The 56422-nt window shown below is 66.2% G+C and carries 55 protein-coding genes (1 of these 55 cut by a window edge); 28 read left to right on the top strand and 27 right to left on the bottom strand.

The features are described 5' to 3' along the window. Positions 1-214: the beginning of a phosphoribosylformylglycinamidine cyclo-ligase gene (gene purM, locus AC1DN0_RS18815; RefSeq protein WP_477145898.1), read on the bottom strand. 839 nt of this gene lie to the left of the window's left edge; the window shows 214 of its 1053 coding nt (coding positions 1-214); the start codon lies at positions 212-214; its stop codon lies off the left edge, out of view. Positions 215-492: 278 nt separating this feature from the next. Between purM and hda the strand changes: the two genes are divergently transcribed. From hda to AC1DN0_RS18775, 8 genes are all read left to right on the top strand, one after another. Further along, positions 493-1200 carry a DnaA regulatory inactivator Hda gene (hda, locus tag AC1DN0_RS18810; protein WP_035867422.1) on the top strand — a complete coding sequence of 236 codons (708 nt, stop codon included), beginning with the start codon at positions 493-495 and terminating at the stop codon, positions 1198-1200. 115 nt (positions 1201-1315) lie between these two features. Then, positions 1316-1990: a histidinol-phosphatase gene (locus tag AC1DN0_RS18805; RefSeq protein ID WP_441626329.1), complete on the top strand. Its 675-nt coding sequence runs from the start codon at positions 1316-1318 to the stop codon at positions 1988-1990. A 1-nt stretch (position 1991) separates the two neighbouring features. Further along, positions 1992-3587, top strand: a complete 1596-nt coding sequence (gene pcnB, locus AC1DN0_RS18800) for a polynucleotide adenylyltransferase PcnB (RefSeq protein ID WP_441626327.1) — start codon at positions 1992-1994, stop codon at positions 3585-3587. Next, a complete protein-coding gene (folK, locus tag AC1DN0_RS18795) occupies positions 3587-4105 on the top strand; it encodes a 2-amino-4-hydroxy-6-hydroxymethyldihydropteridine diphosphokinase (protein WP_035867429.1) in 519 nt (172 codons plus the stop codon). Before pcnB ends, folK begins: the two co-directional genes overlap by 1 nt. A 76-nt stretch (positions 4106-4181) precedes the next feature. Beyond that, the gene (locus AC1DN0_RS18790) at positions 4182-4823 is read left to right on the top strand and encodes a deoxynucleoside kinase (RefSeq protein ID WP_035867433.1); all 642 of its coding nucleotides are present in this window, start codon (positions 4182-4184) and stop codon (positions 4821-4823) included. A gap of 211 nt (positions 4824-5034) precedes the next feature. After that, the gene (panB, locus tag AC1DN0_RS18785) at positions 5035-5856 is read left to right on the top strand and encodes a 3-methyl-2-oxobutanoate hydroxymethyltransferase (RefSeq protein ID WP_441626325.1); all 822 of its coding nucleotides are present in this window, start codon (positions 5035-5037) and stop codon (positions 5854-5856) included. Positions 5857-5872: 16 nt separating this feature from the next. Further along, positions 5873-6571: an ABC transporter permease gene (locus AC1DN0_RS18780; protein WP_441626323.1), complete on the top strand. Its 699-nt coding sequence runs from the start codon at positions 5873-5875 to the stop codon at positions 6569-6571. Continuing rightward, the gene (locus AC1DN0_RS18775; protein WP_441626321.1) at positions 6568-7299 is read left to right on the top strand and encodes an ATP-binding cassette domain-containing protein; all 732 of its coding nucleotides are present in this window, start codon (positions 6568-6570) and stop codon (positions 7297-7299) included. Before AC1DN0_RS18780 ends, AC1DN0_RS18775 begins: the two co-directional genes overlap by 4 nt. 9 nt (positions 7300-7308) lie before the next feature. Here the strand turns inward: AC1DN0_RS18775 and AC1DN0_RS18770 are convergent, their stop codons facing one another. From AC1DN0_RS18770 to AC1DN0_RS18755, 4 genes are all read right to left on the bottom strand, one after another. Further along, a complete protein-coding gene (locus AC1DN0_RS18770; RefSeq protein ID WP_441626319.1) occupies positions 7309-9243 on the bottom strand; it encodes a chorismate-binding protein in 1935 nt (644 codons plus the stop codon). A 131-nt stretch (positions 9244-9374) separates the two neighbouring features. Beyond that, positions 9375-10517 carry a molecular chaperone DnaJ gene (dnaJ, locus tag AC1DN0_RS18765; RefSeq protein WP_441626317.1) on the bottom strand — a complete coding sequence of 381 codons (1143 nt, stop codon included), beginning with the start codon at positions 10515-10517 and terminating at the stop codon, positions 9375-9377. 175 nt (positions 10518-10692) lie between these two features. Beyond that, positions 10693-12651, bottom strand: coding sequence for a molecular chaperone DnaK (dnaK, locus tag AC1DN0_RS18760; RefSeq protein WP_477145897.1), 1959 nt, complete (start codon positions 12649-12651; stop codon positions 10693-10695). A gap of 237 nt (positions 12652-12888) precedes the next feature. Next, on the bottom strand, positions 12889-13434 hold the full coding sequence (locus tag AC1DN0_RS18755) for a cob(I)yrinic acid a,c-diamide adenosyltransferase (RefSeq protein ID WP_441626314.1): 546 nt from the start codon (positions 13432-13434) through the stop codon (positions 12889-12891). A 242-nt stretch (positions 13435-13676) separates the two neighbouring features. Here AC1DN0_RS18755 and AC1DN0_RS18750 point away from each other — a divergent pair, with 242 nt between their 5' ends. From AC1DN0_RS18750 to AC1DN0_RS18695, 12 genes are all read left to right on the top strand, one after another. Further along, positions 13677-15095: an FAD-binding oxidoreductase gene (locus AC1DN0_RS18750; RefSeq protein WP_441626312.1), complete on the top strand. Its 1419-nt coding sequence runs from the start codon at positions 13677-13679 to the stop codon at positions 15093-15095. A gap of 13 nt (positions 15096-15108) precedes the next feature. Beyond that, entirely contained in the window at positions 15109-15999 is an 891-nt protein-coding gene (locus AC1DN0_RS18745; RefSeq protein WP_045237607.1) for a LysR substrate-binding domain-containing protein, read from the top strand. 61 nt (positions 16000-16060) lie between these two features. Then, positions 16061-16861, top strand: coding sequence for a hypothetical protein (locus AC1DN0_RS18740; protein WP_441626310.1), 801 nt, complete (start codon positions 16061-16063; stop codon positions 16859-16861). Continuing rightward, positions 16858-17388 (top strand): GNAT family N-acetyltransferase, encoded by a 531-nt coding sequence (locus AC1DN0_RS18735; protein WP_441626308.1) that lies wholly within the window; start codon positions 16858-16860, stop codon positions 17386-17388. Before AC1DN0_RS18740 ends, AC1DN0_RS18735 begins: the two co-directional genes overlap by 4 nt. A gap of 260 nt (positions 17389-17648) precedes the next feature. Then, entirely contained in the window at positions 17649-19142 is a 1494-nt protein-coding gene (locus AC1DN0_RS18730; RefSeq protein WP_035867456.1) for an FAD-linked oxidase C-terminal domain-containing protein, read from the top strand. A gap of 2 nt (positions 19143-19144) precedes the next feature. Next, positions 19145-20092 (top strand): ion transporter, encoded by a 948-nt coding sequence (locus AC1DN0_RS18725; RefSeq protein WP_441626306.1) that lies wholly within the window; start codon positions 19145-19147, stop codon positions 20090-20092. A gap of 30 nt (positions 20093-20122) precedes the next feature. Continuing rightward, positions 20123-21238 (top strand): glycolate oxidase subunit GlcE, encoded by a 1116-nt coding sequence (glcE, locus tag AC1DN0_RS18720; RefSeq protein WP_441626304.1) that lies wholly within the window; start codon positions 20123-20125, stop codon positions 21236-21238. A gap of 55 nt (positions 21239-21293) precedes the next feature. Beyond that, positions 21294-22550: a glycolate oxidase subunit GlcF gene (gene glcF / locus AC1DN0_RS18715; protein ID WP_441626302.1), complete on the top strand. Its 1257-nt coding sequence runs from the start codon at positions 21294-21296 to the stop codon at positions 22548-22550. Between the two features lie 174 nt (positions 22551-22724). After that, positions 22725-23108 carry a CidA/LrgA family protein gene (locus AC1DN0_RS18710; RefSeq protein ID WP_035867463.1) on the top strand — a complete coding sequence of 128 codons (384 nt, stop codon included), beginning with the start codon at positions 22725-22727 and terminating at the stop codon, positions 23106-23108. Then, on the top strand, positions 23105-23830 hold the full coding sequence (locus AC1DN0_RS18705) for an LrgB family protein (protein ID WP_081862229.1): 726 nt from the start codon (positions 23105-23107) through the stop codon (positions 23828-23830). Before AC1DN0_RS18710 ends, AC1DN0_RS18705 begins: the two co-directional genes overlap by 4 nt. A 74-nt stretch (positions 23831-23904) precedes the next feature. Next, positions 23905-24270, top strand: coding sequence for a VOC family protein (locus AC1DN0_RS18700; RefSeq protein WP_441626299.1), 366 nt, complete (start codon positions 23905-23907; stop codon positions 24268-24270). Positions 24271-24324: 54 nt separating this feature from the next. Then, positions 24325-25014 carry a helix-turn-helix transcriptional regulator gene (locus AC1DN0_RS18695; RefSeq protein WP_477145896.1) on the top strand — a complete coding sequence of 230 codons (690 nt, stop codon included), beginning with the start codon at positions 24325-24327 and terminating at the stop codon, positions 25012-25014. Positions 25015-25024: 10 nt separating this feature from the next. On the opposite strand, the gene AC1DN0_RS18690 is transcribed toward AC1DN0_RS18695, so the two are convergent. The 3 genes from AC1DN0_RS18690 to AC1DN0_RS18680 form a co-directional block, all read right to left on the bottom strand. Beyond that, positions 25025-25516, bottom strand: a complete 492-nt coding sequence (locus tag AC1DN0_RS18690) for a glutathione peroxidase (protein WP_477102527.1) — start codon at positions 25514-25516, stop codon at positions 25025-25027. Between the two features lie 81 nt (positions 25517-25597). After that, the gene (locus AC1DN0_RS18685; RefSeq protein WP_441626295.1) at positions 25598-26737 is read right to left on the bottom strand and encodes a PilT/PilU family type 4a pilus ATPase; all 1140 of its coding nucleotides are present in this window, start codon (positions 26735-26737) and stop codon (positions 25598-25600) included. A 34-nt stretch (positions 26738-26771) separates the two neighbouring features. Continuing rightward, positions 26772-27815: a type IV pilus twitching motility protein PilT gene (locus AC1DN0_RS18680; protein WP_035867472.1), complete on the bottom strand. Its 1044-nt coding sequence runs from the start codon at positions 27813-27815 to the stop codon at positions 26772-26774. A 63-nt stretch (positions 27816-27878) separates the two neighbouring features. On the opposite strand from AC1DN0_RS18680, the gene AC1DN0_RS18675 reads away from it, so the two are divergent. Both AC1DN0_RS18675 and proC read left to right on the top strand, forming a co-directional pair. Beyond that, complete coding sequence (locus AC1DN0_RS18675) at positions 27879-28646, top strand: YggS family pyridoxal phosphate-dependent enzyme (RefSeq protein ID WP_477102526.1); 768 nt, start codon at positions 27879-27881, stop codon at positions 28644-28646. 47 nt (positions 28647-28693) lie between these two features. After that, a complete protein-coding gene (gene proC, locus AC1DN0_RS18670; protein ID WP_441626291.1) occupies positions 28694-29518 on the top strand; it encodes a pyrroline-5-carboxylate reductase in 825 nt (274 codons plus the stop codon). A gap of 45 nt (positions 29519-29563) precedes the next feature. Here proC and ubiA read toward each other — a convergent pair whose 3' ends face one another. From ubiA to recG, 6 genes are all read right to left on the bottom strand, one after another. Beyond that, positions 29564-30421 carry a 4-hydroxybenzoate octaprenyltransferase gene (gene ubiA / locus AC1DN0_RS18665; RefSeq protein WP_045237594.1) on the bottom strand — a complete coding sequence of 286 codons (858 nt, stop codon included), beginning with the start codon at positions 30419-30421 and terminating at the stop codon, positions 29564-29566. A 130-nt stretch (positions 30422-30551) separates the two neighbouring features. After that, positions 30552-31037, bottom strand: a complete 486-nt coding sequence (locus AC1DN0_RS18660) for a Dps family protein (RefSeq protein ID WP_035867478.1) — start codon at positions 31035-31037, stop codon at positions 30552-30554. A gap of 78 nt (positions 31038-31115) precedes the next feature. Then, positions 31116-31328 (bottom strand): hypothetical protein, encoded by a 213-nt coding sequence (locus AC1DN0_RS18655; protein WP_441626288.1) that lies wholly within the window; start codon positions 31326-31328, stop codon positions 31116-31118. Between the two features lie 68 nt (positions 31329-31396). After that, positions 31397-32842 carry a catalase gene (locus AC1DN0_RS18650; protein WP_441626286.1) on the bottom strand — a complete coding sequence of 482 codons (1446 nt, stop codon included), beginning with the start codon at positions 32840-32842 and terminating at the stop codon, positions 31397-31399. 461 nt (positions 32843-33303) lie between these two features. After that, the gene (locus tag AC1DN0_RS18645) at positions 33304-34257 is read right to left on the bottom strand and encodes a LysR substrate-binding domain-containing protein (RefSeq protein WP_035867485.1); all 954 of its coding nucleotides are present in this window, start codon (positions 34255-34257) and stop codon (positions 33304-33306) included. Between the two features lie 126 nt (positions 34258-34383). Continuing rightward, positions 34384-36591: an ATP-dependent DNA helicase RecG gene (recG, locus tag AC1DN0_RS18640; protein WP_477145895.1), complete on the bottom strand. Its 2208-nt coding sequence runs from the start codon at positions 36589-36591 to the stop codon at positions 34384-34386. A gap of 184 nt (positions 36592-36775) precedes the next feature. Between recG and queA the strand changes: the two genes are divergently transcribed. From queA to secF, 5 genes are all read left to right on the top strand, one after another. Beyond that, complete coding sequence (gene queA, locus AC1DN0_RS18635; RefSeq protein WP_477102535.1) at positions 36776-37822, top strand: tRNA preQ1(34) S-adenosylmethionine ribosyltransferase-isomerase QueA; 1047 nt, start codon at positions 36776-36778, stop codon at positions 37820-37822. Positions 37823-37869: 47 nt separating this feature from the next. Beyond that, on the top strand, positions 37870-39000 hold the full coding sequence (tgt, locus tag AC1DN0_RS18630; protein ID WP_441626281.1) for a tRNA guanosine(34) transglycosylase Tgt: 1131 nt from the start codon (positions 37870-37872) through the stop codon (positions 38998-39000). 197 nt (positions 39001-39197) lie between these two features. Next, the gene (yajC, locus tag AC1DN0_RS18625) at positions 39198-39527 is read left to right on the top strand and encodes a preprotein translocase subunit YajC (protein WP_035867491.1); all 330 of its coding nucleotides are present in this window, start codon (positions 39198-39200) and stop codon (positions 39525-39527) included. 235 nt (positions 39528-39762) lie between these two features. Then, entirely contained in the window at positions 39763-41634 is a 1872-nt protein-coding gene (gene secD / locus AC1DN0_RS18620) for a protein translocase subunit SecD (RefSeq protein WP_441626279.1), read from the top strand. Positions 41635-41729: 95 nt separating this feature from the next. Further along, entirely contained in the window at positions 41730-42701 is a 972-nt protein-coding gene (secF, locus tag AC1DN0_RS18615; RefSeq protein WP_441626277.1) for a protein translocase subunit SecF, read from the top strand. 108 nt (positions 42702-42809) lie between these two features. Here secF and AC1DN0_RS18610 read toward each other — a convergent pair whose 3' ends face one another. From AC1DN0_RS18610 to purB, 8 genes are all read right to left on the bottom strand, one after another. Beyond that, positions 42810-43817, bottom strand: coding sequence for a response regulator (locus AC1DN0_RS18610; protein ID WP_477145894.1), 1008 nt, complete (start codon positions 43815-43817; stop codon positions 42810-42812). Next, on the bottom strand, positions 43814-44947 hold the full coding sequence (locus AC1DN0_RS18605; protein WP_441626273.1) for a hybrid sensor histidine kinase/response regulator: 1134 nt from the start codon (positions 44945-44947) through the stop codon (positions 43814-43816). Before AC1DN0_RS18605 ends, AC1DN0_RS18610 begins: the two co-directional genes overlap by 4 nt. Before the next feature lie 8 nt (positions 44948-44955). Continuing rightward, positions 44956-46287 carry a sensor histidine kinase gene (locus AC1DN0_RS18600; RefSeq protein ID WP_035867504.1) on the bottom strand — a complete coding sequence of 444 codons (1332 nt, stop codon included), beginning with the start codon at positions 46285-46287 and terminating at the stop codon, positions 44956-44958. A 22-nt stretch (positions 46288-46309) separates the two neighbouring features. After that, positions 46310-47701 (bottom strand): class I SAM-dependent methyltransferase, encoded by a 1392-nt coding sequence (locus tag AC1DN0_RS18595; RefSeq protein ID WP_441626269.1) that lies wholly within the window; start codon positions 47699-47701, stop codon positions 46310-46312. A 438-nt stretch (positions 47702-48139) separates the two neighbouring features. Then, on the bottom strand, positions 48140-48730 hold the full coding sequence (locus AC1DN0_RS18590) for a YceI family protein (RefSeq protein WP_477145893.1): 591 nt from the start codon (positions 48728-48730) through the stop codon (positions 48140-48142). A gap of 75 nt (positions 48731-48805) precedes the next feature. Further along, positions 48806-49378, bottom strand: a complete 573-nt coding sequence (locus AC1DN0_RS18585) for a YceI family protein (RefSeq protein ID WP_441626267.1) — start codon at positions 49376-49378, stop codon at positions 48806-48808. Positions 49379-49466: 88 nt separating this feature from the next. Beyond that, positions 49467-50057 (bottom strand): cytochrome b, encoded by a 591-nt coding sequence (locus tag AC1DN0_RS18580; RefSeq protein ID WP_441626265.1) that lies wholly within the window; start codon positions 50055-50057, stop codon positions 49467-49469. Between the two features lie 294 nt (positions 50058-50351). Next, entirely contained in the window at positions 50352-51728 is a 1377-nt protein-coding gene (purB, locus tag AC1DN0_RS18575) for an adenylosuccinate lyase (protein WP_035867515.1), read from the bottom strand. Between the two features lie 462 nt (positions 51729-52190). On the opposite strand from purB, the gene AC1DN0_RS18570 reads away from it, so the two are divergent. Beyond that, on the top strand, positions 52191-52805 hold the full coding sequence (locus tag AC1DN0_RS18570; protein ID WP_035867518.1) for a glutathione S-transferase family protein: 615 nt from the start codon (positions 52191-52193) through the stop codon (positions 52803-52805). Between the two features lie 70 nt (positions 52806-52875). On the opposite strand, the gene mnmA is transcribed toward AC1DN0_RS18570, so the two are convergent. From mnmA to AC1DN0_RS18545, 5 genes are all read right to left on the bottom strand, one after another. Beyond that, the gene (gene mnmA, locus AC1DN0_RS18565) at positions 52876-53970 is read right to left on the bottom strand and encodes a tRNA 2-thiouridine(34) synthase MnmA (RefSeq protein ID WP_441626262.1); all 1095 of its coding nucleotides are present in this window, start codon (positions 53968-53970) and stop codon (positions 52876-52878) included. Next, on the bottom strand, positions 53967-54470 hold the full coding sequence (locus AC1DN0_RS18560) for an NUDIX hydrolase (protein ID WP_441626260.1): 504 nt from the start codon (positions 54468-54470) through the stop codon (positions 53967-53969). Before AC1DN0_RS18560 ends, mnmA begins: the two co-directional genes overlap by 4 nt. An 88-nt stretch (positions 54471-54558) precedes the next feature. Beyond that, a complete protein-coding gene (dapA, locus tag AC1DN0_RS18555; protein WP_441626259.1) occupies positions 54559-55533 on the bottom strand; it encodes a 4-hydroxy-tetrahydrodipicolinate synthase in 975 nt (324 codons plus the stop codon). Then, positions 55520-55930 carry a hypothetical protein gene (locus tag AC1DN0_RS18550; RefSeq protein ID WP_035867524.1) on the bottom strand — a complete coding sequence of 137 codons (411 nt, stop codon included), beginning with the start codon at positions 55928-55930 and terminating at the stop codon, positions 55520-55522. The genes dapA and AC1DN0_RS18550 overlap by 14 nt, the downstream gene beginning before the upstream one ends. Before the next feature lie 135 nt (positions 55931-56065). Beyond that, the coding region (locus tag AC1DN0_RS18545) for a TorF family putative porin (protein WP_441626258.1) at positions 56066-56422 on the bottom strand (357 nt) is incomplete at its 5' end.

The following is a 56422-nucleotide window of genomic DNA, read 5'->3' as shown; positions in this document are numbered from 1 at the left end:
CGCCGTCGGTGCCGGACACCAGCACCGGCTCCTTGTACTTCTTGGACAGTTCGAAGAGCGCGCCGAAGCCCCCGATGCCGGCCATCACGCCCTCGCGCATGGTGCGCTTGGCGAACGGCTTGATGCGGTCGACGAGCGCGTCGCCCGCGTCGATATCGACGCCGGCATCGCGGTAGGAAAGGCCTGCCTGGCCGGAAGTGGGGGATGCGCTCATGGGAACCTGCTTTTCCTGGAGTATGAAGTGAGTAATGCGGCGCTCACGACGGCGATTTGCGGCCGCGAGTCCAGTAGAATCGCAATTTTAACGGATACAGGCTTCCGGCTTCCAGTTTCCGGTGTCCCGCGTCATGAAGTGTTGCCCCCAGCCCTTACCGATGAAGACAATTTTGGCAGCCTCCCGCCGTCCCGCCAGCGCCATCCAGATGGTCAGCGCCGGACTGCCGCGACGCGTTTACCCGATAGCTGACCTTTACCCCAAGTAACCGATRAGCCATGTTTCCCCGCCCCAAGCAGCTTTCGCTTGAACTTGGCAGTCCGCCGCCGTCGACCTTCGAGAATTTTTTCGTGGCCGCCAACCGCGAGCCCGTGCAACGCCTGCACGATCTCGCCGCCGCGGTGGCCCAGGAGCGCGCCGCCGACCGCCTGATCTACCTGTGGGGCGAGGTGGGCTCGGGCCGCACCCATTTGCTGCACGCGGTCTGCGACAGCGGCTACCAGGCCGGCATCAGCTGCCGCTACCTGAGCCCGCATCATGCCTTGTCGGATTTCATCTTCGACCCGAGCTGCCAGCTCTACACCGTGGACGATGTGGAGCTGCTCGACGAAGCGCGCCAGATCGCCGTATTCTCGCTCTACAACGAGGTCCGGGCCCACGTGCGCACCGCCATCGTGGTGGCCGGCAGCCAGGCACCGCTGGCCATGCCGGTGCGCGAGGACCTGCGCACCCGGCTGGGCTGGGGCCTGGTCTACCAGCTCGCGCCGCTGTCGGACGAAGACAAGATGACGGCGCTGGTGCAGGCTGCGCGCGAACGCGGCCTGCAGCTTTCGCCGGAAATCCCGCACTGGCTGGTCACGCGCAAATACCGCGACATGCCCAGCCTGATGGCGCTGCTGGACGCGCTGGACACCTATTCGCTGGAGCGCAAGCGCGCCGTCACCCTGCCCTTGCTGCGGGAAATGTTTGCCGAGTTGCGGGAGTGAGCGCGGGCTGCCGGCACGGCGCGCACGGCACTTGGCATGTCCCGTGCTTGTATTCGTTGCCAGCCGGTCACGTTAAAGAAACGGCCACAGTCACGTTAATGTAAAATCGCCGCCCATGAATCTGGCATTGTTCGACCTCGACCACACCTTGCTCCCGACCGACAGCGACCACGAATGGGGCCGCTTCCTCGTGCGCCTGGGCGCTGTCGACGAGGAATCCTACCGCCGCAGGAACGATGAGTTCTACGGCCACTACAAGGCTGGCACCCTGGATATCCAGGCTTTCCTGCGTTTCGCGCTGGCGCCGCTGGCGGCCAACCCGCGCGACCGGCTCGAAGCGTGGCGGGGTCAGTTCATGCGGGAAGTGATCGATCCGGTGATGACGCCGCAGGCGCGGGCGCTGGTCTACAAGCATCTCGACGCCGGCGACCTGTGCGCGGTAGTCACCGCCACCAACAGCTTCGTCACCGCCCCGATCGCGGCGGCCTTTGGCATCAAGCACCTGGTCGCCACCGAGCCGGCCACCGCCAACGGCAAGCCCGACGGCGCCTTCACCGGCGAAGTCGCAGGCATTCCATGCTTCCGCGAGGGCAAGATCGCCCGCGTCGAAACCTGGCTCAAGAGCATGGGCACCCAATGGGATGCCTTCGAAAACACCACCTTCTACAGCGATTCGGCCAACGACCTGCCGCTACTGGAAAAGGTCAGCGAACCGATCGCCGCYAACCCGGACGATCGCCTGCGTCACCACGCCGCCGCGGCCGGCTGGCGCATCATGGATCTGTTCTGACGTGATCAAGAAGCTAATCAACCGGCTGCTCGGCAAGCCGGGCACCCAGCAGCGCCCCACCAAACGCCGCGGCGGACGCGCCCATACGCCGAATATCGTTGCGCATGCCGAGCACCAGATCGACCAGTCGCTGATCTCGCGCAACGCCATCAAAGTCACCTCCACGCTGCAGCAGGCGGGCTACCAGGCCTTTATCGTCGGCGGCGCGGTGCGCGACCTGTTGCTGGGCATCAAGCCCAAGGACTTCGACGTCGCCACCAACGCCACGCCCGACCAGGTGCAGGCGCTGTTCCGCCGCTCGCGCATCATTGGCCGGCGCTTCCAGATCGTGCACGTGACCTTCTACGGCGGGCGCGATCAGGAGATCATCGAGGTCTCCACCTTCCGCGCGCTGGTCGACGCGGTTGCCAGCGAGACCCTGCCCGAAGGGCGCCGTCTCAAGCGCGCGGAGCTCGACAGCAAGACCCACGCGATCGACGCCTCCGGACGCGTGCTGCGCGACAACGTATGGGGCTCGCAGGCGGAAGACGCGGAACGCCGCGACTTCACCATCAATGCGATGTACTACGATCCGGCCGAGCAGACGGTGTATGACTACCACCACGGCATGGAAGACATCCGCGCGCGCACGCTGCGCATGATCGGCGACCCGGTCACGCGCTACCGCGAAGATCCCATCCGCATGCTGCGCGTAGTGCGTTTCGCCGCCAAGACCGGTTTCACCATCGACGAGGAAACCCGCCAGCCGATCGCCGACCTCGCCTCGCTGATCCATAACGTGCCCAGCGCGCGCCTGTTCGACGAGATGCTCAAGCTGCTGATGTCCGGCCACGCATGGGCCTCGCTGCAGGAGTTGCGCAAGGCCGGCCTGCACCGCGGCCTGCTGCCGCTGCTGGACGTCGCGCTGGAGCAGCCGATGGGCCAGCGCTTCGTGCAGCTGGCGCTGGACAACACCGACCAGCGCGTGCAGGTCGGCAAGCCGGTGTCGCCGGGCTTCCTGTTCGCCGCGCTGCTGTGGCACCACGTGCTGCAGCGCTGGACCACGCTGCGCGAGGAAGGCGAGCACGCCATCGCCGCGCTCAATATCGCGATGGACGATGTGCTGGAGCGCCAGACCGGCCAGCTCGCCATCCAGCGCCGCTTTGTCACCGACATGCGGGACATCTGGGGCATGCAGCCGCGCTTCGAGAAGCGCGTGGGCCGCATGCCGTTCCGCCTGATCGAATCGCCGCGCTTCCGCGCCGGGTTCGACTTCCTCTACCTGCGCTGCCAGTCCGGCGAGCAGCCGGCCGAGCTGGCGCAGTGGTGGCAGGATTTCCAGGACGCCGATAGCCATGGCCGCGAGGACCTGATCGATGCCGTGCGCCCGGTGCGCGGTGGCGGCAGGCAAGGCGGCGGCGGCAGCGGCGGCGCCGAGGGCGGCGAGCCGGCCGACGATGGCGAAGGCGGCGCTCCGGCGCGCAAGAAGCGCCGCAGGCGCAGTCCGCGGAAATCGGATACAGTTTCTTCGCGGAGTGATTTGGACGCGAGCCCGGATTCCGGCTCCACTGCAGACCGGAAAGCCGGCAAGGTACGCGTCCAGCCGGAGGAATCGTAATGACACTTGCCTTTATCGGCATCGGAGCCAACCTGGGCGACGCCCGGCAAGCCCTGAAAGATGCCATCGTATGCCTGGCCCAGCAGGTCGGCATCACGGTGATGGCGAGATCATCGCTCTATCGCACGGCTCCGGTCGATGCGACGGGCGGCGACTATTACAACGCGGTGGTCAAGGTGGAAACCTCGTTCACCGCTGCGCAGCTGCTGCGTATCTGCCACCACATCGAGGACCAGTTCGGGCGCGAACGGCCATTCCGCAACGCGCCGCGCACCCTCGACCTGGACCTGCTGGTGTTCGGCGACGAGATCCACCAGGATGAAAAGCTCGTGGTGCCGCATCCGCGCGTGGCCGAGCGCGCCTTCACGCTGGTGCCCCTGCTCGAACTGGATGCCGGCCTGGTCATCCCGGGACTTGGCCCCGCGGCGGATTACCTGGCTGCGGTCAGCGGGCAGCGTGTCGAGAAAGTCTCGTTCTGCCAATGCACGCGGCAGCGGGATGCGCGCGACGCTTCCTGATGCCATGACCGGCCCAGGCCAGCCGGCCCCGCTTCATCCGCCCTCTTAGCCTGGCATCAGCCGACCGGACCCGCCCATGCTCGAACACCTGCGCCGCATTGTGGTGGAAGGCCCCATCGGGGCCGGCAAGACCGCGCTCGCGCAACGCCTGGCGCAAACCCTGCGTACCGGCGAGCTGCTCGACGCGGCACGCGAAAACCCCTTCCTCGAACGCTATTACCGCGAGCCAGCGCGTTACGCGCTGCCGCTGCAGCTTTCGCTGATGAACCAGCGCGCGCAGCAGCTCCAAACCTGGCAGGCGGCATTGCTGGCGGGACAGCGCATGGTGGCGGATTTCCTGTACACCAGGAGCCGTCTCTACGCCGGGCTGACCTTGCCCGAGGACGAACTGGCGCTGTACGACGCCCTTGCCGCGCGCCTGCCAGCCCAGGGCCAGCGCGTGGACCTGGTCATCGTGCTGCAGGCCTCGCCTGCCCTGCTGCGCGAGCGGATCGCGCGCCGCAACGCGCCCGGCGAGTCCAGCATCGACGAAGCCTATCTGGAGCGCCTGTCCGACGCCTACGGCGAGCTGTTCCATCGCTACGACGAGGCGCCGGTAATGATCGTCGACACGGCCCACTTCAGCCCGGTAGACAACGACGCCGATTTCCGTACACTACTGTCGCGCATCGAAAACATGCGCGGCCGCAAGGCCTTTCTCAATCTCGCTGCGCCCTGACAGGTTCCCGCCTGCCAGCCTTAACCATAACGACAACAGTCGCTGCCGCGAAGCCAGCGCCCGTCCAGATCGGGCCGCGTACCTCGCTGCGAAGCAAACTGAAGGGGGCAAAAGCCTTGCCGCAAGGATGCAGATGCGCTGATGCACTGAGCTTGGATGCACTGCGGCATTGCGGCCGGCCCGACTCCCGTCTCTCTACCGGCCCAACGTCATGAGTTACCTCCTCGACCCCTCCCGCAAGACCGTCACCATCCCCAGGCTGCAGGCCATGCGCGCCGCCGGCGAAAAAATCGCCATGCTGACCGCGTACGACTCCAGCTTCGCCGCGCTGCTCGACTACTGCGGGGTCGAGGTGCTGCTGGTCGGCGACTCCCTCGGCAATGTCATGCAAGGCCAGCAGACCACGCTGCCCGTGACGCTGGAGCACGTGGTCTATCACACCGAATGCGTGGCGCGCGGCAACCAGAGCGCCCTGCTGGTGGCGGACCTGCCGTTCGGCACCTACCCCACCCCGGAAGCCACCTACGCCAGCGCCGTGGCGCTGATGCGGGCCGGCGCGCACATGGTCAAGCTGGAGGGCGGCGACTGGCTCGCGCCCACTGTCAAATTCCTGGTCGAGCGCAGCATCCCGGTGTGCGCCCACATCGGCCTGACGCCACAATCGGTGCACGCGCTGGGCGGCTTCAAGGTACAAGGCAAGACCGACGAGAGCGCCGCGCAACTCAAGCGCGATGCGCTCGCGCTACAGGCAGCGGGCGCCCAGCTGATCGTGATGGAAGCGGTGCCGGCAGCGGTGGCTGGCGTAGTCACCGGCTTGCTGACCATCCCGACCATCGGCATCGGCGCCGGCGCGGATTGCTCGGGCCAGGTGCTGGTACTGCAGGACATGATCAAYGTCTACCCAGGCCGCAAAGCCAAGTTCGTACGCAACTTCATGGATGGCGCCAGCTCGATCGAGGCTGCGGTACGCGCCTATGTGGCGGCCGTGAAGGACGGCAGCTTCCCCGCCGTCGAGCACACCTTCTCGGCCTGACCGGCCGGCTCCGGACATGGAGATCGGTGCCGCCACAGCTACGGCCTTCCATCTGCTGGCCAGCGGCGACGGCGCCTTGTGGTTCATCGTCTGGACCTCGCTGGTGGTGGCCGTGCTGGGGCTGGCGCTCGCCACCGTGCCCGCCATCGGCGCGGCCTACCTGATCGCCACCCACGATTTTCCCGGCCGCCGGGTAGTCGTGGTGGTGGCGCAGGCCTTCCTTTCCTTCCCGACCGTGCTGGTCGGGCTGATCCTGTATCTGCTGTTCACCCGCCAGGGACCGCTGGGCGATTTTTCATTGTTGTTCACCCGTAGCGGCATGGTCTTCGGGCAGGCGGTGATCGGCTTCCCGGTGGTCCTGGCCTTTGCCCTGTCCACCCTGCAGGGGGCGGACGTTCGCCTGCGTGAAACGGCGTGGGTGCTGGGCGCTGGCCGCTGGCGGACCTTCTTTACGGTGCTGCGCGAGCTGCGCTTTGGCCTGATGGCAGCGCTGGTGGCCGGATTTGGGCGGGTCATTGCCGAAGTCGGCTCCGCGCTGATGATCGGCGGCAATATCGAAGGCGCTACCCGAACCATCACCACCGCCATCGCGCTGGAAACCAGCAAGGGCGAATTTGCCCAGGGCATCGCGCTGGGCATCGTACTGGTGGCGCTGGCACTGCTGGTGAATGTGATGCTGGCGTGGCTGCAAGGCGCGGGAGGATTTCGCCGATGAGCACACTGCCCGCACGCCAGACTCCCGACGGACACGCGCTGCCGCCTGCGCAATTGCCCCCGCTGCTGACCGTGCGCGGCCTGCGGCGGCAGGTCGGCGCACGGTGTCTGTTCGACATCGGTGAACTGGCCTTTCCCCGCGCCGCCGCCGTGGTGCTGACCGGTGTCAACGGCGCCGGCAAGACCACGCTGCTGCGCATGGTGGCGGGGCTGGAGCGCGCGCCCGGTGCCAGGGTGTCCTGGACCGGTGCGGACGGCCAGCCGCACGAGGCGGCGCTCGATCCGCTGCCGGCGGCGCTGCGGCAGCGCATCGCCTATCTCCACCAGCATCCCTACCTGTTTCGCACCTCGGTACGGGAGAATATTGCCTACGGCCTGAAAACCCGCGGCCTGGCCGCCGACGAGATCCGGCGGCGCGTGGGAGCCGCGCTGGGCTGGGCCGGCATCACGCATGTGCAGAACACCGCGCCCGAACGCCTGTCCGGCGGCGAGATACAGCGCGTGGCGCTGGCACGCGCCAAAGTGCTGGAGCCCGACTTGCTGCTGCTGGATGAACCCACCTCCAGCCTGGACGGCCACGCGCGCGAACAGGTGATCGCACTGGTGCGCGAACTGGCCGCCGAGGGCCGCACCGTGGTGATGATCTGCCACGACCGCGACCTGATCAACCTGCCGGGCGTGGTGCGCTGGAAGCTCACCGACGGACGCCTGGATACGCGCCATCGCTGAGCGGCCGGATCAGTCCTCCGGGCGCAATTCCGCCGGCAATACCGCCGGCAATACCCCGCGCAGCGAGTTGGCCAGCGCCAGCGCTTCGGCGCGGCGCAGCATGGCCCGCGTGATCACCGCCTCGCTCACCGGTCCGCCCAGGTAGCGCGCGCCGTCGGCCAGCACCGCCGCGCGCATCACGCCGGGCAGGATGTCCGCGGTCAACGGCGGCGTCAGCCACGCCCCGTCCACTTTGACGAACACTGAACTGCGGCCACCCTCAAGCAGTTCGTCGCGGGCGTTGAAGAACAGGCTATCGAAGGCGCCTGCGCGCTCTGCGGACTGCCAGCCGCCATCGTAGACGGCGCGCGCGCTGGTCTTGTGGCGGCGCAGCGGATCAGCGCATGCCAACGCCTGCGGCGCCAGCGTGACCAGCACGGGGACGGCGCCCAGCGGCGCCAGCGGGCCGTGGGCGATGGCGAAACCGCCGGCCTTGTCCAGCGCCAGGCGCAAGCGCCAGGTACCGGCGCCGAGATCCGTCACGGCACCCTGCACGGCCGCCAGCGCGCGGTCCCGCTCGAAGCGAAAGCCCAGGTGACCGGCGGAAGCGGCCAGCCGCGCCAGATGATGGGCCAGGCGCTGGCACTTCCCATCCTCCACGCGCATGGTCTCGAACAAGGTGAAGCCCGGATCGTGCGCGGTCAGGAAGCGGGCCTTCCAGCCGCATTCGGCATATTCTCCCGCGGCGTCGCTGTCGTGCACGATGCCGCCGCCGACGCCCATCTCGCCCGCGCGCAGGCCATCCGCGCCCGGCGCGCCCAGCACCAGCGTGCGGATCGCCACGGACAGGGCGAAGGCGCCGGGCCACCCATCGGCCTGTTTGCCGCCGGGCGCATCGATCCAGCCCAGGGAGCCCGTATAGAGGCCGCGCGGCGCCTGCTCCAGTTCACCGATGATCTGCATGGTGCGCCGCTTGGGCGCGCCGGTGATGGAGCCGCAGGGAAACAGCGCGCGCAACAGGTCGGCCAGGCTGGTGCCGGGACGCGCGGCGGCGGTGACGGTGGAGGTCATCTGCAGCACCTGGCCGAACGGCTGCACCGCGAAGCGGTCCGGCACGGCCACCGTGCCGGGCACGGCGACGCGGCCGAGATCGTTGCGCAGCAGGTCGACGATCATCACGTTCTCGGCGCGGTTCTTCGGGTCCGCCGCCAGCGCTGCGGCGGCCTCGGCATCGCGCGCGCTGTCGCCGGTACGCGGGGCGGTGCCTTTCATCGGGCACGCCAGCAACCGGCCTTGCCCGTCATGCCGGACAAACAGCTCGGGCGACAGCGACAACACCCAACCATCGCCCGGCAGCCGCGCCAGCGCGGCGTAGGGCACCGGCTGAGCGGCGCGCAGCGCGGCATACAACGCCAGCGGGTTGCCGAAAGCGGCAAAGCGCAGCCGCTGCGTGAAATTGACCTGGTAGGTATCGCCAGCCTCGATCCACTGGTGGATCCGGGCAATGGCCGCGTGGAAAGCCGCTTCCGGCGTGTCGGCTGTGACGTCCATCACGCCGGCCGGTTCGCCCGAGGACGGCGCCAGCCACTGCGCGACCTCCCGCGTGTCCAGCCGCCGCATCTGCCGGAACCACAGCAGGCGCAGCGCGCCGTCATGGAAAGGCAGCGCGCGGTCGACATGGACCGGCACGCCGACCAGCGGGCCGCCGAATTCGTAGGGGGCGAACAGCGTGGCATGCCAGCCCTGGCGCCAGCCTTCTGCCAGCATGGCGTCGAGCGCGCCGAGCGCGGAGGCATCGGGCAGCGCGTCTTCACGGGCGAAGCCGGTGTACAGGCGCGAAGAGGCCTCGGCGGGGGCGGCGGTGGCGTCGTCGAGCAGGACGAAGGGCTCGGCGGCAATGGCGATCGGATCGTGCGATGACGCGAGGGTGGGGGTTGGCGAAGCCGGAGAAGAAAACGAATGCATCGGGGGCACAAGCACGGAGAAAGCGCGGGCACCGGCGGAACCGGCGCGCGGGGAGGACACCGCATTATCGCCCCCAAAACAAAAAAGCCGGCCACACATCAACGCGTGGCCGGCCGCATGCCGTTGCCGGATCAGCTGAAGAAGCTCTTCACCTTATCCAGCCAGGATTGCTCCTGCGGGCTGTGGCGCGAGCCGCCTTCGTGCACCGAGCGGTCGAACTGGCGCAGGATGTCCTTCTGCGCCTCGGTCAGCTTGACCGGCGTCTCCACGTTCACATGCACGTAGAGGTCGCCCGGATAGCCCGAACGCACGCCCTTGATGCCCTTGCCGCGCAGACGGAACGTCTTGCCGGGCTGGGTGCCTTCGGGCACCGGGAAGCTGGCCTTGCCGCCCAGCGTGGGCACTTCCAGGTCGCCGCCCAGCGCCGCGGTGGCGAAGGAGATCGGCATCTGGCAGTGCAGGTCGTCGCCGTCGCGCTCGAACACCGAGTGTTGCTTGATGTGGACTTCCACATACAAATCGCCCGGGGGCCCACCGTTGATGCCCGGCTCGCCGTTGCCCGTGGAGCGGATGCGCATGCCCTCGTCGATGCCGGCCGGGATCTTCACTTCCAGCGTCTTCTGCGACTTCAGCTTGCCCTGGCCGTGGCACTTGGTGCAAGGCTTGGGAATGTGCTTGCCGGTACCGTGGCACTTGGGGCAAGTCTGCTGCATCGAGAAGAAACCCTGCGACACGCGTACCTGGCCCGCGCCATGGCAGGTCGGGCAGGTTTCGACGTTGGTGCCGGGTTCGGCGCCATTGCCATGGCAATGCTCGCACTCGTCCCAGTGCGGCACGCGGATCTGCGCGTCGTGGCCGTGGGCGGCCTGCTCCAGCGTGATCTCCATGCTGTAGCGCAGGTCGGCGCCGCGGTACACCTGCGGCCCGCCGCCCCGGCGTCCGCCGGCCTGGCCCTGCTGGCCGAAGATATCGCCGAAGATATCGCCGAAAGCTTCGGCGAAACCGCCATAGGCCTGGCCGCCACCACCGAAACCGCCCGCCATGTTGGGGTCGACGCCGGCATGGCCGTACTGGTCGTAGGCTGCCTTTTTCTCGGGATCGGAGAGCATCTCGTAGGCCTCTTTGACCTCCTTGAATTTCTCTTCGGAATCCTTGCTGTCCGGATTGCGGTCCGGGTGGTGCTTCATCGCCAGCTTGCGATACGCCTTCTTGATGTCGTCGTCGCTGGCGTTCTTGCCCACCCCGAGCACTTCGTAAAAGTCACGTTTTGCCATGGTGGCTGCTTACCTGATTGGCCCGGAAGCGCGTGCAAAACCCGCCCGAGCAAAATAGCAAAAAAGCCGAGCGAGGCATTCGACGGCGGTAACCCGCTTGGTCCAATGTCCGTCGCCCGGCGTCGGGATGGGGGCTGGCGCAGCTTGTGTGCCGCGCCCCCGCCCCGCTCTTCCATTACTTCTTGTCGTTGACTTCCTTGAATTCGGCGTCCACGACGTTGTCGTCCTGCGGCTGGGCATGTTGCTGCTGGCCCGCGCCGGCAGCACCGGCACCGGCCGCGCCCGCCGCACCGGCGTCGCCGGCCTTGGCTTGCATGTCGGCGTAGACGCGCTCGCCCAGCTTCTGGCTGGCGTCGGACAGCGCGCTGACCTTGGCATCGATCTCGGCCTTGTCGCCACCGCGTGCGGCGTCTTCCAGTTCCTTGATCGCGGCTTCGATCTTTTCCTTCTCGCCCGCTTCCAGCTTGTCGCCGTATTCGGTGACAGCCTTCTTGGTCGAGTGGATCAGCGCATCGGCCTGGTTGCGGGCGTCAGCCAGCTCGCGGGCCTTCTTGTCTTCCTCGGCGTTGGCCTCGGCGTCCTTCACCATGCGCTGGATCTCGTCTTCCGACAGGCCAGAGTTCGCCTTGATGGTGATGCGGTTTTCCTTGCCGGTCGCCTTGTCCTTGGCGCCCACGTGCAGGATGCCGTTGGCGTCGATGTCGAACGAGACTTCGATCTGCGGCAGGCCGCGCGGTGCCGGGGCAATGCCTTCGAGGTTGAACTCGCCCAGCAGCTTGTTGCCGGTCGCCATCTCGCGCTCGCCCTGGAACACCTTGATGGTCACGGCCGGCTGGTTGTCGTCGGCGGTCGAGAACACCTGCGCATGCTTGGTCGGGATGGTGGTGTTCTTGGTGATCATCTTGGTCATCACGCCACCCAGGGTTTCGATACCCAGCGACAGCGGCGTCACGTCCAGCAGCAGCACGTCCTTGCGGTCGCCCGACAGCACCGAACCCTGGATCGCGGCGCCAACGGCCACGGCTTCGTCCGGGTTCACGTCCTTGCGCGCTTCCTTGCCGAAGAACTCCTTGACCTGTTCCTGCACCTTCGGCATGCGGGTCATGCCGCCGACCAGGATCACGTCGTCGATCTCGCTGACCTTGACGCCAGCATCCTTGATGGCGATGCGGCACGGCTCGATGGTGCGGGTGATCAGTTCCTCGACCAGCGATTCCAGCTTGGCGCGGGTCATCTTCAGGTTCAAGTGCTTCGGACCGGAGGCATCCGCCGTGATGTACGGCAGGTTGATTTCGGTCTGCTGCGAGCTCGACAGTTCGATCTTGGCCTTTTCAGCGGCTTCCTTCAGGCGCTGCAGCGCGAGCACGTCCTTGGACAGGTCGACGCCCTGGTCCTTCTTGAACTCACCGATGATGTAGTCGATGATGCGCTGGTCGAAGTCTTCGCCGCCCAGGAAGGTGTCGCCATTGGTCGACAGCACTTCGAACTGCTTCTCGCCGTCAACGTCGGCGATCTCGATGATCGAGATGTCGAACGTGCCGCCACCCAGGTCATACACGGCGATCTTGCGGTCGCCCTTTTCGTTCTTGTCCAGGCCAWAGGCCAGCGCGGCCGCGGTCGGCTCGTTGATGATGCGCTTGACGTCCAGACCGGCGATGCGGCCAGCGTCCTTGGTGGCCTGGCGCTGCGAGTCGTTGAAGTAAGCCGGCACGGTGATCACGGCTTCGGTCACCGGCTCGCCGAGGTAGTCTTCGGCGGTCTTCTTCATCTTGCGCAGCACTTCGGCGGACACCTGCGGCGGCGCCAGCTTCTGGTCGCGCACCGATACCCATGCGTCGCCGTTGTCGGCCTTGACGATGGAGTACGGCATCAGGCCGATGTCCTTCTGCACTTCCTTTTCTTCGAACTTGCGGCCGATCAGGCGCTTCACCGCGTACAGGGTGTTGCGCGGATTGGTGACCGCCTGGCGCTTGGCAGGCGCGCCGACCAGGATCTCGCCGTCTTCCATGTAGGCGATGATCGACGGGGTGGTACGTGTGCCTTCGGCATTTTCGATCACCTTGGGCGTATTGCCTTCCATGATCGCGACGCAGCTATTGGTGGTACCGAGGTCGATACCGATGATCTTACCCATTTATTCTCTCCTCTTGAGCCCCGCTATCCGCGGGGACTGCAATTCGTCCTGAGGGCGAAATGTGGCCGTCCGGGGCCATTTCAAGGGCCGGACGCGCAAATCCGACTAAATTTCTCGACTTCTCCCTCCGGCCAGCGGCGGCTCGGCCGGCCAAGTTGAGGGGCGTTCCGGGACGTTGCGCGACGGCCGGGCTTTTTGTGCTCTTTGGATCACCAAAAATCGAGGCTACCTTGATGGCTAGCGGCCCCGCTGCCACAAGACATCGCTGCCCCCGCCCGCCCGGTTGAGCACGCGCGCCAGCACGAACAACAGGTCGGAGAGCCGGTTCAGGTACTGGCGCGGCGCCTCGTTCAGCGCCTCCTGCGCGCCCAGCGCCACCAGCGCCCGCTCGGCACGCCGGCAAACCGTGCGGCATACGTGCGCCACCGCCGCGGCGCGGCTGCCGCCCGGCAGGATGAACTCGGCCAGGCGCGGCAGGCCGGCGTTGTAGTGGGCCAGCCATTCGTCGAGCTGCAGCACCTGCTCGGGCTTGACCAGCTCATAGCCGGGGATGGACAGCTCGCCGCCGAGATCGAACAGGTCGTGCTGGATATGCAGCAAGGCCGAGCGGACGTCTTCGGGCAGCGCCTCGGTGAGCAGCACGCCGAGATTCGAATTGAGCTCGTCGACATCGCCGATGGCGGCGATGCGCAGGCTGTCCTTGCTGGTACGGCTGCCGTCGCCGAGCCCGGTGGTGCCGGCGTCTCCGGTGCGGGTGGCGATCTTGGTCAGGCGGTTGCCCATGCGGGTCTCCGGCGTTGGCGAATCTTGCATTATGGCGCGCTTCTGGTCGGCGACGGGAGAACCCGCGATACCTCTCAAGTGGCCGTTGCGGCGCCCCGGCAACGACCCAGGCCGGGGGGCGGCGTAGAATAACGGGATTCGCTTGAAACGCTACCGGGTGCAAGCGCAGGCACCGTTGCGCGCGGCTACGAAAAAGCCGCCGCCGCACGGCATCCAGCCACTTCAGCCCCGCCGGAGACGCCATGAACCATCCCCTTTCCCACGCCACGCTGGTGCGCCAACCCCTGCCCGCCGCCGTGCGCGACGCCCTGCAGGCCCGCTTCGGCGAACGCTTCTCCACCTCGCCCGGCGTGTGCGACCACCACGGGCGCGATGAGTCGCCCTTCCCGCCGGCGGCGCCGGACGGCGTGGTGTTCGCCCGTACCACCGAGGAAGTGGCCGAGGTGGCCCACCTGTGCAACGCGCACCGCGTGCCGCTGATCGCCTACGGCGCCGGCTCCTCGCTCGAAGGCCACCTGCTGGCGGTGGCGGGCGGCATCAGCCTGGACCTGTCGCAGATGAACCGGGTGCTGTCGGTACAGGCCGAGGACCTCAACGTGACGGTGCAACCGGGCGTGACCCGCAAGCAGCTCAATCAGGAAATCAAGGACAGCGGCCTGTTCTTCCCGATCGACCCGGGCGCCGATGCCTCGCTGGGCGGCATGTGCGCCACGCGCGCCTCGGGGACCAATGCGGTGCGCTACGGCACCATGCGCGAGAACGTGCTGGCGCTGACCGTGGTGACCGCCGACGGCCGCATCATCAAGACCGGCACCCATGCGCGCAAATCTTCGGCCGGCTACGACCTGACGCGCCTGATGATTGGCAGCGAAGGCACCCTGGGCATCATTACCGAAGTGACGGTGCGGCTGTATCCGCAGCCCGAAGCCATCTCGGCTGCCATCTGCGCCTTTCCCAGCATGGGCAGCGCGGTGCAGGCGACCATCGACACCATCCAATTGGGCGTGCCCGTGGCGCGCGTGGAATTCGTCGACGCGCTGGCCATCCGCGCCATCAACCGGCACGACAACCTGTCCATGCCGGAGATGCCGCACCTGTTCTTCGAATTCCACGGCACCGAGGCCGGCGTCAAGGAACAGGCCGAGACCGTGCAGCAGATTGCCGCCGAGCACGGCGGCCAGGGCTTCGAGTGGGCCACGCGGCCCGAAGACCGCAGCCGGCTGTGGAACGCGCGTCATACCGCCTACTTCGCCATGCTGCAGCTCAAGCCGGGCTGCCGGGCGGTGACCACCGACGTCTGCGTGCCGATCTCCCGGCTGGCCGATTGCGTGACCGAGACCGAGCGCGACCTGAACGCATCCAGCCTGCCCTGCCCCATCGTGGGCCATGTGGGCGACGGCAATTTCCACGTGGCGATCCTGACCGATCCCGAAAAGCCCGAGGAACTGGCCGAAGCCGAGACCATCAACCGGCGCATCGTGGAGCGCGCGCTGGCGATGGGCGGTACCTGCACGGGCGAGCATGGCGTGGGCCTGCACAAGATGGATTTCCTGGTCAGCGAGCACGGCGAGGACGCGCTGGACCTGATGCGCGCCATCAAGAACGCGCTCGATCCCAACCACATCCTCAACCCGGGCAAGATCTTCCGCGCGGTGCGCTGAGGACCGGCGCGGCATGGCTTCCGTGTTCAACCGCGTTCCGCCGCTGCACCTGCTGATCGCGTTCGAGGCCGCCGCCCGGCTGGGCAGCTTCGCGCGCGCGGCCGAGGAGCTGTCGGTCACACCCAGCGCGGTATCGCACCGGATCAAGAACCTCGAGGAATTGTGGGCCGAGGATCTGTTCGTGCGCTCCAATGCCGCGCTGCGGCTGACCGCGTCGGGCACGCGCTACCTGCGCAATGTGCAGGACGCCCTCAAGTCGCTCAACGAACTGGCCCGGCCGGAGTACAACAAGCAGCGCACCCGGCTGCGCGTGGCGATCCCGCCCACCTTCGGCCGCCAGCACCTGGTGCCGCGCCTGCCCGAGTTCACGGCGCTGTATCCGCATATCGACACTGAGTTGCACCTGGCCATTCCGTTCCTCGACGTGAAGGCGGAAGACACCGATGTGGAAATCCGCTATGGCACCGGACGCTATCCCGACCTGAAAACCACCAAGCTGCTGGTCGAGCCTGTGTTCCCGGCGTGCGGGCGCGAGTACTACGAGCGCATCGATGGCCGCGCCATCACCAGGCCCGAGCACCTGCACAACCTGGTGCTGCTGCGCAGCCCGCTGGAGCCGTGGAAGCCCTGGTTCGAAACCGCCGGACTGGACTGGCCCGAGCCGCAGACCGGCCCGCAGTTCAACGATATCGGCCTGATGCTGGAGGCCATCGCTTCCAACCAGGGCGTGGCCCTGGTGCGCCAGCGCATGGCCCGGCACTGGCTTTCGCTGGGCCAGATGGTGCGGCTGCTGGATATCGAGTCGGTGTCGCCGCACGGCTACTACATCGTCGAGCGCGAACAGGCGCCGCTCAAGCCGGAGGCTAGGTACTTCGTCGACTGGCTGCTGGGCCTGGACTGGTAGCGCCCGAACTGCAACAGAAACCAAATAAGACAGAAACCCGGATGAAAGAGGATCCTCGCCCATGCTCGCCCTGAAGTTGCTGCTGGTGCCCGCCTTCATCGCCTGCATCTCCGTGGCGGGCAAGCGCTGGGGACCGGCCGTGGCCGGCTGGCTGGCCGGCCTGCCCGTGGTGGTTGGCCCGATTCTTTTCCTGCTGGCGCTGGAACGCGGTGCGCCTTTCGCCGCTGCGGCGGCCACCAGCGCCCTTTGCGCGGTATTCGCCTCGGTTGCGTTCAGCCTCGCCTATGCCTGGAGTTGCCGCCGGCACGGCTGGCCGCTGGCGCTGGCGGCGGCGCTGGCTGCCTGGCTGGCCGCCGTGGCACTGCTTGGCTGGCGGCCCTTCTCACCGTTCGCTGCGCTGGCGCTGGCGCTGGCGCTGGCCACGCTGTTCATTTGCCCATCCCTCTTCCCGCCGCCGGGTGCCGCCGCCCGCGCTGCGGGCATATCGCGCACAGGTCTGCTGGTCCGCATGCTGGCCGGCGCCGGCCTTACGCTCGCGGTGACGACCTTGTCCGCATCGATCGGATCCACGTGGAGCGGACTGCTGGCGCTCTTTCCAGTCCTTGGCATCGTGCTCTCGGTATTCTCGCACCGGGCGGCCGGCCCGGACTTTGTTGTCGCGTTGCTGACGTCGATGGCCGGCGGATTGTTTTCCCTTGTCGCCTTTTGCTTCACCCTGGCCGTGCTGTTGCCGCGAAGCACCATCGCCATCGCCTTTGCCACAGCCATCCTCGCGACCGCCGCGACCCAATGGGCCGTGAAAGCGGTCGGGGACAGACGTGCCAGGAAACAGCCCGGGATTGCCGAACAGGAGACCGCATGATGCCCACGCAGATCCGCCTGCTTACCCCCGCCGATGCCGGAGCTTTCCAGGCGTTGCGCCTGGAAGGCCTGCTGGAGGCGCCCGCCGCCTTCGGCTCCAGCTTTGAGGATGAGCGCGAATTGCCACTGGCCACCATCGCCGGCCGGCTGGCGGCGACGCCCGGAAAGGCCGTGATCGGCGCCTTCGAGCACGGCGATGGGGCCGCCGCGCTGGCCGGCGTGGTCGGCGTCATGCGCGAGGACAAGGTCAAGCAGCGCCACAAGGCCTTTGTCTGGGGCATGTATGTGGCGCCGGCCTATCGCGGCCGGCGCCTTGGCCGGCAGCTGATGGCGCAGGCACTGGCCGTTGCCGCCGCCATGCCGGACCTGCGCCAGGTCACGCTGAGCGTCACCGCCGCCAACGCGCCCGCGATCGCGCTCTACGAATCGATGGGCTTCCGGCGCTACGGCGTCGAGCCCCAGGCGCTCTATGTGGCACCGGATTATCACGACAATCTGGAAATGGTGCACATGCTGGCGCCGCGCTGATGGCGCGCCGAGAAAAAAGAGCCCCATTACCGCCTTGCATCGCGCCGGTGCTAAGCTGGATTTGAACTGGCCCGGCCGCCGCGCCACGCCCCGCATGGCACGCTCCGGCCCAACGCCGTCATGAGCGAYTTTGATCGGCCTGCCATGCGGAATTCACGTCGCCATGAGGTTTCGCAGCCACCAGGCTGCGCTATAGTCCTTGCTCCCCACCCGCTTGCGCCCTGCCATGGCGGACGCCCGCGGCCATTACAGGAGTTGCCATGAACGCCCCGCACGAAGTCTCTCTGGTCGCCGACGACGCGCGCCGCAACGCGCTGCTCGAAGGCCTGGCGAAAATCCTGCCCGATGCGGCCCTGTTGTGGAAGCCCGAAGACACCGTGCCCTACGAGTGCGACGGCCTGGCGGCCTACCGCCAGATCCCGCTGGCCGTGGCACTGCCCGATAACGAGGAACAGGTCTGCGCGATCCTGCGCCTGTGCCACTCGCTGCAGGTGCCGGTGGTGCCGCGCGGCGCCGGCACCAGCCTTTCGGGCGGGGCCATGCCGATCGCCACCGGCCTGGTGCTGTCGCTGGCCAAGTTCAAGCGCATCGTCACCGTGGATGCACGCTCGCGCACGGCGGTGGTCCAGCCCGGCGTGCGCAATCTCGCTATCTCCGAGGCCGCCGCGCAGTACAACCTGTACTACGCGCCCGACCCCTCGTCCCAGATTGCCTGCACCATCGGCGGCAACGTCAGCGAGAACTCGGGCGGCGTGCATTGCCTCAAGTACGGCCTGACGGTACACAACGTGCTGCGCGTGCGCGCCGTGACGATGGAGGGCGAAGTGGTGGAATTCGGCTCCGAAGCGCCCGACGCGCCGGGGCTGGACCTGCTGGCCGCCGTGATCGGCTCCGAAGGCATGCTGGCGGTGGTGACCGAAGTGACCGTCAAGCTGATCCCCAAGCCGCAGCTGGCACAGGTGATCATGGCCAGCTTCGATGACGTGGCCAAGGGCGGCAATGCGGTGGCCGACGTGATCGGCGCCGGCATCATCCCCGCCGGGCTGGAAATGATGGACAAGCCCGCTACCGCCGCGGTCGAGGAATTCGTGCGCGCCGGCTATGACCTCGATGCGGCCGCCATCCTGTTGTGCGAATCCGATGGTACGCCGGAAGAAGTGGCCGAGGAAGTGGAACGCATGAGCGAGGTGCTGCGCGCCTCCGGCGCCAGCCGCATCCAGGTGTCGCAGAGCGAGGCCGAGCGGCTGCGCTTCTGGAGCGGGCGCAAGAACGCCTTCCCCGCGGCCGGGCGCATCTCGCCGGATTACTACTGCATGGACGGCACCATCCCGCGCAAGCATATCGGCACGCTGCTCAAGCGCATCGAGGAGATGGAGCGCAAGTACGGCCTGCGCTGCATGAACGTGTTCCATGCCGGCGACGGCAATATGCATCCGCTGATCCTCTTCGATGGCGCCGACCAGGACGAATGGCACCGCGCCGAGCTGTTCGGCTCCGACATCCTGGAGAGCTGCGTGGAACTGGGCGGCACCGTCACCGGCGAGCATGGCGTGGGCGTGGAGAAACTCAACTCCATGTGCGTGCAGTTCTCGCCGGAAGAGCGCGAGCTGTTCTTCGGCGTCAAGGCCGCCTTCGACCCGGCACGGCTGCTCAATCCCGACAAGGCCATCCCCACGCTGGCGCGCTGCGCCGAGTACGGCCGCATGCATGTGAAACGCGGGCTGCTGCCGCACCCCGAACTGCCACGCTTCTGAACATGCCAGGTCAAAACGCCACGCAGCGCGCCCACAGCAGCGCGCAGACCCGCCAGCGCCTGGGCAAGCCCGAATCGGGCTGGCGCGAGCGCTGGTACACCATCATTTTCGAAGCTGACACGCGCTACGGCCGCCTGTTTGATATCACCCTGCTGGTAGCCATCGTCGCCAGCGTGCTGATCGTCGTGTTCGACAGCCTGCCGGCGATCAGCCTGCGGCTGGGCCGGATATTCACCGTGCTGGAATGGCTGTTCACGCTGCTGTTCACCGCCGAGTATGTGATGCGCATCCTGGTGGTGCGGCGTCCCTTGCGCTATGTGTTCAGCTTCTTCGGCGTGGTCGACTTCCTGTCGATCATCCCGACCTGGCTCGCCTTCTTCGTGCCGGAGCTGGCCTTCCTGATCGACGTGCGCCTGCTGCGGCTGCTGCGCGTGTTCCGGATTCTCAAGCTGACGGTGTACTTCGAAGAAGCGCAGATCCTGTATCGCGCGCTGGCCAACAGCCGGCGCAAGATCTTCGTCTTCCTCGGCACCGTGTTCATCATCACCGTGATCCTTGGTACGGTGATGTACGTGGTGGAAGGCCCGCAGCACGGCTTCACCAGCATCCCAGTGAGCATGTACTGGGCGGTGGTGACGCTGACCACCACGGGTTTCGGCGACATGGTGCCCAAGACCCCGCTGGGCCAGTTCATCACCTCGCTGACCATCCTGCTGGGCTACGGCATCATCGCCTTCCCGACCGGCATCGTCGGCGCGGAGCTGGCCGCGAGCATCATGAAGCGGCCGCTGACAACGCGCACCTGCAACCATTGCCTGACTGAAGGGCACGATCCCGACGCCGTCTACTGCAAGCACTGCGGCAGTGCATTGCCGCATTACCAGAACGAGAGCGAGCACGCGCAGATCGCGCCCGGCGCGCCGCCGGACCGCCCGTCTTCCTCCGCCTGATCTCATTCACGCCAACCTCAGCCAGCCACCATGCCAGCCGACCTGCAAGCCACCCTCACCGCATTTCGCGACGCCATCCGGCACGCCACCGACACGCGCGCGCCGCTGCGCCTGCGGGGCGGCGGCAGCAAGGACTTCTACGGGCAGCAATTGCAGGGGGAAGTGCTCGACACGCGCGCCTATAGCGGCATCGTCGATTACGACCCGCCCGAACTGGTCATCACCGCGCGCTGCGGCACGCCGCTGGCGGAGATCGAGGCGGCGCTGGCGGAGCGGCGCCAGATGCTGGCGTTCGAGCCACCGCATTTCAGCACGGGCGCCAGTGGCGGCGACGTGGCAACCCTGGGCGGCGCGGTGGCCGCGGGCCTGTCCGGCCCGCGCCGGCAGGCGGTCGGCGCGCTGCGCGATTTCGTGCTGGGCACGCAGGTGATGGACGGCCGCGGCGACATCCTGAATTTCGGCGGCCAGGTGATGAAGAACGTGGCCGGCTACGACGTATCGCGCCTGATGTCGGGATCGCTCGGCACGCTGGGGCTGATCCTGGAAGTCTCGCTCAAGGTCCTGCCGATGCCATTCGACGACGCCACGCTGCGCTTTGCGCTGGGCGAGGCCGAGGCGCTGGACCGTCTCAACCAATGGGGCGGCCAGCCGCTGCCGATTGCCGCTTCGGCGTGGCACGACGGCGTGCTGCACCTGCGCCTGTCAGGTGCGGCCGCGGCGCTGCGTGCCGCCCGCGCGCGGCTTGGCGGCGAAGCCGTGGAACCCGGCGAAGCCGATGCGCTGTGGCGCGCGCTGCGCGAGCAAGGCCATCCCTTCTTCGCCCCGGTGCAAGCCGGCCGGGCCCTGTGGCGCATTGCCGTGCCCACCACCGCGGCGCCGTTGGCGCTGCCCGGCGGGCAACTGATCGAATGGGGCGGCGGCCAGCGCTGGTGGCTGGGCGGCGCCGATAGCGCCGCCGACGGCACCATCGTGCGCGCCGCCGCGAAGGCCGCCGGCGGCCACGCCACGCTGTTCCGCAACGGCGACAAGTCGGTGGGCGTGTTCACGCCGCTTTCGGCGCCGCTGGCCGCCATCCACCAGCGCCTCAAGGCCAGCTTCGACCCCGCCCGCATCTTCAACCCGCAGCGCATGTACGCCGGCCTCTGAGCCACGCGTCACGCCCTTCCGATCCCCAGCCAAGGCACCAGAGAGTCCCCGAACCATGCAAACCACCCTGGCCGAATTCCTGCGCGACACGCCCGATGGCGAAGAAGCCAAGTCCATCGTCGGCAAATGCGTGCATTGCGGCTTCTGCACCGCGACCTGTCCCACCTACCAATTGCTCGGCGACGAACTGGACGGGCCGCGCGGCCGTATCTACCTGATGAAGCAGGTGCTCGAGGGCCAGCCCGTCACGGAAAGCACACGCCTGCACCTGGACCGCTGCCTGACCTGCCGCAACTGCGAATCGACCTGCCCTTCGGGTGTGAAGTACGGCAGGCTGGTCGACATCGGCCGCAAGGTCGTCGATGACCGTCTCGAAGCGCAAGGCATCCAGCGCCCCGCGCGCGAGCGGTTCGCGCGTTGGGCGCTGCGCGAGAGCATGACCCGGCCCGCGCTGTTCGGGCCGGCCATGCGCCTGGGCCAGCGTTTTCGCCCGCTGCTGCCGCAGGCCCTGCGCAACAAGGTGCCGCAGCCGGTGGATGCCGGCACCTGGCCGCGCAACACGCATGCGCGCAAGATGCTGTTGCTCGACGGTTGCGTGCAGCCATCGATGTCGCCCAACATCAATGCCGCCACGGCCCGCGTGTTCGACCGCCTCGGCGTGCAGCTTGTCGTGGCGCGCGAGGCCGGCTGTTGCGGCGCGGTGCGCTATCACACCGGCGACCACGACGGCGGCCTCGACAATATGCGGCGCAATATCGACGCCTGGTGGCCGGCGGTGCAAGCGGGCGCCGAGGCCATCGTGATGACGGCGTCGGGCTGCGGCGTGATGGTCAAGGAGTACGGGCACCTGCTGCGCAACGATGCGCGCTATGCGGAGCGCGCGCGCCAGATCTCGGCGCTGACCAAGGATCTGTCGGAGTTGCTGCCGGATTTCTCCGACACACTGCAAGCCCTCGCCACCGAGGCACGGGAGGGCAAGAGCGGCAACGGCCAGCGGGTCGCCTACCACCCGCCCTGCACGCTACAGCACGGCCAGCAGATCCGCGGCAAGGTGGAGACGTTGCTGACCGGCCTGGGCGTGGATGTCAAGCTCTGCGCCGACAGCCACTTGTGCTGCGGCTCTGCGGGCACGTATTCGGTGCTGCAGCCGGAGTTGTCGTACCGCTTGCGGGATGAAAAACTCGCCAACCTGCAGGCTTCGGGGCCGCAGGCCATTGTCTCGGCGAATATCGGCTGCATCACGCATCTGCAAAGCGGCACCGGAACGCCGGTGATGCACTGGATCGAACTGGTGGACCGGATGTTGGGGTAAGTGGCCGGAAGCCTGGGACGAAGCTGACCGGCTGCGCCCACGGCGTCTGGCACAGCGCTGGCCGTCGCGCCTTCCCGCGCAAGCGGGAGAGGGGCGCAAACCCGCTGCCAGAAGAGGCCACTACGAGTTACCATGCGAGGGCTCCAATCCCGGCTGTCCGCGCCCCGCTCTCACATGCTTCAAACCTTTGCCATCCTCCTGGTTTTCCAATCCGTCGGGGAGGCGCTCAGCTACGCCCTGAGCCTGCCCGTGCCAGGCCCGGTGATCGGCATGATCCTGCTGTTCGGCTGGCTCACCTTCGACGACCGGCTGCTGCCGGTGATCCAGGGCACCACGTCCGAACTGCTCAAGCACCTGTCGCTGCTGTTCGTGCCGGCCGGCGTGGGCATCATGGTGCATGCGCATCGCATCGGCGGGGAATGGATGCCGATCGTGGTGGCGCTGGTGCTCTCCACGTGGCTTGCGATCGCTACCACGGCGCTGGTGGCGCGTGCCCTGATGGGCAAGGCGAGGCCGCCCGAGGCCGCCGCACCCGCGGCGCCGGGAGAACAGGCATGATGACGCCGCGCCTCAACGAGATCTGGGTCTACCTGGCCGCCAGCCCGCTACTGGGGCTGACCGCCACGCTGCTGGCCTATGTATTCGCCTTCCGCGTCTACGAACGCGCGCGTTTTTCGCCGCTGGCCAATCCCGTGATGATCGCGGTAGCCATCCTGGTCACGCTGCTGACGGTGACCGGCACGCCTTACAAGACGTATTTCGACGGCGCGCAGTTCGTCCACTTCCTGCTCGGGCCGGCCACCGTCGCGCTGGCGGTGCCGCTCTACATGCAACTGCCCAAGCTGCGCCGGCACGTGCTGCCGCTGCTGGGCGGACTGCTGGCCGGCTCGCTGGTGGCGGTGGTATCCGCCGTGGGCATCGCCTGGCTGCTGGGCGCGTCGCCCGAGACGATGCGCTCGCTCGCGCCCAAGTCGGTCACGATCCCCATCGCCATGGGCGTGGCCGAGAAGATCGGCGGCCTGCCCTCGCTCACCGCCGTGCTGGTGATGGGTACGGGCATCATCGGCGCGGTCAGCGCCACCAAGCTGCTCAACCTGTTGCGCATTTCCGACTACACCGTGCGCGGCTTCGCCACCGGCGTGGCGGCGCACGGCATCGGCACCGCGCGCGCCTTCCAGGTCAACCAGGAGGCCGGCGCGTTCGCCGCGCTCGGCATGGGCCTGAACGGCGTGCTGACCGCCGTGATGGTGCCGATGCTGGCGGCGTGGATGCCGCGCTGATCCCTGCTGACAGGACGTTGTCAGTAGCCCCCGCGCATGATCCATCCCTCCAACACCTCCCGAGAGAGACCATCATGAGCGGACTGATCAACTGGCTTGAAATCCCCGTCACCGATATGCAGCGCGCGATCCGGTTCTACGAACAGGTCTTCGAAACCACCCTCAAGCGCGAGACCATGGCGCAAATCGACATGGCTGTCTTTGCCAGCCATGAGCCTGGCGGCGCACTGGTGGCCGGCGAAGGCTTCCGGCCATCGGCCGATGGCTGTCTGCCCTACCTGCACGCGGCGCAACTCACGGCACTGCTGGCGCGCGTGCAGGCCGCCGGCGGCAAGACGGTATTCGGCCCGCTGCAACTGCCCGGCGATATCGGCCATATTGCGCATATCATCGACAGCGAAGGCAACCGCGTGGGCCTGCACCAGCCCCTGGCCGGCTAGGCGATGGCCGCGACCGTTTTGCCGATATCCGCTTAGAACCAAGATGAAACCTCGATGAGCCGCCGTGCCGACCGCCTTTTCCAGATTGTCCAGGTACTACGCGGGCGCCGCCTGACCACGGCGGCGCTGCTGGCGCAGCGGCTCGGGGTGTCCGAGCGCACGGTGTACCGGGATATCCAGGCACTGTCGCTGTCGGGCGTGCCGGTCGAGGGCGAAGCGGGCATTGGCTACCGGTTGCGGGCCGAYTATGACGTCCCTCCGCTGATGTTCACCGCGATTGAAGTCGAAGCGCTGGTGGCCGGGCTGCGGCTGCTCAAGGCCTGGGGCGGCGGCGCGCTGGCCGCCGCGGCCGATCCCGCGCTGGAGAAACTGGTGGCGGCGCTGCCGCCGGCGCGGCGTCATGCGGCGCAGCAAAGCCGCGTGTTCGCCCCGGAATTCGTCAATCATCCGCAGGTGCGCGACGCCTTTGACGTGGTGCACGGCGCCATGAACGCGCAGCGCCTGCTGCGCCTGGACTACACCGACGCGCAACAGCGCGCTACCGACCGCATCGTGCAGCCGCTGGGCCTGTTCTTCTGGRGCAATAGCTGGCTGCTGGCCGCGTGGTGCACCACGCGCACCGACTACCGCAGCTTCCGGCTGGACCGCTGCCGCGGCATCGTCATGCTGGACGAACGCTTCCACGAAACGCCGGACCGCTCGCTCAACGGCTTCCTGCGCGCAGTGCAGCAGACCAGCGGCTAGCCGCCGCGGACTAGGCCGGCTCGGCCAGCAGCTTCTCGATGTCGCCCTTGATGTCCTCGGGCTTGGTGGTCGGCGCGTAGCGCTTGAACACCGTGCCATCGCGGCGCAGCAGGAACTTGGTGAAATTCCACTTGATTGCTTCCAGGCCGAGCACGCCCGGCTTCTCGGAAGTCAGCCAGCGATACAGCGGATGCGCGTTGGCGCCATTGACGTCGATCTTGCCGAACATCGGGAAGGTGACGTGAAAGCGCGACTCGCAGAACTGGCCGATCTGCGCGGCGTCGCCCGGCTCCTGCTTGCCGAACTGGTTGCAGGGAAAACCCAGCACTTCCAGGCCGCTTTGCGCGAACTGCTCCTGCAGTGCCTGCAGGCCGGCGTATTGGGGCGTGAAGCCGCACTCGCTGGCGGTATTCACGATCAGCAGCACCTTGCCGCTGAATTGCGACAGCGGTACCGGCTGGCCGGCAAGGGAACTGGCTTCGAACTGGTAGACGTTGCTCATGGCGGGCTCCTCTCATGGCGCGGCGGGGTGCCGGCGGCGCGGACAGTGTACTAGAGCCGCAAGCGCCGCGCTGGCGGCAGATCAGATCACATTCAGATGTTCGGTGCCGGCGCCGAGGTCGGTCTCGCGGTCCATGGTGCCGTGCAGCTTGATCATCAGCCGCAGGTCGTTGAGCGAGTCGGCGTTGCGCAGCGCGTCTTCGTAGCTGATCTTGCCGGCCTCGTACAGGTCGAACAACGCCTGGTCGAACGAGACCATCCCCTGCTCGCGCGATTTCTTGATGACTTCCTTCAACGCGTGGATCTCGCCCTTAAAGATCAGGTCGGCCACCAGCGGCGTGCCGATCATGATTTCCACCGCTGGCACGCGGCCCTTCTGCCCCTTGCGCGGCAACAGCCGCTGCGACACCATCGCCTTCAGGTTGAGCGACAGGTCGATCAGCAACTGCTGGCGCTTTTCCTCGGGGAAGAAATTGACCACACGGTCGATGGCCTGGTTGGCGTTGTTGGCGTGCAGCGTGGCCAGGCACAGGTGGCCCGTTTCCGCATACTGCATCGCGTATTCCATGGTTTCGCGATCGCGGATTTCGCCGATCAGGATCACGTCRGGTGCCTGGCGCAGGGTGTTCTTCAGGGCCACGTGCCAGGACTCGGTATCGATGCCGACCTCGCGCTGCGTGACGATGCAGTTCTGGTGCGCGTGCACGTATTCGATCGGGTCCTCGATGGTGATGATGTGGCCGTAGGAATGCGCGTTGCGATGGTCGAGCATGGCCGCCAACGAAGTCGACTTGCCCGAGCCGGTGGCACCGGTAACGATCACCAGGCCGCGCTTGGACATCACGATGTCATGCAGCGCCTGCGGCAGGTCAAGATCTTCCACCGAGGGAATGCGCGTATTGATGGTACGCACCACCATGCCCGCCTTGCCCTGCTGGATAAAGGCCGAGACCCGGAAGCGCCCGGCATTGGACGCGGAGATGGCAAAGTTGCACTCGCGGCTGCCCTCGAACTCGCCCGCCTGGCGCTCATTCATGATCGAGCGCACCAGCCCGAGCGCCTGGGTGGGATTGAGCGGCTGCTGCGACACCGGCGTGATCTTGCCGTCGACCTTGATCGCGGGCGGAAAATCCGCGGTGATGAACAGGTCCGAGCCGCGGTTGCCGACCATCAGCACAAGCAGGTCGTTGATGTACTTGGCGGCGGATTCTCGATCGAGCATGGCGTTGTCCTGGTTTGGATGCGGCGGACTCGCCTCAGCCCGTGAAGGAATCGGGGTTCTTGGCGGTGGCGCGTGCGTCGTTGTAGCTGATCAGCCCGCGCTTGATCAGGTCCGACAGGCACTGGTCCAGCGTCTGCATGCCAAGCCCACTGCTGGTCTGCATCATCGAGTACATCTGCGCGATCTTGTTCTCGCGAATCAGATGGCGGATCGCCGGCGTGGCGATCATGATCTCGTGCGCCGCGGTACGGCCATTGCCGTCACGCGTCTTGAGCAGCGTTTGCGAGATCACCGCTTCGAGCGACTCCGACAGCATGGTGCGCACCATGTCTTTCTCTTCGGGCGGGAACACGTCGACGATCCGGTCGATGGTCTTGGCTGCCGAACTGGTATGCAGCGTGGCAAATACCAGGTGGCCGGTTTCCGCGGCGGTCAGCGCCAGCCGGATGGTTTCCAGGTCGCGCAGTTCGCCCACCAGCACCACGTCGGGATCCTCGCGCAAGGCGGAGCGCAGCGCGTTGGCGAAGGAGTGCGTGTGCGGCCCCAGCTCGCGCTGGTTGATCAGGCTCTTCTTGGACGTGTGCACGAACTCGATCGGGTCTTCCACGGTGAGGATGTGGCCCATGTCGTGATCGTTGCGGTGGTCCACCATCGCCGCCAGCGTGGTGGACTTGCCTGAACCGGTCGGGCCGGTCACCAGCACCAGGCCGCGCGGCTTCATGCAGAGGTCGGCGAATACCGCCGGCGCGCGCAGGTCTTCCAGCGTCAGAACCTTGGAGGGAATGGTCCGGAACACCGCGGCCGCCCCGCGCTGCGTATTGTATGCATTGACCCGGAAGCGCGAGAGGCCGGAGATCTCGAAGGAGAAATCGATTTCCAGCCGCTCTTCATACTGCTTGCGCTGGGTGTCGCTCATGATGTCGTACACGAGGGCGTGGACATCCTTGTGGCCCATCGCCGCTACGTTGATGCGGCGCATGTCGCCGTGGATACGCACCATCGGCGGCATGTCTGCCGAGAGATGGAGATCGGACGCCTTGTTCTTGACGGCGAAAGCTAATAGCTGCGCGATGTCCATCTATAATGACCCCACCCTATTATTGTCGTACTTTGTTGTACTTCTTGATATGTTCGCCGGATTATGTCTGTAATCGCCGCCAACTTGCAAGCCGTCAACCGGCGCATCGCGGCAGCCGCACAACAGGCCGGGCGACCGGCCGGTGAAGTCGCGCTTCTGGCGGTTTCCAAGACCTTCCCCGCCGCCGACGTACGGGCTGCCTTCGATGCGGGCCAGCGCGCCTTTGGCGAGAACTACGTACAGGAAGGCCTGGACAAGATCGCCCGGCTTGCCGACCTGCGCGGCGAGTTGTGCTGGCATTTCATCGGCCCCCTGCAAAGCAACAAGACACGTGCCGTGGCCGAGCATTTCGACTGGGTCCACGCCATCGACCGCCTGCGCATCGCCGAGCGCCTGTCGGCGCAGCGGCCCGCCGGCATGGCGCCGCTGCAAGTTTGCCTGCAGGTCAATATCAGCGGAGAAGCCAGCAAGAGCGGCGTGACGCCCGACGAAGTGCCGGTGCTGGCGCGCGCCGTGGCGGCACTGCCCGGCCTGCGGCTGCGCGGCCTGATGGCGATTCCCGAAGCCGTTGCCGAGGTAGCGGCCCAGCGCCGGCCCTTCGCCGCGCTGCGCGCGCTGCTCGATGCCCTGCGCGCGGACGGGCTGGACGTGGACACGTTGTCGATGGGCATGTCTGCCGACATGGAAGCCGCCATTGCCGAGGGCGCCACCCTGGTGCGCATCGGCACCGCCATTTTCGGCGCGCGCGACTATGCCGCAGCGCCTGCATCCGGGGCCGCCGAGACAGCCTCTGCTGCGACAACGCCCGCAGCGCCCATTACGCACGGCTAGAACGCCGGCATCACTTCTTCCCAGAACACTCCCTGCAAGAGACACCCATGCTCAACACCCTCACCTTTGGCTTCCTTGGCGGCGGCAATATGGCCACGGCCCTGATCGGCGGCCTGATCGCCCGGGGCGTGCCGGCCACTTCGATCCGCGTGGTCGATCCTTTCGAGGAAGCCCAGGCGCGCCTGCGGCGCGACCTGGGGGTGCATGCCGCAGGCGCGCCGGATGCGGCCTTCGGCGCCAGCGATGTGCTCGTGCTGGCGGTCAAGCCGCAGCAGTTCCGCGACGCGGCGGCATCTTTGCTGCCGTACCTGGGCGACAACCTGATCGTCAGCGTGGCGGCTGGCATCCGCCTGGCCGATATGCAGCGCTGGTTTGGCGGCCGCACCCGCCTGGTGCGCGCCATGCCGAACACGCCGGCGCTGGCCGGCATGGGCATGACCGGCCTGGCCGCCGTGCCCGGCCTGGCGCAGCGGGACCGCGAGATTGCCGGCGCGCTGGCTGAAGCCGTGGGTAAATGCGAGTGGGTGGAAGGCGACGCGCAGATCGACGCGGTCACCGCCATCTCCGGCAGCGGCCCGGCCTATGTCTTTTATTTCATCGAAGCGATGGAAAAAGCCGCCTCGGAACTCGGCCTCACCGCCAGCCAGGGACGCGCGCTGGCGGTGGAAACCTTCCGCGGCGCGGCGGTGCTGGCGGCGCAGTCCGAGGAGCCTGTCAGCCTGTTGCGCGAGCGCGTGACGTCCAAGGGCGGTACGACATATGCGGCGCTCACCGCGATGCAAACCGCCGGCATCGGCGAGGCTTTCGTCAAAGCGATGCATGCCGCCGCGGCGCGGGCTACGGAGATGGGGGCGGAGTTCGGGAAGGACTGACGTTTTTTCAGGCACGACGGCATAGGGAGCGCCCGCCCACTCCCCTCAACGCAGCGCGTATGCCACCGCCGTTCCGGCAAACACACAAGCTCCCAGCCAGTTGTTGTGCCGGAACGCGGCGAAGCAGCGCATGCGATCGCGATCGCGAATCAGCGTGTAGTGATACAGCGCGCATCCCGCCGCGGCTGCCAGCCCAAGCCAGTATGGCCAGCCCAGTCCGAACTGCGCGCCAGCCCAAGCCATCAGCCCAAGAAACACCGCATAGCAAATCATGATGGCGGCCACATCGAAGCGCCCGAACGTGATGGCCGAAGTCTTCATGCCCAGTAGCAGATCGTCATCCCGGTCCACCATGGCATAAGCGGTGTCGTAGGCCACCGCCCAGAACACATTGGCCAGCAGCATCACCCATGCCACGGCGGGCACATGGTCCTGGACCGCGGCGAACGTCATCGGGATGCCGAAGCCGAAGGCAATGCCGAGGTAGGCCTGCGGGATGGCAAAGAAGCGCTTGAAGAACGGATAGGTGCCGGCCAGCACCGCGGCCACCACCGCCAGCCACTTGGTCAGCGCATTGAGCGGCGTGATCAACGCGAAGGCCGCGAGCGCCAGCACCACCGCCACCATCACCGCTTCCCAAGCCGCGATCTTGCCGGCAGTCAACGGCCGTTCCTTGGTCCGCTTCACATGCTTGTCGAAGTCGCGGTCGGCCCAGTCGTTCATCGCGCAACCGGCCGATCGCATCAGGAAGGTACCGACAAAGAAGATCCAAAACAAGTGCCACGCCGGCGGCCCGCCCGTGGCCATCCACAATGCCCACAGCGTGGGCCACAGCAGCAGCAGSGTGCCGATGGGCTTGTCGATGCGCACCAGGCGCGCGTACAGGGCTAAGCGTTCAAACATGGTAGTGGCCCGCGTACCTCGGTACGGGGCAAGGCAAGGACAATAAACGAAAAACGCGCCGCGTCCCGGCCAGGGCGCGGCGCGCATGGCCGGCAGCACATCGTGCCGCCGGCGGCGTCGATTCAGGCCATCAGGCCAGCATCGAGCGCAGCATCCACGCGGTCTTTTCGTGCGTCTGCATGCGCTGGGTCAGCAGGTCGGCCGAGGGTTCGTCGCCTGCCGCATCGATCACCGGGAACAGCGAGCGCGCGGTGCGCACCACGGCCTCCTGGCCTTCGACCAGCTTGCGGATCATCTCGGTGGCTTCGGGCACGCCCTCTTCCTCGGGGATCGACGACAGGCGGGCGTATTCCTTGTAGGTGCCCGGTGCCGGGTAGCCCAGCGCGCGGATACGCTCCGCGATGGAGTCGACGGCCAACGCCAGTTCGGTGTACTGCGTCTCGAACATCAGGTGCAGCGTGTTGAACATCGGACCCGTCACGTTCCAGTGAAAGTTATGGGTCTTGAGATAAAGCGTGTAGGTATCCGCCAGCAACTTGGACAGGCCTTCCGCGATCTTCTTGCGCTCTTTGTCGGAAATGCCGATATTCACGCTCATCTCATTCTTCTTTGCCATGATAGGTACGCTCCAGTCTGGGGGTGGCCACAGTGACTGCCGCGCCTGGCGACGCGGCACAACCCGCACATTATGGCATCACCGGGTAAATCCGGACAAACTCGTGGCCGCGTCCAGGAACATCGGGACAGCACCCAGGGCGATCACCGCCAGCCCGATTTCCGTGCGCCACAGCTTGCGCTGCAGGCGCGCCGCGTCGCCGCCGCGGGAGCCGTCGCCAGCGTCTTGCTGCACTTGCCGCACTTGCCGCATTTGCTGCAACTCACCGATGAACATGCTGAACATAGCCATGATGCTTCTCCTTGCCTGGTGCATCGGGTGGCGCCGCTGGCGCGGGACCACCCGATGCCCTTGCTGCCTTACTTCAGGTTGAGGGCGCGCCTGACGCCTTCGCCGTAGGCCGGATCGGCCTTGGTGAAGTGCTCCAGTTGCACCCGCACGATCTCTTCCGGCACCCCTTGCATGGCTGCCGCGATGTTCGAGAACAGCTGCTGGCGCTGGCCCTCATTGAACAGGCGGAACAGCGCGCCCGGCTGGCTGTAATAGTCGGTGTCCACACGGTGGTCCCAACGGTCCGCCGCGCCATCCACGGCTAGCGGCGGCTCGGCGGCGCGCTCGCTGGCGGCGTAGGCGCCCTCGCGGTTGGGCTCGTAGTTGAGCTTGCCGCCCTGGTTGCCGTCCACGCGCATCGCGCCGTCGCGGTGGAACGTATTGTGGAACGGGCACTTGGGCGCGTTCACCGGAATCTGGTTGTGGTTCACGCCCAGGCGATAGCGCTGCGTGTCGCCATATGAGAACAGCCGGCCCTGCAGCATCTTGTCGGGCGAGAAGCCGATGCCCGGCACCACGTTGGACGGGTTCATCGCCACCTGCTCCACTTCGGCGAAGTAATTGTCCGGGTTGCGGTTAAGCTCCAGCACGCCGACGTCGATCAGCGGATAGTCCTTGTGTGGCCACACCTTGGTCAGGTCGAACGGGTTGATGTGGTACTTGGCCGCATCGGCTTCGGGCATGACCTGCACGCGCACATTCCAGCGCGGGAAGTTACCCTTTTCGATGTTCTCGAACAGGTCGCGCTGCGCGCTTTCGCGATCGCCCGCCACCACCTTGGCGGCTTCCTCGTTGGTCCAGTTGGCAATGCCCTGCTGCGACTTGAAGTGGAACTTCACCCAGAAGCGTTCGTTGGCTGCGTTGAGAAACGAAAAGGTATGCGAGCCAAAGCCATGGATCTGGCGATAGTTCTGCGGCAGGCCACGGTCGCTCATCAGGATGGTGACCTGGTGCAGCGATTCAGGGTGGCGCGACCAGAAGTCCCACACCGCGATGGGGTCGCGCAGGTTGGTGCGCGGATTGCGTTTCTGCGTGTGGATGAAATCGGGGAACTTCAGCGGATCGCGCACGAAGAACACCGGCGTGTTGTTGCCAACCACGTCCCAGTTGCCTTCGTCCGTGTAGAACTTGACCGAGAAACCGCGCACATCGCGCTCGGCATCGGCCGCGCCGCGCTCGCCCGCCACCGTGGAAAAACGGATGAAGATCGGCGTCTGCTTGCCGACGCTGCCGAACACCGATGCCTTGGTGAAGCGCGTGATGTCATGCGTGACGGTAAAGGTGCCGTGGGCGCCTGAGCCCTTGGCGTGCACGCGCCGCTCGGGAATCACCTCGCGGTCGAAGTGGGCGAGCTTTTCCAGGAACCACACGTCCTGAAGCAGCATCGGGCCGCGCGGGCCGGCGGTCAGCGAGTTCTGGTTGTCGGCAACCGGGGCGCCGGCGGCGGTGGTGAGAGTGTCCTTGTCCTTGCTCATCTTGACCTCTTTTCGTGGGGTAAATCGGGAGTTGGGCTGGGGCGGGAGTTGGGAACCGCCGGGTTATTTCAGTACACCGTGGCGTAACTGGCAAGACAGTCGGCCACACAGCTCGCCAGCGCGCCCAGGATGTCTCCCGCGGCGACAGGGCTGACTGGGTTGGGATCCGTGCCGGTCATGTACGACTCCTTGTGGGTAACCGCGCGCAGTGCGCCGATACAGGAAGTGTACGGATTAACTATCGAATAAAAAATTCAATTATTTCTAACTATGGAATAGAGCATGCCTATTTCCCGCGCACGCCAGCATGGCACACGGCAAAGGCACAGTGAAGTTACAAAAATCGACGGCGGAAAAAAACGGAGGTGGGCAAAGATGGGCGATGACGCTGCCAGCGACTGCGCGCTGGCAGCATGGCATGACCGATCCCCGGCGCGAGGACGGGCAGCCAGCGGGGCAGGTCAGGCCGCCTTGGCCAGTTCCTTGGCAGCCAGCATGCTGACCCCGGGCAGGTCGCAGGCGGTCACGGCGCGGCGCAGCGCTTCCATGGCGGGCAGCCGGGTAAAGCTCTTGCGCCAGGCCAGGACCACGCGCCGGTCGGGCACCGGGTCGGTGAAGGGCACGTAAGCCAACAGGTCGTTCTTGCCGGACTTGAGATCCGGTACTGACGTGCGCGGCAGCACAGTGATGCCGACACCACTTGCCACCATATGCCGGATGGTTTCCAGCGAGGAACCTTCAAAGGTCTTCTGGATGCCGTCGGCCGCCTGGGAAAAGCGCGACAACTCGGGGCACACGCCCAGCACCTGGTCACGGAAGCAGTGCCCGCTACCCAGGAGCAGCATGGTCTGCTGCTTCAGTTCGTCGGGGTCAACATGGCTGGCGTTTTCCAGATGGTGACCGCGCGGCACCGCTACCACGAAGGGCTCGTCGTACAGCGGCTGCACGGTCAGGCCGGAATCGGCGAAGGGTTCGGCCATGATGGCGCAGTCGATCTCGCCTTGCTTGAGCAACTCGATCAGCTTGACCGTGTAGTTCTCCTGCAGCATCAGCGGCATCTGCGGCACGGTTTGGATCATTTCCTTGACCAGCGCGGGCAGCAGGTAGGGCCCGATGGTGTAAATCACGCCGAGGCGCAACGGCCCGGCCAGCGGGTCCTTGCCCTGCTTGGCGATCTCGCGGATGGCCATGGTCTGCTCCAGCACGCGCTGGGCCTGCGCCACGATCTGCTCACCGATCGGCGTCACCGAGACCTCGGAAGTGCCTCGCTCGAAGATCTGCACGTTGAGTTCGTCTTCCAGCTTCTTGATGGCCACCGACAACGTCGGCTGCGACACGAAGCAGGCTTCGGCCGCCCGGCCGAAATGGCGCTCGCGCGCCACGGCGACGATGTACTTGAGTTCGGTGAGCGTCATGACTTATCAATTTCCATTAGGCGATAGATTTTACCTTCGATTCGGGGTTCTGTCAGAGATGAAGGGCAATGCGGCGCAGGCGATACTTGCCGCCGCGCGCCCATGCGAAGCATGCTGCCCTTTGCCTCAGGCCTTCAGGAAATGCTCCCTGCCGCCCAGCCAGCGCAGCAGGTGCGCCTCCACCGCCTCCGGATAGCGGGTCAGCATCAGTTCCGCCGCCTCCTGGGCATAGTCGACCAGCCAGGCGTCGGTGTTGAGATCGGCGAAGCGCAGCATCGCCTCGCCGGACTGGCGCGCGCCGAGGAACTCGCCGGGGCCGCGTATCTGCAGGTCGCGCCTGGCAATCTCGAAGCCGTCGGTGGTCTCGCGCATGGTCGCCAGGCGCTCGCGCCCGGTGGGCGACAGCGGCGCCTGGTACATCAGCAGGCAGACCGATTCCGCGCTGCCCCGCCCCACCCGGCCGCGCAACTGGTGCAGCTGCGCCAGGCCGAATCGCTCGGCGTGCTCGATCACCATCAGCGAGGCGTTTGGCACGTCCACCCCCACCTCGATCACGGTGGTGGCTACCAGCACCTGCAGGCGGTTGGCCGTGAAGTCTTCCATCACGGCAGCCTTATCCGCCGGCGGCAAGCGCCCGTGCACCAGACCTACCTTGAGCTCCGGCAAGGCGGCCACCAGGGTCTCGTAGGTTTCCACGGCGGTCTGCAACTGCAGCGCCTCGCTCTCTTCAATCAGCGGGCACACCCAGTAGACCTGCCGGCCATCGGCGGCGGCATGGTGCACGCGCTCGATCACCTCGTCGCGGCGCGCGTCGTTGACCAGCCGCGTCACCACCGGGGTGCGGCCGGGCGGCAGCTCGTCGATCACCGAGACGTCGAGATCGGCGTAGTAAGTCATTGCCAGCGTGCGCGGGATCGGCGTGGCCGACATCATCAGCTGATGCGGCACGGTCTCGGCGGCCTTGCCGGCCTTGTCCGGCGGCGCTGCCGCATCGGGCTCCGCCTTGCCGCGCAGCGCCAGGCGCTGGGCCACGCCGAAGCGATGCTGCTCATCCACCACCGACAAACCCAGGCGCGCAAACTTGACGCTGTCCTGGATCAGCGCGTGGGTGCCGATGGCCAGTTTGGCTTCGCCGGACTCGACCTGCGCCGCCGCCTCGCGCTTGGCGCGCGCCTTCAGGCTGCCGGCCAGCCACACCACGGTCACGCCAAGCGGCTCCAGCCACGCGGAAAGCTTGCGGTAGTGCTGCTCGGCCAGGATTTCAGTGGGCGCCATCAGCGCGGCCTGGTAGCCGGCGTCGATGGCCTGGCAGGCCGCCAGCGCCGCGACAATGGTCTTGCCGCTGCCGACGTCGCCCTGCAGGAGTCGGTGCATCGGATGGGGCGCGCCCATGTCCCTGGCGATCTCTTCCACCACGCGCTGCTGGGCGCCGGTCAGCTTGAACGGCAGCGCCGCCAGGAAGGCCGTCAGCAGGCCGCCGGCGCGGCGCGGCATGGGCGGCGCGCTCTTGTCGCGCCGCGCCGCCTGGGAGCGCTTGAGCGAGAGTTGCTGCGCCAGCAGTTCGTCAAACTTGATGCGCTGCCAGGCCGGGTGCGAGCGCTCGATCAGCGCGGCTTCATCGACATCCTGCGGCGGCGAGTGCAGCAGGCGCAGACTATCCGGCAATGGCTGCAGCCTGAGCTGCGCGAGCGGACCTTTCAGGACCGGCAATGGCAGGGTCTCGGGCAGCGGCGTGCGCGAAAGCGCCCCGCCGATGGCCTTGCGCAAGTAGGTCTGCGGAATGCCCGCGGTACTCGGGTACACCGGCGTCAATCTATCGGGCAGCGCCTCGCCTGGCGTCACCGGGCGCACGGTGGGATGGACCATCTCCGCGCCGAAGAAGCCACCGCCGCGCAGTTCGYCGCGCACGCGCAGGCAGGTGCCTTCGGCCATCTGCTGGGCCTGGCTGCCGTAGAAATTCAGAAAGCGCAGCGTCAGCTCGCCGGTATCGTCGGCGATCTTGACCACCAGCTGGCGGCGCGGGCGGAAGCTCACCTCATTGGACGTGACCACGCCCTCGACCTGCACCGCCAGGCCCAGGCCCGCGCGGCGGATGGCATCGGCGATCGGCAGCAGCGTGGTCTCGTCCTCATAGCGCATCGGCAGGTGCAGCACCATGTCAACGTCGCGCTTGAGGCCAAGCTTATGCAAGCGCGCCATGGCCGAGGACGGCTTGCCGGCGGCACCTTTGGCGGCCCCCGGCCCCTTGCYCGGCCGGCCGGCCTTGTCCCCGGCGGGCGCCGCGGGCAGGCTGTCGGTGGTTTCCGGGATCGGGTCGGGAGCGGTTCCTGGCATCGGGCGGCGTGGCTACGGATTCGGGTCGGGGTTCATGCCTGGCGGCAAGGGAGGGTGGCGCAAATAGGCGATATCATGCGCGCCCGGGCGGCCGTGCTGCCCCAAGCCTTACAATATCGGATTCGCCGATTGTACCTATGCCGGCCGCGCCACCGCGCGGCCAGTGGCCGTTTTTGCCCCCATGATGCTGACGCTGTCCGACTTCGACTTTGAACTGCCGCCCGAACTGATCGCCCAGACCGCCTTGCCGGAGCGCGGCGCAAGCCGGCTGCTGGTGGTGGATACGGACGCGCGGGACGGCACCACCCGCCTGGCCGACCGCACTTTCGCCGATATCGTCGGCTACCTGCGCCCGAACGACCTGCTGGTATTCAACGACACGCGCGTCATCAAGGCACGCTTCTTCGGCCACAAGGGCAGCGGCGGCAAGGTCGAGGTGCTGGTCGAGCGGGTGCTGGACAGTCATACCGTGCTGGCGCAGGTGCGCGCCTCCAAGACGCCGCCCGAGGGCAGCAAGCTGCGCCTGGTGGATGCCTTCGACGTCACCGTGGGCCCGCGCGTGGACCAGTTCTTCACGCTCACCTTCCCCGAGCCGGCGCTGGACCTGATCGAGCGCCACGGCCGCCTGCCGCTGCCGCCATATATCACCCACGACCCGGACGCCTTCGACGAGACCCGTTACCAGACCGTCTACGCCCGCGCCCCCGGCGCGGTGGCGGCCCCCACCGCCGGCCTGCATTTCGACGAGGCGCTGTTCGCCCGGCTCGATGCGCTGGGCGTGCGCCGCGGCTTCCTGACCCTGCACGTGGGCGCCGGCACCTTCCAGCCGGTGCGTACCGAGAACCTTGCCGAACACAAGATGCACGCCGAGTGGTATGAGGTGTCCGAGGCACTGGCCCAGGCCGTGCGCGACACGCGCGCCGCCGGCGGCCGCGTGATCGCGGTCGGCACCACCTCGCTGCGCGCGCTGGAATCCGCCGGCACTGCCGATGGCACGCTGACCGCCGGGCGCGGGGACACCGATATCTTCATCACGCCGGGCTACCGGTTCCGCGTGGTGGATGCCCTCATCACCAACTTCCACCTGCCCAAGTCGACCTTGCTGATGCTGGTATCGGCGCTGGCCGGGGTGGAGCCCATCCGCGCCGCTTACCGCCATGCGGTGGCGCAGCGCTACCGCTTCTTCAGCTACGGCGACGCCATGCTGCTGACGCGCCAGCCCCAGCCCTGAGCGCGCCGCGCCAGCTCCGTACCGACTGCCCGAACCCGATTCCAGCCATGCTCAACTTCGAACTGCTCACCACCGACGGCAACGCCCGCCGCGGCCGCGTCACCCTCAACCACGGCGTGGTCGAGACCCCGATCTTCATGCCGGTCGGCACCTACGGTTCGGTCAAGGCGATGTCGCCGCTCGAACTGAACGAGATCAATTCGCAGATCATCCTGGGCAACACCTTCCACCTGTGGCTGCGCCCCGGTTTGGAAGTGGTGGAGGCCCACGGCGGCCTGCACCGCTTCATGGGCTGGGACAAGCCGATCCTGACCGATTCGGGCGGCTTCCAGGTGTTTTCGCTGGGCGCGCTGCGCAAGATCACCGAGGATGGCGTGACCTTCGCCTCGCCGGTCAACGGCGACAAGCTGTTCCTGTCGCCCGAGATCTCGATGCAGATCCAGCGCACGCTGAACTCCGACATCGTGATGCAGTTCGACGAGTGCACGCCATACGAGATCGAAGGCCGTCCCGCCACCCATGCGGAGGCGGCGACTTCCATGCGCATGAGCCTGCGCTGGGCCAAGCGTTCGATCGACGAATTCAAGCGCCTGGCCAACCCCAACGCGCTGTTTGGCATCGTCCAGGGCGGCATGTTCGAAGACCTGCGCGACGAGTCGCTGGCCGGGTTGTCCGAACTGGACTTCCACGGCTACGCCATCGGCGGGCTGTCCGTTGGCGAGCCCAAGGAAGACATGATGCGCGTGCTGGAGCACGTGGCGCCGCGCCTGCCGGCCCACAAGCCCCACTACCTGATGGGCGTGGGCACGCCGGAAGACCTGGTGGCGGGCGTGGCGGCCGGTGTCGACATGTTCGACTGCGTGATGCCGACCCGCAATGCCCGCAACGGCTGGCTATTCACCCGCTTCGGCGACGTCAAGATCAAGAACGCCGTCCACCGCAACGACACGCGGCCGCTGGACGAGAGCTGCGGCTGCTATACCTGCCGCAACTTCTCGCGCGCTTATCTGCATCACCTGCACCGGGTCGGCGAGATCCTCGGCGCGCGCCTGAACACCATCCACAACCTGCATTACTACCTGCAACTGATGGCCGAAATGCGCGAAGCCATCGAGCAGCACCGCTTCGAAGCCTTCCGCCTGCAGTTCGCCGCCGACCGCGCGCGCGGGCCGCAGTGAGCCGCACCCGGCGCGCCGGCGTGAACTTTCCGCCGGGCGCCGGTCGAATAGCGGTGCCCGGCTGCCGCAAGCGGCGCCCAAGGCGCTCCGAACAAACCCGTAAACCACTGCAATTGCCCTTATCCGGCGTGCAGTGCGGTTGCAAGCGGGTGGTAGAATGATCGACTAACTGACTGACTTTGTGACGGAGAAGCAACGTGCTGATTTCTAACGCATTTGCCCAGACTGCCGGTGTCACCGGCGGCGCGGCGGGTGGCCTGATGAGTTTCCTGCCTATCATCCTGATGTTCGCGGTGCTGTGGTTCATCATGATCCGCCCGCAGATGAAGCGCCAGAAAGAAGCGAAGGCAATGATGGAAGCCCTGGCCAAGAATGACGAAGTGGTCACCGCCGGCGGTATCCTTGGCCGCGTCACCAAGGTCAACGAGCAATACGTGACCCTCGAAATCGCCGCGGGCACCGAAATCACGGTGCAGAAGAGCGCGGTCACCACGGTGCTGCCCAAGGGCTCGCTGAAGTCGCTCTGAGCACCGCGATAGCGGGTGGATCGTTGCCATATTCCGGCTTTTACCGCTCTCCCGCCCGTTAGCCTGCTTTTTCGCCCTTCCCGGCACGCCTTTAGCGCGCGTGCCCCCGCAGCCGCCTGATCCAGCCCGGGTTATCCGTGGATGCCAGGCGGCTGTTTGCCAACCGGTGCGGTGGTGCCGACCTCCCTGCTGACGGTAACGTCGGCCCCGCCAACCGAAGAACGACTGGCCAAAGATGAATCGTTATCCGCTTTGGAAATACCTCGTGATCCTGGTGGCGCTGGCCATCGGCATCACCTATACGCTGCCGAACTTCTTCGGCGAGGCGCCTGCCGTGCAGGTCTCCTCCGCCAAGGCCACGGTCAAGATCGACCTGGCCATGCAGAAGCAGATCGAGCAGATCCTGGCACAGAACAACCTGCAGCCCGACGGCATGTTCTTCGACCTGAACGGCCAGTCCGGCTCGGTCAAGGCACGTTTCCGCACGCCCGACGAGCAGCTCAAGGCCAAGGACATCCTGACGCGCACGCTCAACCCGGACCCCAGTGACGCCACCTACGTGGTCGCGCTCAACCTGTTGTCGGGTTCGCCGCGCTGGCTCACCGCCATGCACGCGCTGCCGATGTACCTGGGGCTGGACCTGCGCGGTGGCGTGCACTTCCTGCTGCAGGTGGACATGAAGGGCGCGGTCGACAAGAAGCTCGACAGCCTCGCCGGCGACGCCCGCACGTTGCTGCGCGACAAGGGCATCCGCCATGGCGGCATCGACCGCGACGGCGATCGCCTGACGGTGCGCTTCAATAACGCCGACGACGCCACCAAGGCGCGTGCCATCCTGGCCGATAGCCTGCGCGAGCTGGCGTTCACCCCGGACGGCAGCAACATCGCCGGCGTATTCACCGAGGCCGCCCGCAAGGCGGTGCAGGATGCGGCGGTCAAGCAGAACATCACCACCCTGCACAACCGGGTCAACGAGCTCGGCGTGGCCGAGCCGGTGATCCAGCAGCAAGGCGCCGACCGCATCGTGGTACAGCTGCCGGGCGTGCAGGACACCGCCAAGGCCAAGGACATCATCGGCCGCACCGCTACGCTGGAAGCCCGCCTGGCGGACCCCGAGGCACCTCGCAACCCGCGTCCGGGCGACCCGATCCCCTTCGGCAGCGAGCTGTTCACGCAGGGCAACGGCGCCCCGGTGGTGCTCAAGAAGCAGGTCATCTTCACCGGCGACCGCATTGAAAGCGCCTCGGCCGGCTTCGACCAGAACCAGCGTCCCTCCGTCAACATCAAGCTCGACGCCCAGGGCGGCCGCGTGCTGCGCGACGTCTCGCGCGAGAACATTGGCAAGCCGATGGGCATCGTGCTGTTCGAGAAGGGCAAGGGCGAGGTCCTGACTGTCGCGACCATCCAGTCCGAACTCGGCTCCAGCTTCCAGATCACCGGCTCCTACTCCACCGAAGCCGCCAACGACCTGGCCCTGCTGCTGCGCGCCGGCTCGCTGGCCGCGCCGATGGAAATCATCGAGGAACGCACCATCGGCCCGTCGCTGGGCGCGGACAACATCAAGAAGGGTTTTGACTCCGTGGCCTACGGCTTCGGTGCCATTGCCGTCTTCATGATGCTGTACTACATGCTGTTCGGCGTGTTCTCGGTGGCCGCGCTGGCCGTCAACCTGCTGCTGCTGGTGGCGGTGCTGTCGATGCTGCAGGCCACGCTGACGCTGCCCGGCATCGCCGCTATCGCGCTGGTGCTCGGCATGGCCATCGACGCCAACGTGCTGATCAACGAACGTATCCGCGAGGAACTGCGCGCGGGCGCTACGCCGCAGATGGCAATCGCCGTCGGCTTCGACCGCGCCTGGGCCACCATCCTGGACTCGAACGTGACCACGCTGATCGCCGGCCTGGCGCTGCTGGCCTTCGGCTCCGGCCCTGTGCGCGGCTTCGCCGTGGTGCACTGCCTGGGCATCATGACCTCGATGTTCTCGGCGGTGTTCTTCAATCGTGGCCTGGTCAACCTCTGGTACGGTCGCAAGAAGAAGCTGCAGAGCGTGGCGATCGGCCAGATCTGGAAGCCGGGCTCGGACAGCCAGGGCACCGTCGCCAAGTAAGCATCATGGCTGCCGCGCCGGGCGCGCGGCAGCCAACCAGCATAGACCTGCAGTACAAAACAGCAGCACAGCTGCCGTATTAAACAGGATTCAACATGGAATTCTTCCGCATCCGGCGCGACATTCCGTTCATGAAGCACGCGTTGATCTTCAACGTGATTTCCTTCCTGACGTTTGCCGCCGCCGTATTCTTCCTCGCGCACAAGGGCCTGCACCTGTCGATCGAGTTCACGGGCGGCACGGTGATGGAGGTCAACTACCAGCAGCCGGCCGATCTCGAGCATATCCGCGGCCAGGTCGGCAAGCTGGGCTACAGCGACGTGCAGGTGCAGAACTTCGGCACCTCGCGCGACGTGATGATCCGCCTGCCGCTGCAAAAAGGCCCTGACGGCAAGCCCGTCACCTCGGCCCAGCAGAGCGAGCAGGTGATGGGCGCGCTGCAGGCCGCCGCACCGGATGTCAAGCTCCAGCGTGTCGAGTTCGTCGGTCCGCAGGTCGGCAAGGAACTGGCCACCGACGGCCTGCTGGCGCTGCTGTGCGTGGTGGCCGGCATCGTGATCTACCTGTCGTTCCGCTTCGAGTGGAAGTTCGCTGTCGCCGGCATCATCGCCAACCTGCACGACGTGGTGATCATCCTGGGCTTCTTCGCCTTCTTCCAGTGGGAATTCTCCCTGTCGGTGCTGGCGGCGATCCTGGCGGTGCTGGGCTACTCGGTCAACGAATCGGTCGTGATCTTCGACCGGATCCGCGAGAACTTCCGCAAGTACCGCAAGATGACCACGCATGAGATCATCGACAACGCGATCACCAGCACCATCTCGCGGACCATCATCACCCACGGTTCGACCGAAATGATGGTGCTGTCGATGTTCTTCTTCGGTGGCCCCACCCTGCACTACTTCGCACTGGCGCTGACCGTCGGCATCTTGTTCGGCATCTACTCCTCGGTGTTCGTTGCCGCGGCGCTGGCCATGTGGCTGGGCGTCAAGCGCGAGGACCTGGTCAAGGGCGAGAAGAAGCCGGGCGACGTCGACCGCGACGACCCGAACTTCGGCGCGCAGGCCTGACGGCCCCGCAACGGATTCTCCGTCAATGAAAAATGGGCACCTTCGGGTGCCCATTTTTCATTGCCGCGCCTGCCCGCTTCGATCCGGGCACCGTATGTCGCCAGCGCGTCAGAACTGCTCGATCCACACCGCCAGGCGATCCGCGGAAAACTCGRCCGTGCGCTCGGCGGCGCGGTAGACGATCGAGCCGCCCTCGCGCACGGCCTTCAGCGCCCCGCCGGCTTCATCCAGCCACAGCAGTCCGGCCAGCCAGGCCACATGGCGCGCGGAGACCTCCTTGTCCACCGGCTCGCCCAGGTATTCGCCAAGCGCGGCACCGTGAATCCACACCAGGGCATCGCCATCCCGGCGCACCACGTCCACCCCGCCGGCCTCGGCCAGCGTCTCGGCCAGTAGCGCCACAGCATCGCCCGCGCCACGGCCGGTGAATTGCGTACGCAGGCCCGCGAGCCTTGCCGCCACCGCATAGCCGAAGCTGCCGCTGCGCCGGCTTTCCGCCGCCACCAGGTCGGCGTAGTCCATCAGCAGCCAGTCCGGCTCGGGATTCTGTACGCCTGCCAGCGCGGCCGAAGCCAGGTAGGTTTCCACCGGCTGGAAACGCTCCGGGCCAATCAGGCTGGCCGACAGCGTGCGGATCAGGCCGATGCGCGCGGCGATGGTCTGCCTTTGCAGCACGCTCAGCTTCTCGCGCAGCAACTGGTCGCGTTCCTTGCGCAGGCCTGCCATCTCCAGCGCCTGCTTGAGCTCCATGCGCAGCGCGGTAATGTCCCACGGCTTCTTGATGTAGCGGTGGATCTGGCCTTCGTTGACCGCGGCGACGGTGTGCTCGATCTCCGAGTAGGCCGTCGTCAGGATCCGCACGATATGCGGATAGCGCTCGCGCGCGTAGCGCAGCAGTTCGTTGCCGTACTCGCCTGGCATCCGCTGGTCGGAGACCAGGACCGCCAGGCTGTCGGCGTGCGCATCCAGCAGCGCCTTGCCTTCTTCCACCGAGCCGCCGGTCACGACCGGCGCCAGGGCTCCGATGGCACGCTGGAAATACTTGACGGCCGTCGCCTCGTCATCGACGAACAGAATCGCCGGTGATGGTGCCTGCGTGGCATTCGGTTCGTTCATCGATTACTCCTGTGCATTCGACTCTTGGTATTTGGAAAATCCAGTGTTACGGTGGTGCCCGCACCGGACGTCGACTCGATCCGGATGCCGCCACCGAAAGACTGCATGACACGGTTGCAGAAAATCATGCCCAGCCCGTTGCCACCCGTATTCGCATGGGTGGTGACCGGGTCCACCAGCAGGCGCCCCATCACTTCCGGCGGTATGCCCGGGCCGTTGTCGCAAATGCGGATCGCGGCCTCGGGCTCGGCCGCCACCACGAAGCGCAGCGACGGCGCGGCGACGCCATCGAGGGCGCGCAGCGAGTTGGACAGCAGCGACGACAAGACCAGCGCCACGCAATTGGGCAGCGTGCGCACGGCAAAGTCGTCTTGCATCTCGACCTGCACCCACTCGCGCTGCGGCCCCGCGAACGGGTAGGTATCGAGCAGCGCGGCGATCAGGGCGCCGGCAGTCACTTCCCGGCTGGCATTGGGCTGCGTGCTGGGCCGGCCCCCGCTGCTGCGCACCGACTGCAGGAAAGACGAAATCACGGCCAGGCAATACTGCGCGTTGTCGTGCATCGACGTTGCCGCCTGGCCGATCTCGCTCTGGCGCTGCGGATTGTATTCCGCCGCGATCCGGCTTTCGATGCCGCGGGCAAAATTTGCGATCGCCGCCAGCGGTGTATTCAGTTCATGGGCGAGAAAGGCGAGCGTCTCGTCGATCGCCATCAGGCGCTGGTGGCGCACCGAACGCTCGCGGTAACGTTCCGCCGCCAGTCGCAGCGTCTCGCGCACCTGCCCCAGTTCGAGGGGCTTCTCCAGGATGCGGAACACCTCGCCGGTGTTGACCGTCTGCAACAGCATGTCTTTGTCCGCATAGGCGGTCACCAGGATGCGGACGATCTGCGGGTACTCGAGCGCCACCTGTCGCAGCAGGTCGCCGCCATTACGGCCTGGCATGCGGAAATCCGTCACCAGCACGGCGACGCGCGCGCTCTCCCGGCGCAGGACGACGATTGCCTCATCGGCGCCGCTGGCGACCAGCACCTCGTACTCCGTGCCAACCGCGCGGGCGAAGTACTTGCATGCCATCTCCTCGTCATCGACGTAGAGGACGGTAAGCTTCGGTTGCCGGGCATCGCTCATGACGCTCCTCAGTCGGCTCGCGGCAGGTCGAAGCTGAACGAGGCCCACTGGCCCAGCTCGCTTTCAGCAAACAGCACGCCACCATGGCGCTCGATCACCGCGTAGCTGATCGACAGGCCCAGGCCTAGGCCCTGCCCGACTTCACGTGTCGTGAAGAACGGCTCGAACACGCGCGCCAGGTGCTCGGACGCGATGCCGGGGCCATTGTCCTTGACCGTGACATGCAACCGGCGCTCGACCCACTTCACCGTGGTGTGGATCGCCGGGCTCTGCGTGCCGGCCTTGCGCATGGCCAGCGCGGCATTGGAAAACAAATTGATCAGCACGCCGATCACCGCCGCTTCGTCGCCCAGTACCAGCGTATCGGTGGGCAACTCGCGCGTGACGGCGACCCCGCGCAACTCATGCGCGGTCAGCCGGATCGACGAATCGAGCGCCTTTTCGAACAGGAACGGCGTGCCTTCGGCTTCGGCGCCGGGCTTGCGATAGGCAAAAGTCTTCAGGTCCGACACGATATGCTGGATACGTTGCATGCCCTGCTTGGCATCGACCAGGCACTCCTGCAGCATCGGCTCATTCTTGGCTACCGGCTCTTCCAGCGCAACCTCGATCGCCATCAGGCAAAAGTTGACCGGGTTGTTGACCTCATGCAGCAGGCCCGCGGCCAGCGTACCGATGGCGGCCATCTTTTCCTGCTGCAGCATCTGGCCCTTGATGTCGACCAGCTTGCGGTTGATGACTTCGAGCTCGGCGTTCTTTTCCGCCACTTCGGCCTTCAGGCGGAAAAGCATGAAGCGCGCCCGCTCGTTGAAGAAGGTATAGACCGCGCTGGCCGCCGCGGCAAACAGCAGGAACAGCGAATTGACGATAAAGGTGCCGGCCGGCTCGATGCCGCCGGAATGCAGCAGGCAGGCAAGCAGGTAGAACAGGTAGGAAAGGACCCCGAACACCAGGTTCTGCCACAGGCCGAAAGGCAATGCGATGCCGGAGGCGAAGATGGCCAGGTTCAGCCCCACGTAGTAGGGCGATTCCACGCCGTCCGTATGCCAGATCATCCAGGAGATCATGATCTGCGGCAGCAGCAGCCATGACAAGGTCAGCCACGGCGCGAAGCGCCGCCCCGCGGTGCTGTACAACAGCATGACAATGCCGGCGATCAGCAGCGACACCAGCACGCGCGCCACCGCGAACGGCGCCTGCAGCTGCGGGTACTGGCCATAGTCCAGCCCCACGCCGAGCAGCACCAGCACGATGGCGGTATACGCGCCGCCGCGGCTGAAGGCCAGGCGGAAATCCGCCAGCTCGGTCTGGTAACCCGCGTAAAGTTGATTCGTGCTCATGGCTGGGCCGGCTACTGGTGTTTCAGAGGATGATCGCTTCGGCGAACACATTGACTCCGGTCTGGTCGACATAGAGCTTATGGTCGCGGGATTGCTCGGGCAGCAGCATACTCATCCTGGCCTCGTCGCGATAGATCAGGTACCACTCCAGCAAATGTTCCATGCCGAACTTCTCGGGGTTGGCGGAGTGGACATTGGTCACCAGCAGCTGGCCGCCAGGCCGTGTACGCGCGGCAAAATAGCTTAGCAGCCGGGAACACACCTTATCCGACAGGTAGTCGAACAGCCCCGCGCAATACACCGCGTCGAACTCGCGCAGCGCGGCATCGTCCGGCGAAATCTTGCGCTTGAGCAGTTCATGCACCGACTGGTGCACCATCTCCACCGATACCTTGTGCCCCGCCGAGGCCGCCGAATTTTCGATGGAGGACTTGGTGTAGGCCAGCGTCTCCTCGCTGAAATCGACCAACTGGAACGACAGCAGCTCGGGCTGCGCATATTCACGCACGAAGCGCTGGATCTCGAAGGCCGGGCCGCAACCGACATTGAGCACGCGGAACGGCCTGCCGGCCGCACGGGCGGCGTCCGCCTGGCGCGACAGGAAGTCCACCAGCAGGTCGATCCGGTTGCGGTGGGCGGTGGCTACCGCCGCCTTGAGGAAGGCCGTGTTGACAATCTGGAAGTAAGTGGTCGGGCCCTGCTGCGGGTCGCTCAGGATCTGGTTGACCATCTCGTAGTCGCCGGCGTAGCCCAGCGGCTTGGTGAAGGTGCGATAGACAAAGGGGGCGCGCAGCAGCAACGGATGCAGGGCCGACTGCGCATAGGTACGGTGCACGGGCGCGATCTCGGCGTCCACCTGCTCGGCCTCGCCTTCCAGCCGGTCCAGGTAGGACTTGGTCTTGAGCATGATCGGCGTGGCCAGCTCGTAGAACACGTCCTCCCGCAACCGTCCATCGGTCTTGGGCAGGTTTTCGGTCAGGTCGACCTGCTCGACCCAGCGCGATACTTCAGAGAGAAACGCGCGCATTTCATTGACCACGATCTGGTAATCGCGCCGGATATTGAAGCGCGCGTCCCAGTCTTTGATAAACAGTTCTGCTTCGCGCCCGACCGATTTCGGCTCGTTGGGCAGGTCGCTCAACTCGCGCCATTCGTCGATCAGCGTGAGCGATACCACCGCGGTGAGGCCGGTGTTCACCAGGCTCATCACCACCGCCTTGCCCAGGTAGGCGTTCTTGGTCCCCATGCGCACACTCAGCTCGCTCAGCACCTCGCTGACCTGGACGATCGAGTATGGGTTGTAGATTTCCATCACCAGAGACTTTCTCTGGAGATTGATAATTGTGCCCCGCACCTGCTCGCCCTGCGAGTTGCGGAAACTGACCACCGGATCGATTTGCGTTTGGGAGTACACGGTATTGCGCCAGAGAAATCCGAGAAACGCTGCCGGCCGCCCAGTTCAACAGTGTGGCATTGACTGGCCGGGTACAGCTCGTAGGGCGATGGATCGCTACGCTAGACCAGTATCAGGGGGTACTGCTGGGATACATGTCGGTAATCGGTTGCGGGCATGGGCGTCCTTGACTGATGGCAGGCAGGCACGCACGCGACTACACCCTGGTAACGGTGACTGAGACTGTGACTGAGTGAGACTGTAACTGAATACTAGCGGATCATTGTACTGTGGCCGCCAGGTGCGGACAACACAACCTGGGCGATGCCCGCGCAGGCTTGCCCAATGTGCTGGTAACAAAGAAAAAGGCCGGGATTGCGCCCCGGCCTTTTTCTTTGTTACCCAGATGCGCGAAGTCGGGGGCAACCCCCGGACCTCGCGACGTATCTGTCGTCCGTCTTAGTCGGCCTTCACGCCTTCGACCTGGATCGCCAGCTTGACCTCGGGCTTGAAACCCATCTTCACGCCGTAGTCGATACCGAAATCGGCACGGCTGAAGCTACCCACGGCATCGGCGCCGCAGGCTTCGCGCTTGAGCATCGGATGCTGGATGCACTTGAAATCGCGGATCTCCAGCTTGACCGGCTTGGTCACGCCATGCAGGGTCAGCAGACCATCGACTTCGGTCGGCACGTCGCCATTGAACTTGGTGAACTTGCCCTTGTAGGTGGCTTCCGGGAAGGCTTCGACATTGAACATGTCGGGGCCCTTCGCGTGCTGGTTCAGCTTGCTGTTGCCGAAGTCGACCGAGGCGGCGTCGATCTTGATGTCCACCGTGCCGGTCTTGGCAACGCGATCCAGCGTCACCACGCCGCTCGACTTCTCGAACTTGCCGCGCCAGGTCGACAGGCCGCCAAGGTGGTCGGCTTCGAAGCTCGGGTACGTGTGGGTCGGATCGAGGTTGTAAGTCACCGTGTTGGYGGACGCCACGCCGACGGCGGCGCTGGCGGAAAGGGCCGCGACAGCGGCGAGGATGGTGCGCAGTTTCATGAGAACTCCCGGCAAAAAGTTGGGGATGAACAGCAAAGGTACAAAGGTGCGACAGGGAATACGGGCGCTGCGCGCTTACTTCCTGGCCGCGGTCACGATACGAAATTTGATCTGGACATCGTCGGCAACGACGGAAGTATCCTTCCACTCGCCATCGCCGATGTTATACACGGTGCGCTTGATCGGCAGCACACCTTCGAACACCTGGCCGCCGGCGTCCTGGCGATAGCTTGCCGGAATCACCACGTCCTGGGTCTTGCCCTTGATGGTGAGCTTGCCCGCCACCTCATACTTGCCGGCTGCGCCGGCCTTGATGCTGGTCGACTGGAACACCGCCTTGGGGTACTTGGCCGCGTCGAACCAGTCGCGCCCCTTTACCTCCTTGGTGGTCTCTGCATCGCCGATCTCGAAGCTGGACACGTCGATCTCGACCTTGGCCGAGGACGCTGCCAGCTTGGCGGGATCGAACGATACCGCGGCATCGAATTTCTTGAACTTGCCTTCCATCGGCACGCCGATCTGGCGGGCTGTCGCGGTGACCGAGCTCTTGGCCGCGTCGACCTGGGCCCAGGCGTAATTCGCCCCGATGCCGGCGGTGGCCAGCGTGGCCGCCATCAGGAGCGCGCTCGCGCGGGGAATGCGTTTCATGAAAAGAACTCCTGTCGCTAGGAGGGCCGTGCGGCCCTCGGTCAATGGTCAGTCAGGGCGGAGAAACGGGACGGGGCCCCGCCTTGCCCTACTTGAGGAACGGCAGCATGCGCGCCAGTGTACCGTCGCGCTCGATGAACTGATGCTTGAGGGCGGCGGCCGCATGGACTACGACGATGACGGCCATCAGGTAGTTCAGCCAGATATGCGCCAGCTTCAGGATTTCCTTGAGCTCATCGTTTTTCTCGAGCAGCGCGGGCAGTTGCCAGATGCCAAGGTAGACCACGGGAACGCCTGAGGCTGAGCTGTACAGGTAGCCGGTAACCGGCACCACCACGATCAGCACGTACAGCAGCACGTGGGCGGCGTGGGCCGCCTTGGCCTGCCAGGCCGGGGTGCCGGCTGCCGGAGCCGGAGCGCGGTGCGTAGCGCGCCAGAGCACGCGCAGCGCGGCAAAGGCGAATACCGTCACGCCGATCCACTTGTGCCATGAAAACAGCTTGAGCTTGAGCATCGACAGGCCCGGGATGCTGGTCATGTACAGGCCCAGCCCGAAGGCGGCAAAGATCAGCAAGGCGATGATCCAGTGCAGGCCGATCGCGGTCGCGCCATAAGCGGACGCCGATGACGGCCCTGGAGCGGTGCCGGCGTGGGCACTGGCTTTGGCTTGGGAATGCATGGAAGAAGACCCCTGCCCTATGCGGGCGTTTCATAAACTTTTACTGAATGGCAATCATGCGTGCCGTTGAATTCTCGCATTATTGTGCGCCCGGCGTGTTGCGGAACGGTCTGAAATTCATGGAATCATTCAAATGGTTTGAAGTGACAATTCGTCGCAACCAGGACGCGGCGCCTGCCCGCCTGTGCGCATGCCGGGCGCGTAACAAAAAAACCACCCATGGGGTGGCTTTATTGCAACGTGCCTGCCGGCAAGGTGCGATCCGAAACGCTCGGACCGCCCACGCCGGGAAGATTACACCCGTTCGGCGAGGCTCACCGCGCGGCCGATATAGCTGGCCGGGGTCATTTCCAGCAGCAGCTTCTTGGCATCGTCGGGAATCGCCAGGCCGCCGATGAAGGTCTGCAGCGCCTCGCGCGAGATGCCCTTGCCGCGCGTCAGCTCCTTGAGCTGCTCGTAGGGGTTGGGCACGCCGAAGCGGCGCATCACGGTCTGGACCGGCTCGGCCAGCACTTCCCAGCAGTTGTCGAGGTCTTCGTCCAGGCGCTCGGGGTTGGTTTCCAGCTTGCCCAGGCCGCGCAGGCAGGCCTCGTAGGCCAGCAGGCTGTAGCCAAAGGCCACGCCCATGTTGCGCAGCACCGTGGAATCGGTCAGATCGCGCTGCCAGCGCGACAGCGGCAGCTTTTCCGACAGGTGGCGCAGCACCGCATTGGCCAGACCCAGGTTGCCTTCGGAATTCTCGAAGTCGATCGGGTTGACCTTGTGCGGCATGGTCGACGAGCCGATTTCGCCAGCCTTGGTGCGCTGCTTGAAGTAGCCCAGCGAGATATAGCCCCAGATGTCGCGGTTCAGGTCCAGCAGGATGGTGTTGGCGCGGGCAATGGCGTCGAACAGCTCGGCCATGTAGTCGTGCGGCTCGATCTGGATGGTGTAGGGATTGAAGGTCAGGCCCAGGCGGGTCTCGATCACTTGCTTCGAGAAAGCTTCCCAGTCGAAGGCCGGATACGCCGACAGGTGCGCGTTGTAGTTGCCCACCGCGCCGTTCATCTTGCCCAGCAGTTCCACGCGCTGGATGCGTTCGATGGCACGTGCCAGGCGCGCCGCCACATTGGCCATTTCCTTGCCCAGCGTGGTCGGGCTGGCCGGCTGCCCGTGGGTGCGCGACAGCATCGGCTGGCGGGCGTTGGCGTGGGCCAGTTCCACGAGGCGCGCATGCACGCGCTGCAGCGCCGGCAGGATCACGCCTTCGCGGGCGCCCTTGAGCATCATGCCGTGCGAGGTATTGTTGATATCTTCCGAGGTGCAGGCGAAATGGATGAATTCGCTGGCGGCTTCCAGCTCGGCGTTGCCCTTGACCTGCTCCTTGAGCCAGTACTCCACGGCCTTCACGTCATGGTTGGTGACCGCCTCGATCTCCTTGATGCGCGACGCGTGGGCTTCGGTGAAATTGTCCACCAGGGCCAGCAGGGCCGCTTCGGATGCCGGCGAGAACTTGGGCATATCCGGCAGGCCGGCTTGCGACAGCGCGATCAGCCAATGCACTTCGACCTTGACGCGGTTGCGCATGAAGGCAGCTTCCGAGAGCCACTCGCGCAGCGCATCGGCCTTGGAGGCGTAGCGGCCATCGATGGGGGACAGGGCGGTGAGCGGAGAAAGCGAGGAAGAAGACATGCTGGGAGACCGGAGGGATAGGGGAACTGGTTACGCAAGCGTGGCCGGGCGGGCAAATTGCGCGGGCACGTGGCCTGGCGCCACCCCTGGCGAGCCGAAGCGGTCAGCGACAAGACCGGAACGGATCAAAAGAGGTGAAAAAGCACCGAAACGATACCGAAGCGGCACGAAAAGAGCCTAATCAGGCGCGCCAACCGACTGGCAGCGCGGCGGAAAGCGGGCATTTTACCATCGTGGCTGTCCTTCTGTGGACGCGTTCGCGGGCCCGGCCACCCCGCGCGTATCGGCACCACGACACTGCTGCGCCCGCCCGGGGCACATCCGGGGCGGGGCACGGGTATACTCGCGCTCGCCGATCCGCTAGCCTGTTATGAAGTGCATCGGGCATGCCGGCCGGACGCACCGGCGTGGCCGCCGTGCCTGGAGCGCCGATGCACTTCATAACAAGCTCGAGGGGAGTCCATGAAGCTGTATGCATCGCAAACCAGCCCTTACGCGCGCAAGGTGCGCGTGGTGATGGCGGAAAAGAAGATCGACTACCAGATGGTCGAGGTGGACGTGTGGTCGCCGGATACCACCATCGGCCAGTTCAACCCGCTGGGAAAGGTACCGTGCCTGGTCATGGAAGACGGCGGCGCGATTTTCGATTCGCGCGTGATCGTCGAGTATGTCGACACGCTGACGCCGGTCAGCCGGATGATTCCGCAAGCCGGGCGCGAGCGCGTCGAGGTACGCTGCTGGGAAGCGCTGGCCGACGGCCTGCTCGATGCCGCCCTGCTGGCGCGCCTGGAACACACCCAGCGCGAGCCGGAGCAGCGCAGCGAGCGCTGGGTCAAGCGCCAGCTCGGCAAGATCGACGCCGCGGTGGCCGCCATCGCCGACGGCATGGCCGACCGGCCCTGGTGCTCGGGCAACCATTACTCGCTGGCCGACGTGGCCGTGGGTTGCGCGTTGTCGTACCTCGACTTCCGCTTCCCGGACATCGCCTGGCGCGAGCGCCACCCGCGTCTCGCGGTGTACCAGGACAAGCTCGGCAAGCGCCAGTCGTTTATCGACACCGAGCCGCCGCGCGGCTGAGCCGTTCCGGGCTGCCCATGAAAAAACCGGCCAGACGGCCGGTTTTTTCATGCCCTGGCAGCGCCGCGCATCACTGGATGATGCCGCCGCCCAGGCAGATGTCGCCGTCGTACAGCACGGCGGACTGGCCCGGCGTGACCGCCCACTGCGCCTGCGCGAAGGTCAGTTGCAGTGCATCGCCGGTGGACGCCGCCACCGTGCACGGAGCGTCGCTCTGGCGATAGCGCGACTTGGCCGACAACGTGGTGCCAGCCGCCGGGCCCTCGCCCGCCACCCATGACAGGTCGGCCGCATCAAGCGTGGGCGTGAGCAGCCACGGATGCTCGTGGCCCTGCACCACATACAGCGTATTGCTGGCCATGTCCTTGCGCGCCACGTACCAGGCATCGCCATTGCCGGTGCGGCTGCCACCCAGGCCGATGCCCTTGCGCTGCCCCAGCGTGTAGAAAGCCAAGCCGATATGCTGGCCGACTTCCTTGCCGTCGGGTGTCATCATCGGGCCCGGCCTGGTCGGCAGGTAGCGGTTGAGGAAGTCGCGGAAAGGCCGCTCGCCGATAAAGCAGATGCCGGTGGAGTCTTTCTTCTTCGCATTGGGCAGGCCGATCTCGGCGGCGATCTCGCGCACCCGCGTCTTGGGCATCTCGCCCAGCGGGAACAGCGTGCGCGACAACTGCGCCTGGTTCAGCCGGTGCAGGAAATAGCTCTGGTCCTTGGTGTGGTCGAAGGCCTTGAGCAGTTCGAACCGGCTCCCGCCCGCCCCTGCCGCCACTTCGCGCACGCGCGCGTAGTGGCCGGTGGCGATGGTGTCCGCGCCCAGCGACATGGCATGGTCCAGGAAGGCCTTGAACTTGATCTCGGCATTGCAGAGCACGTCGGGGTTCGGCGTGCGGCCCGCCGAGTATTCGCGCAGGAAATCGGCGAAGACGCGATCCTTGTACTCGGCGGCGAAATTGACTGCCTCCACGTCGACGCCGATCAGGTCGGCCACCGACACCACGTCCAGCCAGTCCTGCCGGGTCGAACAGTACTCGCCGTCGTCGTCGTCTTCCCAGTTCTTCATGAACAGGCCGATCACCTCGTAGCCCTGCTGCTTGAGCAGCCACGCCGTCACCGAGGAATCCACCCCGCCCGACATGCCCACCACCACGCGCTTGCCCGCGCTCATGACCGCGCTCCGCCGGCCACCACCGAGGGATGGGTGTAAAGCGCGTCGAGCGCGAAGCGCTTGCCCGCCAGGTAGTCATCGATGCAGGCCATCAGCAGCGGCGTGCGATGCCGATCGGGACAGGCACGGATCTCATCGGCGCTCATCCACACCGTGCGCACGATGCCCACGTCGAGCTGGCGCCCGGCATCGAGCGCGCCCAGTTCGCCGGTAAAGGCAAAGCGCACATAGGTGATGTCGCCACCCGGCCGCGCCGTGGTGCCGGCCGAATGCGCGCGGGCGGTATAGCAGCCCAGCAGCGCGCGCGGCTCAAAGGTGTGCGCGGTTTCTTCCAGCGTTTCGCGGATGACGGCGTGGATCAGGCTTTCGCCCGGATCGAGATGGCCGGCGGGCTGGTTCAGCCGCAGGCCATCGGGGGTTTCTTCTTCCACCAGCAGGAAGCGGCCGCCGCGCTCGATAACCGCGGCGACCGTGACGCTGGCATTCCAGTCGTGTGACATGATGCACAAATTTTAGGCAATCCGGCATTCTACCGGTTGCCGCCCTTTCGCGCATCCGCGCCACCCGGCCGCGGCGGTGGCTCCGTCACTAAGCCAAGAGCAAAGTGCGCTCTGCGGCCTCCGCCGGCGGCAGCGAAGCGATCGCCCGGTCGAGCTGTTCGCACAACGCCCGGCTGGCTGGCGCCAGCGGCCGCCTGACTTCGGAGCCGATCAGGCCGCACAAGGCCAATGCCGCCTTGACCGGCACCGGATTGGGCTCGGAGAACAGCAGCGAGATCAGCGGTGCCAGTCGCGCGAACAGCGCGCGCGCGGCTTCGTGGCGGCCTGCCGCCACCAACTGCAGCAGGCGCACGAACAAATCCGGGCGGATGTGCGCGCAAGCCGGCACCACGCCGTCGCCGCCRGCCAGCAGGTGGTCGAGCATGGCCGCATCTTCGCCACAGAACACGGCGAGCAGGTCGTTGCACGCCAGTTCACGCAGCCCGGTGGCATCGCACTCCTTGACCGCCACGATGCGTGGATGCAGCGCCAGCCGCCGCACCAGTGCCGGGGACAGCGAGCAACCCGTGCGCTTGGGCACGTTGTACAACATCAGCGGCCGCCAGGTCGCGTCCGCCACGCGCTCGAAATGCCAGGCGATGCCTTCGTCGCCCGGCCGCAGGTAGTACGGCGGCGGCACCAGGTAGCCAGCCAGGTCGAAGCGATCGAGCTGGCGCACCTGCTCGCAGACGGCGCGGGTATCTACGCCGCCGGCACCGGCCAGCACGGGCACCGTGCCGTCCACCGCCTCCAGTACCGCGGCGGTAAACGTCAGCCGCTCCGCCGGGGAGAGCAGTCCGCCCTCCCCGGTCGTGCCCAGGATGACCAGCCCGTCCACGCCACTTGCCACATAGTGCGCGGCCAGGCGCTGCGCCCCGGGCAGGTCCAGCTCGCCGCCTCGCATCGGCGTGACCAGCGGCAGCCACAGCGCCGCGGGGGACTTTTCGCGCTGCGCCGGCGCAAAACCCGCCCGCGCGGCAGCGCTGTCTTCGCGCGCAGCCCCGCCGGTGTCAATGCGCGGCATGGTCTTGCCCCAGCATCGTCGTGACACCGAACTCGGCAGCCGGCAAAGCCATCATGATGGCGTGCATGGCGGCATCGCGGCCACCGCGCTCGACTTCCACATGCAGTGTGGTCTCGCCATGGCGATGGTCCACTTCGACCACGTAGATGCGCGCAAGCTGGCCGATCGCGCGGTGCAGCGACTGGCGCAGCGCGAAGACCTGGCCCGACGCCACCGCCAGCCGCAGCCGGATCCAGCTGTGCACGGTGTCCACGGCCATCCCCGGCGCGGTGGCCGGTGCAGCTTCGATGCCGGATGCGGGGAGGCGTCCGGTGCGGGAATCGTTGCGTGATTGGCCACGGGAAAGACGGCGGCGCGGCACGGAAGCAAAGGCCACGGCAAGGCTCGACTGTCGCATTTGAGCGGGACCCGCGTTGGGCGGGTCGTCTGTTGGAGATGGATCCATGCTAGGCAGGGCGGCCTCAAGTTGATGCAGTATTCGCCGCCGGCGCCATCAAAATGTCATCAAGATGGCAAGGCGGCGGCGTCCTGCTCAGAACGTCTTGGTGATCGAAGCCCAGGCGGTAGCCTTGCCGATGTAGCGGCCAGGCACGTTGGTATAGACCGACTTGTGAGCGTTGGTGTCGATATAGGCGACCGCCAGCGCGAAACCCTTGCCCAGGTCCTTGGTCAGCCCCAGCTTCCAGTCGGTGTACGAGGCGCTGTTCACGTGTTTCACGTTCTGGTAGCCCACGTGGGCATTCAGCGTCAGGTCCCAGAAATTCAGCGGCACATTGGCCGACAGGTCGGCGTAGTAGCTGTACTTGCTGTCGGCGAATCCGAACAGGTTGGTCAGCGCCTGCGAATACTTGAAGAACACAGGACCGTAGCCGGCGCCGACATACACTTC

This window comes from Cupriavidus sp. 05N39 (assembly GCF_056397325.1).
Note: the sequence above shows the minus strand (reverse complement) of the source record. Positions and strands in the feature narration are given on the sequence as shown.

Excerpts from the sequence above, each read along its gene's own strand:
- AC1DN0_RS18585 (WP_441626267.1), bottom strand. The coding sequence starts at position 49,378 with ATGAAACGCATTCCCCGCGCGAGCGCGCTCCTGATGGCGGCCACGCTG.
- dnaJ (WP_441626317.1), bottom strand. The coding sequence starts at position 10,517 with ATGGCAAAACGTGACTTTTACGAAGTGCTCGGGGTGGGCAAGAACGCC.
- AC1DN0_RS18700 (WP_441626299.1), top strand. The coding sequence starts at position 23,905 with ATGAGCGGACTGATCAACTGGCTTGAAATCCCCGTCACCGATATGCAG.
- AC1DN0_RS18570 (WP_035867518.1), top strand. The coding sequence starts at position 52,191 with ATGAAGCTGTATGCATCGCAAACCAGCCCTTACGCGCGCAAGGTGCGC.
- glcE (WP_441626304.1), top strand. The coding sequence starts at position 20,123 with ATGCCAGCCGACCTGCAAGCCACCCTCACCGCATTTCGCGACGCCATC.
- AC1DN0_RS18775 (WP_441626321.1), top strand. The coding sequence starts at position 6,568 with ATGAGCACACTGCCCGCACGCCAGACTCCCGACGGACACGCGCTGCCG.
- queA (WP_477102535.1), top strand. The coding sequence starts at position 36,776 with ATGCTGACGCTGTCCGACTTCGACTTTGAACTGCCGCCCGAACTGATC.
- glcF (WP_441626302.1), top strand. The coding sequence starts at position 21,294 with ATGCAAACCACCCTGGCCGAATTCCTGCGCGACACGCCCGATGGCGAA.
- AC1DN0_RS18560 (WP_441626260.1), bottom strand. The coding sequence starts at position 54,470 with ATGTCACACGACTGGAATGCCAGCGTCACGGTCGCCGCGGTTATCGAG.
- AC1DN0_RS18745 (WP_045237607.1), top strand. The coding sequence starts at position 15,109 with ATGGCTTCCGTGTTCAACCGCGTTCCGCCGCTGCACCTGCTGATCGCG.
- AC1DN0_RS18770 (WP_441626319.1), bottom strand. The coding sequence starts at position 9,243 with ATGCATTCGTTTTCTTCTCCGGCTTCGCCAACCCCCACCCTCGCGTCA.
- AC1DN0_RS18550 (WP_035867524.1), bottom strand. The coding sequence starts at position 55,930 with ATGCGACAGTCGAGCCTTGCCGTGGCCTTTGCTTCCGTGCCGCGCCGC.
- mnmA (WP_441626262.1), bottom strand. The coding sequence starts at position 53,970 with ATGAGCGCGGGCAAGCGCGTGGTGGTGGGCATGTCGGGCGGGGTGGAT.
- AC1DN0_RS18600 (WP_035867504.1), bottom strand. The coding sequence starts at position 46,287 with ATGAGCACGAATCAACTTTACGCGGGTTACCAGACCGAGCTGGCGGAT.
- AC1DN0_RS18675 (WP_477102526.1), top strand. The coding sequence starts at position 27,879 with ATGTCTGTAATCGCCGCCAACTTGCAAGCCGTCAACCGGCGCATCGCG.
- AC1DN0_RS18655 (WP_441626288.1), bottom strand. The coding sequence starts at position 31,328 with ATGGCTATGTTCAGCATGTTCATCGGTGAGTTGCAGCAAATGCGGCAA.
- AC1DN0_RS18680 (WP_035867472.1), bottom strand. The coding sequence starts at position 27,815 with ATGGACATCGCGCAGCTATTAGCTTTCGCCGTCAAGAACAAGGCGTCC.
- proC (WP_441626291.1), top strand. The coding sequence starts at position 28,694 with ATGCTCAACACCCTCACCTTTGGCTTCCTTGGCGGCGGCAATATGGCC.
- tgt (WP_441626281.1), top strand. The coding sequence starts at position 37,870 with ATGCTCAACTTCGAACTGCTCACCACCGACGGCAACGCCCGCCGCGGC.
- AC1DN0_RS18645 (WP_035867485.1), bottom strand. The coding sequence starts at position 34,257 with ATGACGCTCACCGAACTCAAGTACATCGTCGCCGTGGCGCGCGAGCGC.
- AC1DN0_RS18580 (WP_441626265.1), bottom strand. The coding sequence starts at position 50,057 with ATGCATTCCCAAGCCAAAGCCAGTGCCCACGCCGGCACCGCTCCAGGG.
- AC1DN0_RS18705 (WP_081862229.1), top strand. The coding sequence starts at position 23,105 with ATGATGACGCCGCGCCTCAACGAGATCTGGGTCTACCTGGCCGCCAGC.
- AC1DN0_RS18730 (WP_035867456.1), top strand. The coding sequence starts at position 17,649 with ATGAACGCCCCGCACGAAGTCTCTCTGGTCGCCGACGACGCGCGCCGC.
- hda (WP_035867422.1), top strand. The coding sequence starts at position 493 with ATGTTTCCCCGCCCCAAGCAGCTTTCGCTTGAACTTGGCAGTCCGCCG.
- AC1DN0_RS18790 (WP_035867433.1), top strand. The coding sequence starts at position 4,182 with ATGCTCGAACACCTGCGCCGCATTGTGGTGGAAGGCCCCATCGGGGCC.
- AC1DN0_RS18710 (WP_035867463.1), top strand. The coding sequence starts at position 22,725 with ATGCTTCAAACCTTTGCCATCCTCCTGGTTTTCCAATCCGTCGGGGAG.
- folK (WP_035867429.1), top strand. The coding sequence starts at position 3,587 with ATGACACTTGCCTTTATCGGCATCGGAGCCAACCTGGGCGACGCCCGG.
- secF (WP_441626277.1), top strand. The coding sequence starts at position 41,730 with ATGGAATTCTTCCGCATCCGGCGCGACATTCCGTTCATGAAGCACGCG.
- purB (WP_035867515.1), bottom strand. The coding sequence starts at position 51,728 with ATGTCTTCTTCCTCGCTTTCTCCGCTCACCGCCCTGTCCCCCATCGAT.
- AC1DN0_RS18755 (WP_441626314.1), bottom strand. The coding sequence starts at position 13,434 with ATGGGCAACCGCCTGACCAAGATCGCCACCCGCACCGGAGACGCCGGC.
- AC1DN0_RS18750 (WP_441626312.1), top strand. The coding sequence starts at position 13,677 with ATGAACCATCCCCTTTCCCACGCCACGCTGGTGCGCCAACCCCTGCCC.
- AC1DN0_RS18735 (WP_441626308.1), top strand. The coding sequence starts at position 16,858 with ATGATGCCCACGCAGATCCGCCTGCTTACCCCCGCCGATGCCGGAGCT.
- AC1DN0_RS18660 (WP_035867478.1), bottom strand. The coding sequence starts at position 31,037 with ATGGCAAAGAAGAATGAGATGAGCGTGAATATCGGCATTTCCGACAAA.
- AC1DN0_RS18740 (WP_441626310.1), top strand. The coding sequence starts at position 16,061 with ATGCTCGCCCTGAAGTTGCTGCTGGTGCCCGCCTTCATCGCCTGCATC.
- AC1DN0_RS18780 (WP_441626323.1), top strand. The coding sequence starts at position 5,873 with ATGGAGATCGGTGCCGCCACAGCTACGGCCTTCCATCTGCTGGCCAGC.
- AC1DN0_RS18650 (WP_441626286.1), bottom strand. The coding sequence starts at position 32,842 with ATGAGCAAGGACAAGGACACTCTCACCACCGCCGCCGGCGCCCCGGTT.
- AC1DN0_RS18690 (WP_477102527.1), bottom strand. The coding sequence starts at position 25,516 with ATGAGCAACGTCTACCAGTTCGAAGCCAGTTCCCTTGCCGGCCAGCCG.
- AC1DN0_RS18725 (WP_441626306.1), top strand. The coding sequence starts at position 19,145 with ATGCCAGGTCAAAACGCCACGCAGCGCGCCCACAGCAGCGCGCAGACC.
- secD (WP_441626279.1), top strand. The coding sequence starts at position 39,763 with ATGAATCGTTATCCGCTTTGGAAATACCTCGTGATCCTGGTGGCGCTG.
- AC1DN0_RS18605 (WP_441626273.1), bottom strand. The coding sequence starts at position 44,947 with ATGAGCGATGCCCGGCAACCGAAGCTTACCGTCCTCTACGTCGATGAC.